Here is a 40,818-nt window from a genome sequence, read left to right on the forward strand (position 1 = left end):
GCCATCATCTGCGCCCGCTTCATCAATAGATGCGCGTCATGCTCATCAGTAACAGCGATGCCGCCATGGAGCTGGATCATGCGGTCCGCGTTACCCAGCGCGGCCTTATGCGCCACCACGCTGGTGCCGTCCACCAACTCGGCGGCATCGACAAGGCCATCGCGCACGGCAATGGCCGCATAATAAAGCTGCGTCTTTGCGGCCTCGGCCCGGACGAGCATGTCCGCGCAGGGGTGGCGCACCGCCTGGTAGGCGCCGATGGGCCGTCCGAAAGTCTCACGGATCTTTGCATATTCCACGGTCATGGCCAGAGCGGCTTCCGCAAGACCGGTCTGCATGGCGGCTACGCCGAGTTGGGCGCGCAGATACGCGCCCTCGCCTTCCACCCTCGCTATGGGCTGCATGTCCTTCAGCATAAGGGCCGCCATCGCCGTCGTCTTGTCGAGACAAGGCAGGTCTTCGCGACGGACATCGTCCAGCGCATAGAGTGCCATGCATTGGGGTGAAGGGACGACTGCGAATTTCGCGCTCCTCAACCCATAATAGACATGGCTGGCGTTATCCCGTCCGTGCCAGGGCATGGCGAGGCCCGCCATCGTGTCACCGGAGAGGAAACGGTCGCCCAACGCGCGACAATCGGCCGCCATCGCCACTTCTGCCGCCATTGCCGTGGGTAGGATGTGCGTGGGACCAAGAGCACGACCAACCTCGCGGAAAATGATGACTTCGTCCACCAATGACATGCCAAAGCCGCCCAGATCTTCGGCAAGAGCGATGCCATACCATCCCATTTCACCGACAAGGCGCAGCACATCACTACTGATAGTGGGATCTTCCCTATGCCACATCGCCACCGGAAGATGCTGCGCGAGAAAGCGAGCCGCTGAATCGGCTATTTGCGTTTCATCCGCACCCATTGTCAGTTTCAAGAAAGCTCTCCAAGCTCAACCTCTAGCGACCTTATAGAGATTACTCAATAGGTGCAAGATCGTTTCCGTTTCAGGCCGTCGGCGGTAGATCAGATTTTTTTGACCAGACTGCTTCAGGCGTCTCCTCATCTGCAATCCTTCGAATTCTGATGGGAGGAGCCATTGATGTTGCAGTCCCCGATGCTCTATGTCACTGGTCATTGATTAATCTCTATTGAGCAGCGAACATGTGAATGCCTACGAAGCCGATCGCAAAGGAAAGTGACATAAGCGTGCAGCCTGCCGTCCGGCGCGCTGTCGCTATGCTACGGCAGGATTGTCTGTCCGTGGAACCGGGAGAAATGATCGGGCCAGAGGACGAATTGCTTAGCCGGTATGGTGTGAGTCGTCCCACTCTGCGGCAGGCGGCCGCGCTGGTCGGGCAGGAACAATTGGTCTCCGCTCGACGCGGTGTCGGCGGTGGCTATTTCGCTCACCGGCCTGAAGTGTCCAGCGTCACCCATATGGCGGCGATCCTGCTGCAGGTGAAAGGCGCGCGGCTCGAGGAAATATTGCAGTCGACCGAGACCATCAGACTGGCGCTGATACCCTTGGCGGCCGCCAATCTGTCGGAAGATCAGCGAATTGAACTGATCGAATTCCTGGAGGCCGACCGCGCGCTCGACCCCGAAGACTATGATTTTGTTTCCTTCCTCCGCGCCGAACGTCGGCACAACAGCATCATCGGGCGGGCATCAGGAAACCGCGTGCTGCATCTCTACATGCAAATTTCCCTCGAACTGGCCTCATCGCTTTCCAAGGAAGACGATATCCTGTTCGGGAAGCGGGGCCGTTATCTCGAATGGCGTGAACAGCGCAATGCGATGTTGGAAGCTGTCACACGAAGGGATCCTGAAATCGCGTTGATCGAGGCTCGCCGTTGCAGCGAAAAAGTTCGCCAATGGCTGGCCGAGGACCAAAAACGGACTCCCCCTGGAAATACCAGGAATCGGACCGAAGGTGCGGCGGCTGATATGAAAATGGCATCGGCATGGCTCGATCCGTCGCCGCTCCCTCTGCCCAGTGACCTGAAAATCTGAAGTCTCCTGGTCGGCAGAGGCGCAATTCACGGACAGGAGAAAGCATGAAAGTTATCGTGACCGGAGCAGGAGGGGTGCTGGGCGCAGCGGTCGTCGACCTCTTCGCGCAGAGCGGAAGCAGCGTTGCCCGGATCGACATGTGCTGGGAAACCGACCGCGATGCGGGTCGTTTCTCCTGCAAGAACCTGGCGGATGCGGACGATGTCGGACCCGTACTGAGCCAAGCTGTGGAGTGGCTGACAGGCCTCGATGCGCTAGTCAACATCGCAGGCGGGTTTGTCTGGGAAACGATCCAAGCCGGTGCTGTCGCAACCTGGCAGACGATGTTTGACACTAATCTCAAGACAGCGCTCAACGTGTCCACACTGGCGCTCCCTCACATGGATAGGGGCGCTGCGATCATCAATATTGGAGCGATGGCAGCGGGAAATGCCGCCATGGGAATGGGCGCCTATGCGGCATCAAAAGCCGCCGTCGCCCGGTTGACGGAAAGCCTCGCCGACGAACTGAAACCACGTGGCATCCGCGTGAATGCCGTGCTGCCAATGATCATAGACACGCCTCGCAACCGAACCGATATGCCGGATGCGGACTTCAGCGCATGGACCAAGCCCGACGATATTGCTCGGGTCATACGGTTTCTGGTGTCGGACGAGGCCCGCGCTATCAACGGAGCACAAATCCCTGTGACCAATGGAAGCTGACCCCGTCACCACAGTTTCTTTCGCCGGAGCGAGCCGCCCACCGAGCGCGGCGACCTCATAGCCTTCCTGCGCAACGCGAGCGCAACCGCCCGGCCAATGCTGCCTCCGCCCGTGACCACGGCGATGGGATGGGCTGCGGTCGCAAATATTATCTCCGGATCACTATACCGGAGATAAAATGCCGCTCGCCTTGCCCAGGAGAGGCTTGTCCGCGATCGACGAACCTCGCCGCCACCCCTATTGATATAATTCTATTGCCCAAAGCCGGACCGTCTATCAATTTCACGGTGCATTAAGAGAGGACATAATGAACGCAGTGGATTGGATCATTGTCGGCGCGGGATCGGCGGGATGCGTGCTGGCGAATCGCCTGAGCGCGCACGGCGCACGCGTGCTGCTGATCGAAGCGGGGGGCGAAAATAATAACCGGAATATGCGGATACCCCTTGGCTTTGCCAAGCTCCTGGGCCGCCCAGAGTTCGACTGGCGCCTCCGTTCCGCCCCCGAGCCCGGCCTTGAGGGGCGAGACGTCGTCCAGTTCAAGGGGAAAGTGATCGGCGGGTCCAGTTCAATCAACGGCATGCTCTACGCGCGTGGCCATGCCGCCGATTATGACGGATGGGCGCAGCGCGGATACAAGGGCTGGGCCTGGGACCAAGTTCTGCCCTATTTCCGCAAATCAGAAAATTTTCCGGGCGGAGACACCGCAATTCACGGATCGGGCGGGGAACTCGACGTGCAAACTCCCCGCTACCGTTCGCCGTTGATGGATCGCCTGATCGCGGCGTCCGTTGAGGCGGGGTGGGGTCCGATTGACGACTATACCCGCCCCGATCCGATCGGACTGGCCCCCGCCCTCGCAACTATGCGTGGGCGCCGACGGTGCAGCAGCGCAAATGCCTTTCTCGATCCGGTGCGCGGTCGCGACAATCTGCATATTGTTTCCAATGCGCTCGTCGAACGGCTGATTTTCGAGGGGAGGAGAGCAGTTGGGATCCGGTACCGATGCGGCGATCAGGTGCATGAGGCGCGCGCGAGGGAGGTCATTCTCAGCGCGGGCGCATTCCATTCGCCCCAGATCCTTGAGCTGTCCGGAATTGGCGATGCGGGACGTCTGCGCGACCTGGGTATCGATGTGGTTACCCATCTCCCGGGTGTCGGCGAAAACCTGCACGATCATCCCTTCGTTTCGCTCGCCTATCGCGTGAAGGGCGAAGCGTCCGCCAATGCCGACTTGCGCGGACTACGGCTAGTGCGCGAGATTTGCCGCTATTTCCTTCTGGGGCGTGGGGTGTTGACGGCGACTCCCGGATTGGTGTCGGGCTATGTGAAGGCAAGGCCGTCTGCGGTTTCGGCGGATTTGCAGGTCTTTGCCCGGCCGTTCACGACCGATCCTGACAGCCGGACGTTCGAGCCGGAAAAGCTGCCCGGCCTTGGTGCCTCGATCTGCCTCTGCCGTCCGCGCAGCCGTGGCTCCTCGCATATCGCCAGCGCCGACCCCGGCGTGGCTCCCGATTTCCGTTTCAACTATATGACCGATGACGAGGACGTCGCGCTGGCCGTCGCAGGACTGGGCATCGTCCGCAAGATCATGGGACAACCCTCGATCCGCCAGGTTATCGAAGCCGAACTGCTCCCCGGCCCTGACCTCGACGACGAGGCTGGTCTGCGCAACTATGTCCGCCGGACCGCGTCGACCACCTATCATCCCGTAGGGACATGCCGGATGGGTGAGGATGAGGGCGCGGTGGTCGATTCGCGGCTGCGTGTCCGTTCTGTCGCGGGACTGCGTGTCGTTGACGCATCGGTGATGCCGAGCATCGTGTCGGGCAACACAAACGCGCCTACGATCATGATCGGAGAGAAGGCCGCGGATATGATCTTGGAAGACCGCAGAAAGGCATAAGCGCCGGACGACGCATGCCTCCGTCGCAAATGGATCGACTCGCCCTTTTTATTCAGTTACCTCTATATCCAAAGCGAGAGGACGGAACGATGACGGAGTATGATCTTGTCATTCGTGGCGGAGAGGTGACGGATGGCAGCGGAGCGGAACCCCGGACCGGCGATGTCGCGCTGAAAGACGGAAAAATCGCGCAGATCGGCCGGGTGAGCGGGACCGGCACGGAAGAGATCGACGCCGCCGGCTGTCTGGTCACGCCCGGCTTTGTCGATCTCCACACCCATTTCGACGGACAGGCGCTGTGGGAAAACCGCCTTACTCCCTCAAGCCAGCATGGCGTGACCACGGCCGTCGCAGGCAATTGCGGGATCGGTTTTGCGCCCTGCAGGCCGGAGGATCATGAGACACTCATAAAGTTCATGGAGGGCGTGGAGGACATTCCCGAGGCCGTAATGGCAGAAGGTCTGCCGTGGAACTGGGAGAGCTTCGCCGACTATATGAATGCCATCGAACAGCGGAGCCTGGATATCGACCTGGGGGTGCAGGTGCCGCATTCGCCGCTGCGCATCTACACCATGGGCAAGCGCGGCGTCGATCGTGAGCCTTCGACACAAGCCGATCGCGCCCAGATGCGGGCGCTGGTCGCAGGGGCCGTCCGCGCGGGGGCAATGGGCGTCTCCACATCGCGCGCGCATGTCCACTGCGCACGCGACGGAAGCCGTGCGCCCAGCGTCGGTTCCGCCGATGCGGAGCTGCTCGCGCTGGCGGCGGGCCTGCGCGATGCGGGAGGCGGCGTGTTCCAGCTGATCACGGAATTCACCGCTCCGGCCGAGCAGGAGTTCGCCGTGATGCGCGCCATCGCCCGGACATCCGGTCGGCCCTTGTCCTTCACCTTCACCCAGTCGGCTTCAGCGGCCGATCGCTGGAAATCGACACTGGTAATGATGGCCGAGGCGCGTCGCGAAGGGCTCGACATCCGTGGCCAGATATTCCCCCGCCCTGTCGGCGTGCTGCTGGGGCTGGATCTGTCCTTCAATCCCTTTTCCCGGCGCGCTAGCTATCAGAAGATCCACGACTTGCCGCTGGCCGAAAAGGTGCGGATCATGCGCAATCCCGAATTCCGTGCGCGCCTGCTGGCCGAACCAGATATTCCCGAAAATCTGCCGCTGATGAACCTCGTGCTGGAGCGGTGGGCCGAGCTTTACGCCCTGGGCGATCCACCCCGCTATTTCCCCGACCCGCGTGACGCCGCCGGAGCGCGCGCGGATCGTGCAGGTGTTCCCTTGGCCGATTTCCTCTACGATCTGCTACTGACACAGGATGGCCACGCCGTGCTGTATCTGCCGATCGCCAATTTTGCCGGCAACTCGCGCAACGCTATTGCGTCCATGATGCGCGATACGAACACCGTGCTCGGTCTGGGCGACGGCGGTGCGCATTATGGACTGATCTGCGACGCGAGCTTTCCGACCACACTGCTGACCGACTGGGTTCGCGACGCGCAGGTGGACCATCGCCTGTCTGTCGGACGGGCTATCCAGATGCTGACGTCAGAGCCTGCAGCTGCGATCGGCCTGAGCGATCGCGGGCGACTGGCTCCCGGTATGCTGGCGGACGTCAACGTGATCGACATGGCGGCATTGCGTTTGGGAACGCCGAAAGTCCGCCGTGATCTGCCCGGAGGAGGGCGACGGCTGATACAAGAAGCGCAAGGCTATCGCGTAACGATCAAGCGCGGCGCGGTAACCTATCGCAACGGCGTGGCGACCGAAGCTTTGCCGGGCGGATTATTGCGTGGGGCGGTCCGTGCCGCCGCATAGCAACCCCAGTACAGGGCAAATGCACCTCGGAGCGATCTGATTTCCGCACCAATATAAACCGAATCGCATCCGTTACCGTAAGCCGTATGTAGCTATCCCTCACGGATCGAACGAACGTTTACCGCGTCCAGCAGGGTCGGATTTGCCTTCCAGTAGGCGGTGATGGCATCAAGTAATTCGGCCTCAGCCAACGCGTCATAGTCTTTGTCGGCCGGATCGAGAGCCAGGTTCGTCATGACAACCAAAGTGCGTTTCCACGCGGAATCACGCCCCCTTATCTCATACTTTGTGGTTTCAATAGTCTTGTGGCTCAGCATCGGCGTCTCCTGCAGTCATGATTATGGGAGCGCGCGGACCCGGTTCACATCAGTTACGGCACATTTTAGCCAAAGTCCGGAAATTGCCGGGCGGGGCGCTCCTCGCCTTCCCAGTCGGCCTGTTTTGCCATCATGGTCTTCGCCAGCTTTTCCCAGTAATCGCGCTTGATGGTGGGGAACGTGACATCGAAGCTGTTCGACGTGCGGAACTCGAGCAGTTCCACGCCGCCTTCCCCTGCGACATAGGTATAGGGGACATTGGACGGCACAAAGAAGCCGTCCCCTGCGGCCAGATCTTGTGTACCCATACGCAGCGATCCGCCGATCACATAATATAGGCAATCGGCATCGTGGGCATGGAGCGGAAGCGGAAAACCGCTCTTGAACCAGATATGCGCGAGGCTGAAGCCAGGCATCGAGAACAGGAGGCGACTGGGGCCGCCCGTCCGCGAACCCGCCTTCGCCAGCAGACCCACATGGCTGCGCTGCTCGTCGTTGCAGAATTTTGCGGTCATGGCGTCACATTCGCTGAGGTCCACGCCGTCACGCCAGCGAAAGACCGCAAACTCTGGAGCTGATGGTGCCGGATCTTCATGGCGATGGGTGCTCAAGGCATCCGTCGCAATTTCATTTTCTCCTGTCATTAGGACTCTCCGGCATAATTTCGGGCCTGACACCGATCAGCGCAAAGCTGCCCACCTCCATCTATAGAGTCAACTCTACACAGCTCGCTCAGGAGCATATTGAGATAATTCTATTGACTCCACCCTCGCGGTGCACTTGATAAGCGGTCAACAACCGACCGGTGCCGAAAGATGGGCAGACATGGTATTCCAGATGATCGAAGACAGTCCGCCCGCCCCCGATGCGCTGTTTTCCCTTGCCGACAAGACGGCCGTCATTACCGGTGCCGGCCGGGGATTGGGTCTAGAGATGGCGCGAGCGATGGCGGCGGCGGGCGCGCATGCTGTGATCACCGGCCGAACCAAGGTAACGGTTGAGCAAGCAGTCAGCCTGCTTCGGGATGAGGGGTTATCGGTGTCCGGCGCGGTCTTCGCCATCGAGGACGAAGCAGCTATGATCGCGGCCTTTGAGCGGATCGCCAGGCAACGCGGCGGCATCGACATACTTGTCAACAATGTCGGCAATCGCCTGCGTGCCCCGATCGAGGAGATAACGCCCGCCGCATTTCGCCACATGCTGGAAGTCGACCTGGTGTCGGCCTACGCCGCCAGCCGCGAGGTCGTCCGCCATATGCCGGACGGAGGCCGAATCCTGATGATCAGTTCAATCCAGGGATCGCGGGGTCGGCGTGGTGACGCCGCCTACATCACCGCCAAAGGGGGAATGATCGCGCTCACCCGCTCACTGGCCTGCGAATTCGCCCCTCGCAAGATTACCTGCAACGCGCTAGCCCCGGGCGGCTTTACGACGGAAGCCAACAAGGACCATCTCGCCCAGCCGGAGGTTATGGAACGCGTGAAGCAGCGGTCGCCGCTGGGACGGTATGGCCATCCGTGGGAAATCCGCGGTCCGGCCGTATTTCTCGCCTCACCTGCGGCTTCATTCATCACCGGGGCGGTTCTAGTGGTCGATGGCGGCTGGTCGGCGGCGATATAGCCTCCTCTCCCGTGGCATGGCGCAGATCCCGATGGTGGCCGGATGCCCCGCTCTATCCGCAAACGGATTGAACCACAGTGAATTTGACTTGCCATTCGTTAAAAGAGTAATCTGAATTGAGCCAATAAGCGGACGCTAAGGGACGTCTGCAGGGGATGCCATGACTGAACCTCGATACGACGTCATAATCATCGGCGCTGGAGCCGCCGGTAGCGTTCTGGCTGGTCGCCTTTCGGAAGACGCGCGGACGAATGTGCTGCTGATCGAAGCGGGGCCGGACGAGCCGCCCGGACGGGAGCACCGGGAAATCCGCGATCCCTTTCCGACTTCGGTCTACAATCCGCGCTTTTCCTGGCGCGGCCTGACCGCCGAAACGGGCGTCGCTTCCTTGAGCGGGGCGCAGCGCACGTCCCGGCCATTTCTGCAAGGACGCGGTGTCGGCGGCAGCGCCAATATCAACGGAATGAACGTGTGGCGCGGTCAGCCCGGCGACTATGACGAATGGGCAGATAGCGGGGCGGATGGCTGGGGATGGGAGAACGTCCTGCCCTATTTCCGAAAGCTGGAAACCGACCTCGACTTTTCCGGCCCGTTCAATGGCACGAACGGACCCATGCCGATGCGCCGTGTGCCGCCGGAAGCATGGGCGCCCTTTTCGCGCACGGTCGCGCAGGCCATGGCTCGTCAAGGCTTCCGGCAGATTGATGACTATAACGCGGATTTCGCTGATGGATTTGCCAGCCTGCCGATCAGTAGTCTCCCCGACCGCCGCATAACCCCGGCGACCGCCTATCTCACCGAAGCGGTTCGCAGGCGCGGAAACCTTAAGATTCTTGCCGATACGGTGGTTCAGCGCATCCACATGGAAGGCAAACGTGTGACAGGCGTTGAACTGTGCCCTGCCGATGGACCGAAAATCCTGCGAGCCTCCACCGTTATCGTAGCGTGCGGGGGCGTCTTGTCCCCCGCCTTGCTGCTGCGGTCGGGGGTGGGTCCGGGCGCACACCTTCAAAGCGCAGGCGTACCGGTCGTGGCAGATCTTCCCGGGGTGGGCCGCAATCTCCAGAACCATCCCTCGATCAACGTCACGTCCTACCTGCCGCTGAGGAGCATGCAGCCGCTTTTGCAGCGGGCAATCGCGCAGAATTGCCTGCGTTACTCCTCGAACATGGCGGGATGCGCGGCGCATGACATGGGATTGGTCGTGTTCAATCGCACGGCGTGGCATCCCTTGGGCCGACGCATAGGCTCGGTCGTTCTCTCGGTCCACAAGGCCTATTCGATCGGATCGGTCTCACTGGCTTCGCCGGATCCTGCCGCCCTGCCCGACATCCGCTTCAATACGCTCCACGACCCGCGCGACTTCGATCGGATGGTCTCGGGTCTCAAGCTGATTCTCGATCTGCTAACCGACCCGGATGTGAAACATGTTCGCAATGAAGCCTTTCTTCCGGATCCCAGGATCGTAGCAAAATTTGGCCGTCGCACGGCATGGAATGTATTTCGTACAGCTTTCATCGCATCCGTTCTGGACATCGGACCGCTGCGGCGCGCGTTGCTGGGCGATGCCCTTCTCGACCTTGAAGCGCTTCGAAACGACGATCAGGCGCTGGCGGACTATGTGCGCCACCGCACCTCCCTATCCCATCATGTCTGCGGGACATGCCGCATGGGCAGGCCGGACGATCCCCTTGCCGTTACCGACCAGAACGGAAGGGTTCGAGGGATTGTGGGCTTGCACGTCGGCGACCCATCGATTTTTCCCTCCATTCCACGGGGCGGCATGCACATCCAGGCCATCATGGCCGCAGAGAAGCTGGCCGATGCGATCAAGGCGGATATCCAGACCCAGCGGAGGGACGGAACAAGTGGCTGACGCATGGGAAACCGATTATATCATCGTCGGCGCGGGATCTGCCGGGTGCGTCCTTGCCAATCGCCTCTCCGCTGATCCTGCCGCGCAAGTCCTGTTGCTGGAGGCCGGAGGCGACGACCGGCCCCTGCGGGAACCGAGACACTTCTGGTCCAACCTGATGATCCATGTTCCCGCCGGTTTTGCGAACACGATCACCGACCCAAGGGTGAACTGGCTGTACCGCACGGCCCCGGATCCCTCGACAGGTGGCCGGGTATACACCATTCCGCGCGGCAAGACTCTGGGCGGGTCATCGTCGATCAACGGCATGGTTTATATTCGCGGCCAGCAGGCCGACTATGATTACTGGAACCAGATCGGATGCCGTGGCTGGTCGTGGGATTCGGTTCGTCCCTATTTCCTGCGCGCAGAAAATCGCGAACAGGGGCCGAGCGAGCATCACGCCGTGGGCGGGCCGCTCCACGTTGCTGACATAAGGTCTCGACACCCGGTATCGGAAGCGGCGATCGCGGCTGCGGTCGCCTTGGGCGTGCCCCAGCGGGATGTCAACGGCGGCGACCAGGAGGGTGTCTGCTATTATCAGCAGACGATGCGTGGGCGACTACGATGTTCGGCCGCAGCCGCCTATCTCCATCCGATAATGCGGCGTTCCAATCTGCGGGTGGAGATCCGCGCGCTCGTTACCCGGATTGTAGTGGAGCACAACAGGGCCGTTGGTGTCGCCTTCGTGCGGGATGGGATCAATCAAGTGGTGCGCGCGCGTCGCGAAGTCATCCTTTGCGGGGGTGCCGTCAATTCGCCGCAAATTCTCCAGCTTTCAGGGATTGGACCCGGCGCGCTTTTGCAGCGGCTTGGCGTACCGGTCATCCGGGACAGCGCTGAGGTCGGCGAAAACCTGCAAGACCATTACATCACCACCATCCGCTATAATCTGAAGCACGGCGTGAAGAGCATCAACGAACAGTCGCACGGCGTGCGTTTCCTAGGCGAGGCGTTTCGCTATCTGATAGCGGGAAAAGGTCTGTTGAGCCTGCCGCCGGCACAGTTGGGGATCTTCGTGCGATCTCGCCCCGATCTGGCCGGTCCGGACATGCGCTTTCACGTCATGCCGGCCACCGTCGACGTGGAGCGCTATGCCAGGGAGGGAAAGCTCAGGCTGGAACGCTCTGCTGGATTGACGATCGCGGCGGGGGGCTTACGCCCCGAGAGCCGGGGGCATGTCCGGATCGTCAGCACCAATCCACGGCAGCCGCCGGAAATCGTTCCCAATTTCCTTTCTGATCCGCTGGATCAGGATATTGCGGTCCGGTCGCTTCAATGGGCGCGCGCGTTGGCGGCACAGGATCCTCTTCGCCCCCTGATCGCGGACGGGCCGATGTTCGACCTGCCGCTAGACGATTATGAGACGTGGCTCCGCTTTGCACGCGAGCGCGGGGTGTCCGACAATCACCTCACCTGCACATGCCGTATGGGCAGCGACGAAGGCGCGGTTGTCGATCCGGACCTGCGAGTGCGTGGCGTCGAGGGATTGCGCGTGGCGGATGCGTCTATCATGCCGCGACTGGTCAGCGGCAACACGAACGCTCCGGTGATCATGATTGCGGAAAAGGCGGCCGACATGATCCTCGGCCGCGTCCTCAGCGCCTGAATATCACAGGATCGCGCGGGCCGGAGACAGGCGCGACGATGCAGATGCAGCGCGCGGCATGACAACGATGTCGCGCCCGCGCAAATCCTCAATGGTTCGGCAGCCGAGCTGCAGCATGGTGCGCGCAACATCGGTGCGATAGATTTCCATGGCGCGGTCGACGCCCGCTTTTCCACCGGCAGCCAGTCCGTAGAGCGGCCCTCGTCCAAGAAACACCATGTCGGCGCCCATTGCGACCGCCTTGACGATATCTTCGCCTGTATAGAAACCGCCATCGATGAACGTCGCCGCGCGCCCGTCGAGGGCTTCGACGACATCAGGCAGGCAATCGATAGTGGCCGGTGCGGATTCAAACACCCTTCCACCATGATTGGAAATCCATACGCCATCGCATCCGATCGATGCTGCGCGAACGGCATCCTGCGCGGTCATCAGCCCTTTGACCACCAGACGCCCGCGCCATCGGTCCCGCAGCTTGGCGAGATCCTCCCAGTCCGCATGGGTTTTTATCAACTTGCCGACGGGCGCGCGCTTGCGCAGTCTCCCGTCCGCCTGGCCATAGCGGAGGAGATTGCGCGGCGATGGCGGACCCTGCCGCATCGTCGCCATGAGCCAGGACGGGCGCAGCCCCATCTGGATGATCTTGGCAAGGTTGAAGGTGAACGAACTGCCGAAGCCGTTGCGCGTATCGCGGTTGCGATTGGGAACCGACGTCGTGTCGACGGTCATGACGAAGACATCCACGCCCGCCGCCTCGGTCCGGGCAAGGATATCAGCGTTCACCTGTTCGTCGTTGAACGCATAGAGCTGGAACCAGCTGCTTTGTCCGGCGATAGCGGAAACTTCCTCGATGGTCGCGGTGCCCATCGTGCTATTTACTACCGGAACATTCAGGTCGGCCGCCGCCCGGGCGATCAGGCGATCCCCGCCAGGCCAGATCAACGCATTACCACCCGTCGGCGCAATGCCGAACGGAAAAGCATGATGCTTGCCGAAGACCGTGGTCGACGGATCGACCGTATCGCGATGCACCCCGGTCAGATAGGACGGTACCAGCTCGATTTCGTGCAACCGCTGGAAGTTCCGGTCTACCCCGTCGTCATCGCCGGCACCACCTTCGAGAAAGTCGAAGACGAAGCGCGGAACCCGCCCCCTGGCGGTTCGCGCAAGGTCGAAAATGGTTGCCCATCGGGTCATCGGCGCCCCCTCCTCCGAAAATCAAAGCCCTACCAGCGCCTCAGGCCGCCCGCACCAGACGTCCCGGCAGCGCGCCGGTTGCTTCGCCGTGGCGGTAGGTGATCTGGCCACTGACAATGGTGGCGTCGAACCCCTTCACCTTCTGTCGGAGGCGGCGGCCGCCTGCGGGGAGATCGTGGACCGTCTCTGGCGAAGAAAGCTCCAGCGCATCAAAATCGATGATGTTGATGTCCGCTTTCATCCCCGGAGCGATCAGCCCACGGTCAGTCATCCCGACCGTGCGTGCCGTCAGGCCGGACAGGCGAGACACCACCCATTCAACGGGCAGGCGCTGCGATGGCGCGGCGTCTTTCGTCCAGTAGGATAGCATGAAGGTGGGGAAGCTTGCGTCGCACACAATACCGTAATGGGCCCCGCCGTCGCCCAGCCCCGGCACACCGCGCGCATGGGTCATCATCTTGCGGACGCTATCCAACCGGGCGTCGCGATAATTGGCCGCCGGAAAATAAAAAATGGCCTTACCCCCGCTTGCAACCATCAGGTCGTAAACCAGTTCGAGCGGGCTGAAGCCCATGCGCGCCGCACGTGCGGCAATGCTCTGGCGGGGATCCGGATCGTAAACGGCTGGCGTGGTCATTTCATAGATGACGTCGAGCTTTTCGATGCAGGATGCCAGAAACGGACCGCTATGGTTCGGTGCCTCGTCCACCATCCGCCTGCGCAGATCAGGGTCGCGCATGGCGGCTACCTTTTTCCCGACCGGCAGATTGCGCAACGGCTGGAAACTCGGCGTATTGAGGAAAGGGTGGTAGGACAGGTCAAGGCCGTACAGACCGCCTATCGGCCGGGGAGCCACCTGCGCACTGATTGGCACATCATTGCCCAGCTCATCCATCAGGGCGAGGAAGCGGTCGCTGTCGCCGGGCTTATGCGGCCAATCCATCAGGCTGAATGATACCGGGCGGCCGGATACCTGCTGCAACCGCCTGATCCAGGAGAATTCCTCGTCCGGGTCCGCCATGTTGTTGGGGATGATCTGAAATATCCCCTTCCCCGTTCTGGCAAGACCCTGCGCCAACGCTTCCAGCTCGCGCAACTCCGACGGAACGGAGGGGCACAGCACCCCGTCGCTCCGTTTATGGGCCAGTGAGCGTGACGTGCTCACCCCGATTGCGCCCGCCCGGATGCCCTCGGCCACGATATCCGTCATCGCGGACAGATCGGCGTCAGTCGGCGGCTCCAGCGCCGCTCCGCGCTCGCCCATCACATAGACCCGAACGGCGGAGTGGGGCACATAGGAGGCGAAATCGACATCCGATGGCCGCTGCCCGATGAAATCCAGATATTGCGGGTATGTTTCCCACGTCCAGGGCAGGCCGGTGCTCATGACGATTTCGGGAATGTCCTCCACACCCTCCATCACGCTAATCAAACGCTCGCGGTCCTCGGCTCTGCACGGCGCGAAACCGACGCCGCAATTGCCCATGACCGCCGTCGTCACGCCATGGTCCGATGAGGGGGCCAGCCTGTTTTCCCAGGTGATCTGTCCATCATAATGGGTATGGATATCGACGAAGCCGGGCGTGACGACACGGTCCCTGGCGTCGAGTTCCTCAACACCGGAACCGGACACCTGTCCTACCGCCACGATGCATCTGTCGCGGACGGCCACATCCCCCGCGAACATCTCCCGGCCGGTGCCGTCGGCGATCATGCCGCCACGAATGACCAGATCAAATTGTGCTTGCGCCATTGCGCCTCCGATTCGTCCCCCCAGGGGACCTCTCCATGCCAACCAGTCTACAGGGCCAATTCCCATAACTCAATAGAGATAACCCAATTATGGTGAAGGTTCGCCGGAGAGACGCCGCAGCTTATGAAGAGTGGGAAGCCCGAGCGGCCTTTCCTGAGCAGGAAAAAGGCCGGGCCATGCCGCATGGCTGACTTCTCCGATATAGACATCACCCTGGGAAGAAACGGCTATGCCATGGGGAGCAATCATGCGCCCCTCGCCCACCCCCGGAGGACCGAAATCGATGCTCCCCTGCTCGGTTCCCGCCGCGTCCAGTATCGTCAATCGTGGCCCCAGCTTAGGAAAATTGGCTGTAAATGCCATGTTTGGACCCAGATGACCGACATAGAACAGGTCGTTATGAGCGCCGCCCATGCAGAGCGCGCAGGGGCGATGCAGATTGTGCCATTGCGCCTCCGGTATGCCGTCGCCATCGAACACCTGGATGCGATGATTTTCCCGATCGGCCACGTAGACCCATCCATCGGCATCACACACCAGATTATGGGGAAAATAGAATTGTCCGGGTGCTGGCCCCGATTCTCCCCATGTTTTTAACAGACGTCCGTCGGGGGTGAACTTATGAATACAGGCATTTTTATAGCCATCGGATACGTAGATCTCGCCCTGCGGCGAAAGCGCCGTGTGCGTACAGCGATTGAAGGGACGGTTGCTCATCATCGGCGCCGGGCGCCCAGGAACGCCGAGTTGCAACAACAGCTTGCCCTCGGGCGTGAACACGCGAACCGTATGGTCGCCATCATCGGTGCAATAGATGTTACCGTCCGGCGCCAGGTGCAGGCCATGGGGGTTCTGGAACAGGCCGTGCCCCCAGGTCCGCTGCACCTCGCCATCGCTGTTGACGACGATGATCGGATGCTCGCCCCGTGTGAAAAGATAGACCTGGTCGCGTGCGTCGACCGCGATCGCGGCGACATCTCCCAACACCATATCGTCCGGGAAGCGCCCCCAATTGCTAACAAGCTCGTAGCGAAAACGCCCATTGCCGACGATAGTCATAGAGCTGATTCTTCTCCCGTATCAGCTTTTCGGCAGGATATGTTGCCGGAAGAAGGACGCCATGTCCTGCGCTGCAACCCGCGTTTCCGGAACATCCAGACCCGACAGATAGCGGCCATGACTCTGCCCCTCGTAGACGATCAGATGAGAGGAGGCGCCCGCGTCGCGCAGCTTTCGCTCCACACGGACCGTGTTCGACAGGAAAAGATCGCGCGTCCCACTTAGTAAAAGCGTTGGCGGAAATCCGTGAAAATCGCCATAAACGGGTGAGAGAAGCGGATCCTTGAGGTCGCGGCCCCCGGCATATTGGAGCGCTTTTACACCCAACGAGCCTTCATAGCGCACAATATCGGCATAGCGATTGACGAAATAGCTGTCGCCAGTCTCGGACAGATCCGACCAGGGCGTTCCGCAGACGATCGCACCCGGCACCGCTTCCCTCCGTGCGATCAGGCGCTGCACCAGGCACAATATGATTCCCCCGCCTGCGGAGGTTCCGAACAATCCGACCCGCGCCGGTCCCAGTTGAGAGGACAGTGTAAGCCAAACGGCGTCCGCATCATCCACGGCGGCTGGGAAGGGGTGCTCGGGGGGCATCCGATAATCGACCGCGACGGTGGCGAGCCGCCCTACGCTCGCGACGAACAGCGCTTCGTTAAGCCCTGCCTCGCCGCGCCCGCCGACATAGCCCCCGCCGTGGAAATTGACGATGGTACATCCGTTTTCCGGATCGCCCAGTTCTCGGGGAATGATGTGGTAGCAATGGACGCCGCCAATATCCTTCTTTTCCATTACAAGATTATTGTCGACGAGCAACGCGTCGATACGCGTCCGATTGGCGGCAGGGTCGGGATTATATTGCCTGTCCCAACCGTCATTGGTGGTGGGAACGTCTGCCGGAAAAGACATGGTGGCCGTCAGCCCGATCCGCGCCTGCAATTCCGCGCTCACGGTGGAGGGAACAGGTAATTCGTGCGCGGGGACGATCTGCCCCGAATGAGGCGACGCAGCATCCCGCCCCGTCATCCCCGTTCCCGCTGGCGCCATGGCGGTCAGCCCCGGAACACAGGTTCGGGCACGCCGCGAAAGCCGGTTTCGACCTTGAAGAAACTTCCCGACAGTTCCGAACCGGGCCGTCCCGCAAGCTGCGGGAACTGCGCGGTCGTTATGTACAGCGTCGACATCTCTGGACCGCCGAATGCGACCATGGAGGGACCCGGCACCGGCACGTCGATGCGTATGTCGAGCGTTCCGTCAGGGGTAAAGCGGCCGATCGCACCGCCGGTCTCGCCCGCCGGCAAAGCGACCCAGTAGCCGCCCTCGGTATCCACCGTCGCGCCGTCGGGCGCGCCTCCTGTGCCGCGCGACCATTGTGCTAATATGCGCGCATTGCTTGGCGTGCCGGTTTCGCCATCAAAGTCGTAGACGAATATCTCCCTACGCGCTGTCTCGGCCCGGTACATGGTCCGGCCGTCAGCGGTAAAGGCAAGGCCGTTGGCCATGTCGATCTCCATGACCTGATCGATCCTGTTGCCATCGTAGCGATAAAGCGCCGCCTTGCGCGTGCCGAGATCGGACAGTTCCAGGGGCTGGGTCCCGACCCATAACCGGCCCTGCCGATCACATTTGCCGTCATTGAAGCGATAGATGCTCGAATCGTACGGAGGGTCTATCCGCTTTTCGAAACGCTCACTCGTGAAATCGAAATCGTAAATCCCGTCACGGCAAGAGATCAAGGCTCCGTTTTCCCGGAATACGAAGCTGCCAGGCATGACGGGTAGCTTCCACTCGGTATTCGTTCCGGTTCCGGTCGCCAGCCGGTTGAAGCTGTGCTTGTGCATGTCGATCCAATACAGCGCCTGATGCTCCGGGTGCCATGCGGGAGACTCGGCAACCTCTGCCTCAAACTTCAAAAACAGTTCGACCTTGAAATCCGCCATTGCATGCTCTCCCGAGACAAAGGCCTTAGCCGCGCTTGATTGTTAATTCAGATTACTCTTTATGAGTTGTTCAAAAAATATGCAACGGCCCTCTCGGAAAAGTGCGAGAGGAATTTCGCCTGTTTCGATATTTGACCTATCTGTATAAGATCAGTCTGCCCTGGGTAATTAGGGTGCAACGCTGTGCCGCACCTGAAGGCCTACGATGCGCTCGATGCACCGATGGGAGAGCACAGGCCCCAGCGCCATCTTGTTTTAGTCTGGATAATGATCTGGAGCTTGTCGCATTCTATGTTGCTGATGGTCCTGACCGGCCACCCGCCGCCGACGCCTAGGCGGCGCAAGCATATAGAGCCCTCAAGAATAGGGGCTTCGTTCCCTGCGAAACAGCAGATTTAAACACTCAGCGGAGAGAAGTTCAGCAGCCCCGCCTGCCCATCCTTTTTCGCGTGATCCGTTCCTTCGGTCAGCCAATCAGAAACCAGACGCGCGCACCGCCGGGAGGTGATAGCTGCGATCTCGCTGTCACCAGACGCTATAGCCTTGACCAGGTCGGTACGTCCTGCCCAATATTCGCGCACACGCTCGGGATGGTGGGCCAACAGATCGTCCTCCGGTCGCGCCGCGCCGCAAAAATCATAGAGCGTAAGCACGAACAGTTCGAGAACATTGTTGCGGCTTGCTGCGCACAATAATTTGATGAACTCGACCTGGGACTTCTGAAACTCGTGAAAGCTGCCGTCTGCGCGCCGGACCTTGTCGCGTTTCAGAAAATCGGTCCAACTTGCCACGACGGCAGGATCATCATTAGCGCTCGCCAAGATCGCCAGTTCGATATTGATCGGCTCGAGCGCCTGGATGATTTCCGCCATCGTCGTGTGGCGCGTCTGCAAATAGATAGCGGTCATGTGGGTCACTGCCCGCGTGTTCGGACGGCGCGCGAAATACCCGCCGCCTACGCCGCGCCGGATGGTCAGCAACTGCTCTTGACTGACGAGCGCTGCTGCTTGCCGCAGCGTCGGACGGCTGACTCCAAAGTTCGTCACCATGTCGTCCTCGGAACCGAGCAACTGGCCCTCTTCGATCGTTAGGGCAAGAGAGCGCAACTTCCTGGCGACTTTCGCAACCGCACTCTGTCTTTCGCTCGATTTTCCCATGCCACACTCCACAAGCACGCCAGCCCGCCTGAATCGCCATACCCCATACGACCTATTTCAGATGCGCAACTCCGCTCAAGTTAAAACTACGCCATTGAGTCTGCTTTTTCCAGATGGAGCGGGCGTCTGAAATTCGTTTCTGTAGGGGTCGCGTTGAAACGGCTTGATGGCTTTTATTAATTCATATAACTCATTTAACGCATTCGACATGCCGTGAAATGGCCTGGCCCACTGTGAAGAAGGAAATACCCAGCGCGATGGAGCTTGCTTACTCACGCGAACTCGCCTCGTTCAAATCAGAGGTGGAACAGTTTTTGGAAATTTCCTGGAAGCTGCCCATGCGTGAGCAAGCGACGGACAGAAAATCCCTCGCGCGAACTTTTCGATCCGAAGCGACCAGAAAGGGGTATCTCTATAGAGGCATCCCCAAAAGATATGGGGGCTCAGAGCAGGCTGCCGATCCCCTGCGCGCCCAAATTATCCGCGATTGCTTCGAGCGCGCCCGCGCCCCCATGGAAGTTCCGGGCAACGGCGTGACGATGCTGACTCCAACACTGCTTGAGGCCGGAGCGGAATGGCAGCGCGAAATGTTCATTCCCAAGACGCTGACCGGCGAATATCGATGGGCGCAAGGTTATTCCGAGCCAAACGCAGGCAGCGATCTGGCTTCGCTCCGTTCGACAGCAGAGCTGGTGAACGGCGAATGGGTCATAAACGCGCACAAAATCTGGACGACTCATGCGTATGAATGCACGCACATGTTCATTCTCGTGCGCACGGAGCCGGATGCGCCCAAGCATGATGGCATATCATATCTGCTGCTTAAGCTAGATCAGCCCGGCGTTGAAATCCGCCGCATCCACCAGATTAGTGGGCAATCGGATTTCTGCGAGGTGTTCCTGGAGAATGTGCGGACACCAGCAGACTGGATTGTGGGAGAGCGTGGGACGGGATGGCAGGTTTCCCGCACGACCCTCAAACACGAGCGCAACGCAATCGGAGGTGCCCGCACTGCCCGCACTTTTGCGTCGCTGGTTCGCCTGGCGCAGGCGACCACAGTTAACGGGCGTCCCGCTGTTGAGGATCCGGCTATTCGGGACCGTATCCTTGCCGTCGAAGGCTATGTCGAAGCGCAGCTCTGTTCCGGCTATTACCAACTGACGCGAGACGTTTCCGGCAATCCGGCGGGAATTTTGCCCTTACTGAACAAGCTGGGCGCCACGGCCATCGGCAAGGAAATTGCGGCAATCGCAACCGACATCATCGCCGAGCGCGCGTTGCAGATGCCCAGCGGCTCGGGTTCCGGGCAGCGTCATCCGGAGGAGTGGCTGAACCAGATATTCGGATCGCTCGCGCTCACTATCGCGGGCGGCACGTCGAACATCCAGCGTAACGTTATCGCCGAGCGCGGCCTTGGGCTGCCGCGCGATGCCGGCCGCTGAAGGAGGGGCAAGGTGCATTTCGATCTGTCGCCTGAGCACTATCAGTTTCAAGAAAATATCGATCGCCTGCTGTCGGATAGCGTTGATCTGGCGGCGATGACGCGGGGTGAAGACGTGATCGGGCCGCTGCGTGATACGCTTGATGCGGCGTTCGCGGACATGGGCGTGGGCATGGTGCTCGCGCCCGAAGAGACGGGCGGGCTGCAAATGGGCCTGCTTACCCTCACCTGCCTCGCCGACAGTCTCGGGCGGCATGCAGCGCCGACGAGCGCACTGAACGGCGCTGTTGCGGCGTGGCTCGTCGCGTCGTCGGGTGATGATCGGCTGATCAAGCAATGGCTGGAGCCTTTGTTGGGCGGGACGACATCGGTAACGTTCGCATGCAACGAAGCGCCCGGCATGTGGACGCCGGAAACGTCGCGCTCCACCTCCGGCGATGACATCGTGACGCGCCATAATGTGCCCGATGCCGACACGGCTCGGCTGATCATTGCTCCCCTTGCGGATGGGCTTGTATTTGTCGACCATGCGGCACTGCAGGACTGCCACGCCACGCCTGATCCGCTCGATATGACACGGCCAACGGGCACAGTTTCTTTTGCGCCTTCCAAGGGCATTTTTATCGGTCCCGAATTGACCGGTCCGCTCTATGACGCGCTGCTTATCCTGACGGCAGCCGATGCTGCAGGAGCCGGGCGGCGAGCGTTCGAGTTGACCGTGGACTATGCCAAGACGCGTGAACAATTCGGCCAGCCGATAGGCGCGTTTCAGGGTGTAAAACATCAGATTGCCGATATGGCGGTGGATATCGAGCCCGCGAAGTTCCTGTGCTGGCGCGCAGCCCAGGCGTGGGACGCCGGCGCGGCAGACGCATCGCGCTATGCCGCGCTTTGCAAGGCCCATGCCGCGGACGTGGCGGTGAAAACGGCGCGCGCGGCCGTCGAGGTGCATGGCGGGATCGGCTATACGTGGGAATATCCTCTGCACTTGCTGCTGAAGCGGGCGATGCACGACCGGATCACACTCGGCTCCCCGACGCTGCTGCGCCAACGTGTGGCGGAATACGACGCGCTACGAACTGCCTCTTCCTGACCGGTCTGCGCACTGGTCCGGTTTTTGGACCTGGAATGACCGCAATGTGGATGACGGGGCGGCAAAAGGGAGAGGTTTTCATGGATTATGTGAACCTAGGCAACACCGGCCTCAAGGTGTCCCGCCTATGCCTCGGCACGATGAGCTATGGCGATCCATCGAAAGGATGGAACCCCTGGATCTTACCACCGGGTGACGCCTTACCCTTCATCCGGCAGGCGTTGGACCTTGGCATCAACTTCTTCGACGTCGCGGATGTCTATGCAGAAGGAAGCAGCGAGGAGTTTCTCGGCGAAGCCCTCTCTACGCTGGCCCGCCGGGAGGAAGTCGTGATCGCCACCAAGGTCGGCGGCAGGGTGGGCGCAAGCAGCACGAAGGACGTGCGCAAGGGCTGGCCCACCACGTTCGGCCTGTCGCGCAAGCACATTCTGGATGCCGTGGATGCGAGTCTCCGGCGGCTTAAAACCGACTATATCGACCTCTATCAGATCCACAGCGACGACGGGTCGATGCCGATCGAGGAGATCATCGAGGCTATGGATGCGCTCGTTCGCAGCGGCAAGGTCCGCTATGTGGGTGCGTCCAATATCACCGCGTGGCGCCTCGCCAAAGCGCTATTCCTGGCAGAAGCGCGCCGTCTAACCCGCTTTGTTTCGGTACAGCATCATTATAATCTTCTCTATCGCGAGGACGAGCGCGAGCTACTGCCTCTTCTGCGCGATCAGAATGTTGCTAGCATGCCGTGGTCACCCTTGGCTCGAGGCTATCTGAGCGGCGGCCGCACGCGCGAAAGCGCGGGATCGGCACGATCCGCTGGCGATGCGATCGCAGCCCAATTCTATGGGTCAGACACGGATTTCGCGATTATCGACCGGGTCAAGGCACGGGCGTCGGAGCGTAACGCAACGCCCAGCCAATTGGCGCTTGCCTGGCTGTTGTCGCGACCGGGAACGACCATTCCCGTACTCGGCGCGACCCGCCCGCAGCATCTCACCGAGGCGGTGGAAGCCATTTCGATCACGCTGGACGAAGATGAAACAAGCGCTCTGGAAGACCTCTACAGACCGCGCCAGATCGTGAGGCCGGCATGATAAGAGGTGTCCATCATATCTCACTCGCAACGACGGATCTTGACCGTTTTCTCGGCTTTTACCGTGACCTGCTCGGCATGACCCTCCGCGCCACGTTCACTTTAGAGCCGGGGATAAACCCAGCGCTGGAAACGATCGTCGGGATGCGCGATGTCGCCGGGTCGGCTGCAGCGCTGAACCTCGGCAATCTCCATATGGAGGTTTTCTGCTATACGCATCCGGAGCCCGTTGCGGGCGAACGCCGTCCTGCGTGCGACGCGGGAATCCGGCATATCTGCTTCGACGTTACCGATATTTCTGCGGAGCATGAACGGTTGAAGGCCGCGGGCGTCGACTTCATTTCCCCGCCCCAGAAACTCGGGGCAGGCTGTGCATCCTGTTATCTCTATGATCCCGACGGCAATATCGTCGAGCTACAGGAGATTTTACCCGGCAGCAGCGTGCCACCCGCTTATGGCATTGGCGGGTAAGGCGATGCGCTTTATCACCTCACCCGCCGAATAGTGTGAAGAACGGGTCGAACGCGCACCTGGACTACCAAGTGCGCCTTCAATCAGGCCGCTTCGTTGCGAGCGCCGAGTTGCTTGGCAACATCGCGCATCGAGACTGGCCCCTGCTCCGAGTCTGATGGCGGCCGTCCGGAGCCGCTCTTCATGGGTGTCGTGTCGACCCCTGCAGCCCGCGCCTGATCGCGCAGTGCGCCGACCGTGAGTTCCTCGCGCTTGCGTAACTTGAACAGGTCGAAGTTGAAAATCCGCATCGCATTGCGATGGGTGATCAGGTCGATCTCGTCATCGGGAACTTCGGCAGCCTGAAGGTCGCGCCAGAGTCGGTCTGCCGATTCCGGCCAGGTACAATCGGCGTGCGGATAATCGCATTCCCATGTGATGTTCTGAATGCCGACCGCATGCCGGATCTTGATGCCGATCGGATCGTCGATGAAACAGGTTGCGACGTTGCGGTCGAAAATCTCGCTCGGCTTCTTGTCGCCAAAGTTCTGGCGCGTCCATTGACTGTGGAGCCGGAAGGTCGTGTCCATCCGTTCCTTCAGATAAGGTATCCACCCAGCGCCTCCTTCGGAAAGGGCAAACTGGATATCCGGAAATTTACGCAATACCGGAGACCATGTCAGATCCGCCGCAACGCGATAAAGACCGATGGGCATGCAGGAAATCATCGCATCGACCGGAGAGTCCGGCGAAGGCACCGCATAGCTGCTGTCGGCAAAATGAATGCAGATCGCTACATTTTCCTCGACGCAGGCCTTCCAAACCGGGTCCCAATGCTCGGTATGAAAGCTCGGCTGGCCGTGCAGCACAGGGTTTGGCGGAAAGCTGATGACATTGCAGCCTTTTGCCTTGACCCGCCTTACTTCCCGGGCGGACAGCTCCGGATCCCAGAATGGCAGGTTACTGAGCGGGACGATCCGGTCCGGATAAGTGCCAGCCCATTCCTCGATATGCCAATCGTTCCAGGCCTGAACCACCGTAAGCGCGAAATCCTTGTCAGGAATGCTCAAAAAAGGTTCGCCCGCCATCCCCGCAAGCGTTCCGAAATTGATGCTCGCAGCGACACCGTTTACATTCATGTCGCCGATCCGGGCGTGGATATCATAACAGCCCGGCCGTAGCTGGCTGAGCGCGGACGGCTCGAACCCATATTCCTCTCGCGGGCGGCCGACGACGGCGTTCGATCCCATATAGACAGTGCGACGCCCCCCTACCATCCAGTAGTCGTTGTCGCCGTTTTCGCCATGATGAAACTTCGGCTCGAGATGCTCGAATTTCTTGGGGATGCGGCCCTCGAACATGCCCGGCGGCTCGATGAGATGATCATCGACACTGAACAGAACCATATCTTCCATGCGCATGAGATTAACCTTTTCAAAATATTCTGAATTTCAACTATCGATCCGCTACGAACCCAGCATCATCACGCCGCCGTCCACGGAGAATGTCTGTCCGGTGATGTAATCGGACTCTTCGGAGGCAAGGAAACCAAGCAACGGCGCGATCGCAGTTCCAGGACGCAGGCCGCCGGGCAGATAACCGAGCGATTTCAGCCTGTCGTCGAACGCCGCACGCTGGGCTTCGGGCACGAAGTCCCGCGCGACATCGACCATCGGCGTATGCGCCATGGGAGCAACGGCGTTCACCCGGATATTGTATTTTCCCCAATCCATCGCGACGGCCCGTGTCCAGCCCGCTACGGCGCCTTTGGAAGCGGCATAATGCGCTTCGTTCTTCTGGCCGCGGATTGAGGCTGCGGAGGTAAAATTGATGATCGAGCCGCCATGATCACGCATATGGCGCCATGCTTCCTGATTGGTATGAAATGTGCCCATCACATTGACCTCGAACATGTGCAGCATCTGTTCCGCGGTCAGCTCCTCGGCAATTCCACGGCCATTGAGACCAGCCGGGTGGCACAGAACGTCGAGTCCGCCCATGAAGGCACAGGCTTGGTCGAAAGCCTGACTGACCTGCGCCCGATCACGTATATCAGCAACAAAATGGCGAAGGCTGTCGCCCTCGGATTTTTCCGTCGCCTTGATGTCCATGGCCGCCACCCGGGCACCGGAGGAGACGAAATAATCCACCGCCGCCTCGCCGATGCCGGTCGCGGCGCCCGCCACAATGATCCGCCTGCCAGTCAGATCGACCGCCATAAACCATCCTCTTACCCATTTATGCTCTTTCGCAATAGAGTAATCTCTAGCAAAGTATCAATGGCACCGCAATGCGTTATGCCAGTGAATTATCACTTAAAGAATAATCGGTATTGCCATGCGACATTATGATCTCTTTTCCGGTGGCGTTGCGCTCGTGACGGGAGGAGGCAGCGGCATCGGCGCCGCCCTCGCCGCCGGCCTGGCAAAAAGAGGGTGTGCCGTGGCGGTAACGGACATCGAAGAGAGCGCCGCTCGTACGGTCGCCGCGGAACTCAGGCGGAGCGGCGCGGTCGCACAAGGGTATCGCCTGGATGTTGCCAACGCCGACGAGTGGAACAATGTGGCGACGTGCGTCACCCGGGAACTGGGACCCACTTCGATATTGTGCAGCAATGCAGGCGTCAGTGGTTCGTTCTCTCCGGTGATCGATCTGGAACCCGATCGCCTTCGCTGGCTGCTGGAGGTCAACCTGATCGGAGCCCTTCTGGGCGTGCAACGCATGGTCCCCGAAATGATAGCGCGGGGCCACGGCTCGGTGCTGTTTACCGGGTCCATGGCGGGACTCAGCTCAGCGGCATTGGTTGCCGACTATAGCATGTCCAAACATGGGCTGATTGCGCTCGCCGACTGTCTGCGCCAGGAAACCGCCGACAAGGGCGTCAGGGTAACGGTGCTCTGTCCTGCGGCCGTCAGAACGGCGCTCGGCCGGAACAGCTGCAGACTTGCCGCGCAGGCCCGGCATATCGAGACGGATGATTCCGCAGCTGAAACGCTGAGGGCCAGTCTCACTGCGTCATCGGGCGGCACGATTACCCCGATGCAAGCAGCCGAACGCGGACTGGATGCCTTGAGCCGGCAAGAGTTTCTGGCACTGACTCATCCGCAAGCTACGGATCGGATCCGCGCGAGGACGCGGCTGATCGATATGGCGATCGGGGCAGCGTCCTGAGATCGCGGTAAAGCGCCACAAAGGCCGGAAACGGATACGAGGCACAAAAAAAGGCCCGCGCCATCGCAATGGCGCGGGCCGTGAACCGCAACCGCTCAGAAATTATGCGTGACGGAGATGCCGTAGGTCCGGGGATCACCTACCTTGCCATTCATGAATCCCAACGAGTCAGACAGGTCCAGGATCGAATTGAGATAGCGCTTGTCCGTGAGGTTTTTGCCCCAAATCGCGATTTCGGTATTGTTGCGGATGGTCAGCGCCAGCCGAGCGTTCAGCAGTCCGTAGCTGGGCTGGATGGAGCTCCGTCCCGCCGTGGCCGCCAGATTTACGCCTGCCGCCGTCACCGGCGGTGCCAGATCCGCCGAGCTCTGCCAAGAATAATCGGCCTGGACCAGCAGCTTCCCGAACGACAGCGGAATTGTATAGCGCGGCGACACACCGATCATCCAGTCGGGAGACTGGAGGAAGCGCGTTCCGGACAGGTCGAACGTCTGCGGACCGGCCGGTCCGTTTACCCGGAAATCCTTGTACTTCTGATCGAGGTAGCCGAGATTGCCAGCGATCTCGAAATTCTCGAACGGAGCCAGCGTCAGCTCGACCTCCACGCCGCGTATCCTCGCCTTTGCGGCGTTGATCTGCGCGACCACAGTCTGGGGGACGTTATTAATATCGTTGAACGTCCGGGGGACCGATTTCTGGAGATTGTCGACATCAGTCTGGAAAACCGCCAGATTCAACCGCGCGTGATTGTCCAGGAATTTGGTTTTCAGGCCCAGTTCGTAGTTGATTGCGACCTGAGGCTTATAGGTAACGAATGGAACGTTGGTCGTGCTGCGCTGATTGATGCCGCCAGCAAGGAAGCCACGGGCCACGCGGACATAAGCGAGGGTATTGCGCGCAACATTATAGTCCAGCCCAAAGGTATAGTCGAACGAGTTGAAATCGATCTTGGAGCGCGCGACGCAACCCGGCGTCGTAGCAATGGGAAGGCTGCAAGACGTGACGCCCGTCGCGACAACGGTGGTAAACTGGCTAGTCTTGGCGCGTTTCCATTCCTGCGTGTAACGCAGGCCGACAGTGCCGCGCAGCGCGTCAGTCAGCTTAAGACTGGCTTGCCCATAAACACCGAGACTTTGATCGGTGTGATAGGAAATCAATTCGGCGCGGGATCTCCCTATCGCCTCGTTGAACGCATGATCATTGTTCCAGTGGCGGAAATAGAACACACCCGATGCGAATTCGAGCCGGTGATCCATCAGGTTACCATTCAGCTGGAGTTCCTGAGTGAGGACATGACCGTAGGGCGCCGAATTATTCCAAAGCAGCTGTATCCGCGAACCGTCATAATCCTGAGCCTGCGCTTGCTTATATTTGGTGAACGCGGTGATCGATTTCAGCTGCACGGAATCGCTCAGCTCCAGGGAACCGGTCAGCGAAGTTGCCCATTCCTTGTACGAGGAGCCTACCGGATTGTCGGCATCATAGCATTTGTCCTTGATGTTCGGCGCAGCCGAACCTCCGGCGCAGTTGAGGAAATAATCCGTCACGGCAGTGGCTGTGCCCGGCGCGCCGGGCGTAAGCCCTAATTTACCGGCCGTGACGTTCGCGGCCAAACCGCCGGGAGTGAGATAGACCGGCTGCAGCAGGTTGCCGCCCGATTTGCTCCGGAACCAGTGCGCACGAAGGACGAATTCTGCAGCCCCCGCGCTCGCCTTCAGCTGACCGCGCAGGAAGTGAACATCCGAATCGCCAAGACGAGTGTTGCTCGTGATATCCTTCGCAAAGCCGTCCGATTTGGAACGGGCATAGTTGAGGCGCACCGCGACATCGTCGCTCAACGGAGCGTTGACCATCCCCTGCAGCTCGAAAAGGCCGTAATTGCCTACACCGCTCATCAGGCGCGCCTCCCAGTCGGACGAAGGCTGCTTCGTATTGATTAACAATGCGCCGCCTACGGTGTTGCGTCCGAACAGGGTCCCTTGGGGACCGCGAAGCACTTCGATGCCCGCCAGATCCGGGCCAAGCAGCACCGCGGATCCCAACGGCGTACCCTGATAGACGCCATCGACATAGGTTGCGACTGCCTGCTCGTTGGTCAGTTCGGTGCTGCCCTGCTTGATGCCGCGAATACCGATGGTGAACACGCCGGTTCCCTGTGTGCCACGGTCGAAGTGCACGTTCGGCGTCATGGATTGCAGGTCCGCAATGGAATTGACATTACGGTTTTTCAATTCCTCGGCCGTGACCGCCGTAATTGCAATGGGAACGCTCTGTATGTCCTGTTGCCGGCGCTGGGCTGTAACGATGATCTCGGTCAGTGCGCCGGTTTCCTCCGCCCCTTGGGGCGCAGTCCCAGCATTTACACCGGATTGGGCCTGCGCCTCTATCGGTAAGGTGCAGCATCCGATGAGCAGTGACAGCTTCAGACGGTAATTACCTTTCATCCTCTTTCCCCTCCATGCTTAGCTTATCGCTTATCGGATTGAATACACTCTAATTGCCCGCCCCTGTCAATTGGAATAACTCTATAGCAAAAATCGGAATGTGGCGTCGGATCGTTGGCACCCTGTTCACAAAGGGGTTCACCATATCGGTCCCTTCAAACGCGTGCCATTTTCAGCCGACGCAAGACCAGCGCCTGGGCTCGTCAGTGGTATTAATCCCCACCCGCCCTTGGGCGAAGATTCTCAGCCGCAGAACCTTCCCACCGATGGTCCGGCACGACGCGCCTTGCCGGGAGAGCGCATCGTCGATCTTCGCAAAGCGTCGCGCAAGTGTCTGATTGCGCCCGGCAATAGAGCCGGTACGGCAGTTCATCGCCTGCAAAATGACGGAAAAATTGAGGCCAGTACGGTGCGGCACGCAGGCATACCGATGCTTCAGCGCACCTGCCTCGCGTATTTGACAGCATGTATCGAACGCCACTCGACCACCCACCCCTTTGGGGGTGGATCAGAACTCAGCTCAGGGGCCGGCGAAAATAGTAATATAGCGCGCCCGGAGCGCAGCGTACTCAGGCGTACGTGAGCACTAACGCCATTTGCAGCGTCAGTTGAAGTCGATCTGCGCTAGAAAGGGCAGAGCTCCGCGAGCCTTTCCATCAGGCAGCGACGGGCCGGCCGGCGGAATCCTGCGCTCAGCCGTCCGAGAAACGCGCGAAAGTCTCTCGCAGGTCCGCCATGCCGCTGGCACGATCGACGATCGGCTCATAGCCGAGCTCACGGCGCGCCTTGCCGATGTCGAGCGTGATCTCGACTGCGGACGTGGCGAACGCCTGCATGGTCAACGGGGGGACGATGCGCCCGCGAGATACCTTGCCGGCAAACTGCCCTACGCGCGCAACAAGCTTCACGACAGCACGCGGTACAATCTTGTCGGGAGCGACGATACCTTGCGTTTCGAGCATTTCGGTAACGATCGTCCTGAATGCCGTCGGCTCACCGTCCGTGATAAAATAAATTTCGCCGCCTCGCCCTCGCTGGAATGCCAGATCAATGCCGTGGCAAAGATTGTCTATATGGGTTGACGAGGTCTGATACTGTCCGCCACTGATCCAGGCGAGTTGCCCGGTGCGCGCCATATGGACGAGCATTGGTAGGGCAGTTGTGTCGTCACGCCCCCAAACCATCCGCGGCCGCAGGACAATTACTCGCATCTGCGGACTGTTGAAGGTAAGCGCAGAACGTTCGGCGGCTGCTTTGGTGCGCGAATAGGATCCAGCAGGCCGCTTCGGGTAAGGCTGGGCCTCGCTAGCTTTGACGATCGGATTTCCGTCAGCAAGGACGCTGTCCGAGCTGAGATGAATCGCGGCAGATATCCCGGCAGCGCGGGCAGCCGCAAACACGTTGCGGGTTCCGTCCTCGTTAACCTTTCGCTGCACATCGCCGCCCAGACCGTGATCGGTATCCGCCGCAGCATGGACCAGAGCGTCACAACCCGCCATGACCCTAGCGATCGAGGGATCGAGGATGTCGCCGAGTACAGCCTCTGCGTTGGCTGCGCGGACTACGGCCTCGGCATCAGTTCGACGCACTAGGCCCACGACCTGAACGCCTTTCGCGACGAAATGACGCACGACGTTCCGCCCGACATAGCCGCTGGCTCCCGTCACAAAGACACGCCTGACCGTCGTCGGACGCGTACCGCCGCCCTGAATGAATTGAACATCTGTCATGATTTTCCTCCCTGAGTTCCGCTGATTGTCGCGTCACTCCTAGCGGCGAGGTCTGGGCGAGCGTCGAGGAGCCAGGCAATCTCCTCGATGACCCTGCTGCGTTCGCCCGGCGTGAAATGATGGAAGTCGAGATATTCCAGGAACTTGAGTCCCTCCAGAGCGAGATAGGCGAGCAAGGCGCCACGTGGGGACGAAGATGTCTCGACGATGCGGGCAACCGTCATAGCCTGATGCTTTTGCATCTGCGCGCGGAGGCGCTCATCGAGCATAAGGGCGGCACTCAGATTGAGAGCCGCCGGTCGGAAGGTCTGCGGCGGTGGTTCGCTGGCAACCGCGATCCGCCCCCTAATAGCGACATTCTCACCCTCGATTTTCGCTTCCGCGTTGGCGTGCAGATTAGCGTCCCGGTCGAATGCGCGCTCTATGACCGCCTCTACGACGGCCTGCTTGGTCTTTGTGTCGTAAAGGACGGCTGCCTTGCTGATGCCCGCCTCTTTCGCAACGGCATCGAGCGTGAGGTTAGCAGCTCCATCCCGCACAACGACGCGCTCTGCCGCATCAAGAATCGCATCCCGTTCGATAATCCGCTTGCGACCCATCCATCCACCGATTATTTATAACCGTCTGGTTGGTTATAAATAATCATCACCCATTCCGTCAACCCGTGGACAACGCAGGAATGGCGACAAATCCAGCTTAGATGTGCAGTCCCGGAGTTTGATGGTGCATCATCCACATAGCGATGAAGGGTATGCTATGGGCAATCCCAAGGCCGTGGCCAAATGGCGGGGGCGAAGCGGCACGGCCGGTGTTCGTCCCGGGCCCAAGGGCGCCCTTTCGACGGTATTGAGCATCGAGGATGAAGCAATCATCGTCGCTTCCGAAAGCATATATTCCTGCCGCTGGACGACTGGCTCTGCCCCCTGCAGGCAACGATCCCACACCTGACCAGATCGTCGCCGCATCGCTGCTTCCAGCGTCACGACGTGCGGCTGCCGGAACTGGAAGGCGACAAGCTCAAGCGGAGCGAGTTCAGCTCATATTACATTGGCTACTTCGACATCGACATGGCCGAGGTGCGCACCGAACAGAGCAAACTCTACATGTTCTTAGCAATCGACCGCACCAGCAAATTCGCCTTCGTCGAGCTGCATGAGACTTCAACGACCGCGACATCGCGCGACTTCCTGCTCCGGCTTATCGAAGCGGCATCCTATAGGATCCACACCGTGCTGACCGACAATGACATCCAGTTCACCACGCCTGGCGGTGGTGGTTCAGCGGTTCCGGTGATTAAAGAAGCCATGGCTAATGGCGAGCGCTTCGTCCGACATCCCTCCGCGACGCGGGAATAGAAGCCGCATGATCGCACCTGATTTCACTGGCAGGCGAACTGCTTACCCGGGCCGCTATGTCCCTATGGGCGGGCAGGAAGCGCGGTTATCGTAGATCGGGCATATCAAGCCGCGAGGTATGCCCGGCAAGCACAACCTATTTATACAGGGATATCGATCTATCATATCGATGATAAATGAAATCTGGAGCGGGCGAAGGGAATCGAACCCTCCTAGCTAGCTTGGAAGGCTAGAGCATTACCACTATGCTACGCCCGCTTGCAGAGGCGGTCTGATAGCCGAAAGCGGCGGCTACGTTCAACCGCTTTAATGAACCAGCGAACCCCAGGCAGCAGCGCTGAGCGCCAGGCAGGCGCCCGTGGCCGAGGCGGCCATCAAGCCGCGGCCGGCGAAAGCGAGGATCGGCGTGTCGGGTCGCTGCTCGCGCCGGTTGCGCCCCAAGCTGGTTAGAACGAACATCGCTACAAAACCGTAAAACGCTACGAAAAACGCGAACATCTAAAACCCCCACACACCGCCGCGGCGCAAAAAAACATAGGCCTCAAGAGTCGGTCAACTGCTTTGGGAGCAGACTGTTGATATTGTTCCATGGGGTGCGGTGAAACGTGCCGAAGCACGGTCATTGCGCAGCGAGAAGGACCACATGCACGCCGCGGTTGACGGGTTCATAGTCGATCGAAGCCTTGAGCGTCTGCGCCATGGCAGTGATCAGCTTGGTGCCCAGCCCCGTGCCTTGCGCCGCGCCCGATGCGGGCATGCCGCGTCCGTCGTCCTCGACCCGCAGGCAGAAGCGATCGTCACTCGCGCAACTGAGCACCACGCGCACCTCGCCTCCGCCGTTGGCGGGATAGGCGTATTTGCAGGCATTGGTGACGAGTTCGGTGACGACGATGCCGAGCGCGACGGCCTTGTCGGTCGCCAGCTTGATCGGTTCGGCGGTCAGCCGGATGTCACGCGGGGCTTTCGGGGTCGACCAGGTGTCGCCCAGTTCCTCGACCAGCGAGGCGAGATAATCGGCCATGTCGACCGCCTCGACCGAGGCCGAGGTGTAGAGCCGCTTGTGGACCTGCGCGATCGCGGCGATCCGGCGCTGGGTGTCGTCGAGCGCGGCGCGCGCCGCCTCGTCTTCTTCGCCCAGCGTGCGCGACTGCATGTGGACGAAGGCCGAGACCAGCTGGAGGCTGTTGGCGACGCGATGGTTGACCTCCTGCAACAGCATCTGCAGCCGCTCGTTGCTCTCCCGCAGTTGCGCCTCGGCTTCCTCCTTCTCGCGCCGCAACCGGCCCGTTGCCAGCGCCTGGGCGATCGCCTGACCGAGCAGGTCGAAATAATCCTCGTTGACGGTCTTCACGACATAGTCGATCGCCCCCGCCTTCAGCGCGGCGACCGCCAGTTGGCTCTCGTCCGATCCGGTCACGAAGATCACCGGCGGCGGTTCGGGCAGCGCCTTCAGCGCCGACAGCGTCTGCAACCCGTCCTGCCCCGGCATATAATGGTCGACCGCGACCAGATCGAACGCTTCCGCCGCCGCCATCGCAACGCCTTCGGTTCCGCTGCCTGCGGTCTCGACGCGATAGCCGAGCCGCTTGAGCGCCCGCGCGGTCAACCGGCGCAGGCCCTCGTCATCGTCGATATAAAGGATGGCGGGAGAAGGGTCGGTCATCAGCCCTCTTCGACGTCCGGCACCTGGATCACCGACAGGAACAGGCCGAGCTGGCGGATAGCCGCGGCGAAATTCTCGTAATTGACCGGCTTGGTGATGTAGACGTTGCAACCGAGATCGTAGCAGCGCTGGATTTCCAGCTTGTCGTCGGTGGTGGTGAGCACGACGACCGGCGCGCGGCGCAGCGGGCTGCCCTCGCCCTTGATCTTTGCCAGGATGTCGGTGCCGCTCATGTCGGGCAGGTTGAGGTCGAGCAGGATCAGCGCCGGGCCGTTATGGACCGGCCCGCTCGGATCTTCGTAGAGGAAGTTCAGCGCGGTGGTGCCGTCGAGGAAGTGATGGATGGTGTTCGATATTCCGGCGCGGCGGATATTCTTTTCGATCAGCCGGGCATGACCTTCGTCATCCTCGATCATCACGATGTTCACGGGCTGCTGGGCGTTCATGCCGGGGCCTTTCCTAGGACAAAGCGGCTTTTTCACCGGCGAATTCCGCCGGCAGGTTGAGAGTGAAAGTCGCCCCGGCATCAAGCTCGGAGTCGACGCTGATCGTTCCGCCAAGGCGATAGGCCAGAGCGCGGACGTGCGCGAGTCCGATTCCCTCCCCCGGCTGATCCTGTATGCCCGAACGGCGGAACAGGTCGAAGATGCGCTCATGGTCGCGCTTTTCGATTCCGCGGCCATTGTCGGCGATGTCGATCATAACCCGGCCATGTTCGGCCCGCGCGGAAATCTTTATCTGTCCGGGACGGCCGGGCTTCAGATATTTGATCGCATTCTCGACAAGGTTCGACAGGATCTGCTCGACCGACAGCCGGTCGCTGGTGATCGCGGGCATCTCTGATGCGACCGTCACCGTGATGCCACGCTCGTCAATCTGGTGACGCAGGGCGTCGATCACGCCGTTGGCGAGCTGATCGAGGTCGATCCGTTCGATGCTGATCGTGCGGCGGCCCTGGCGAGACAGGCGCAGGATAGCGTTGATCAACCGGTCCATCTTCTGGGTCGAGCCGCGGATGAAGCCGATCGCCTCGGGCAGATCCTCACGCACGGCAAGACGCGATTCTTCGTCGACCAGCGCAGGTGCCTCGCTCTCGACCCGCGCGATCATCGCGTCGAGCGGTGCGATGGCCGCGTCCAGCTCGGCAGTGAAGCCCATGACGTTGACCAGCGGCGACCGCAGGTCGTGGCTGACAATATAGGCGAAACGCTGAATCTCGTCATTGGCGCGCTGCAGATCGACGGTGCGTTCCGCGACCGCACCTTCGAGGTCCTGATTGAGGGCGCGCAATTGGTCACGCGACGCCTGCAGATCTCCGGTATAGCGCCTGATCACCCAGATCGACCCAACGCCCACCACCGCGAGCAGCACGCCGGCGAGCACGAGCACCCCATAGAAGAGATTTTGCAGGAAGCTGCGCGACGCATCGCGCTCGACCAAAAGGGCGCGCTCTTCGACCAGCATTTCCATCGCCAGCGCCGAAACCTTGCCCGTCAGCTGCTGGCGTTCGCGCTCGGACACCTCCGAGCGCGCGCGGCTGGGGCTCATCGATGCGCGGAACAGCTGATCGAGCGTGCCTGCCATCGCCGACAGCCGTGCGACACGCACCTGCTGGTGCGGATTGTCGGTGGTCAGCGCCGCGACCTTGGCAATGCCGTCGAACAGGCGTTTGGCGGCGTCGGGATATTTTGCGCCGCTGTCCCCCGGCAGGCCGAGCATGAAACCGCGCCGCGCGCTGCGCATCTCCTCTAGCGCGAGGCGTATGCCGGTAACCCCGCGCTCGACCTCATAGGTATGGGTGATGAGGCGGGTCTGCTCATCGCCGCGAAGCATAACCGCTATCGCGGTGATGCCGGCCAGCGACACGGCGGCGAAACCGAGGGTGACGAACAGCAACACCGTCCGGGCGAAGCGACGCTCTGCCTGACGTTCCGGGGTCCACTGCGCCGCGCTCATGGCCGCCTGCGTAACGGTGCTTGCCGAGCCTGCCAAATCATTTCGGGAAATCAGCGGCCTGGGTGCAGGAGAACACATTCCATCTGTGCGTCCAAGCACATTCGGAGCGAAATCCGCCGGATCAGGCCAGCAAAATCTCGTTATGCGCAGCCCCTGCCGGCATCATCGGATAACAGTTGGCGAGCGGCGCGACCCGGCAGTCGACCAGCACCGGGCCGGACGTGTCGATCATTCGCGCGATCCCGGCGTCGAGCTCGTCGGGACGTTCGATGACGAAGCCGTTCCAGCCATAGGCTTCGGCCAGCCGCACGAAATCGGGCAGGACCGTCGACACGCTTTCGGAATAGATGCCGCCATGGTGCAGCTGCTGCCACTGGCGGACCATTCCCATATGACCGTTGTTGAGGATGAACAGCTTGACCGGCAGGCCATATTGGACTGCGGTCGCGAGTTCCTGGATGTTCATCTGCACCGACGCCTCGCCGGCGATATCGATCACCAGGGCATCGGGGAAAGCGATCTGCACCCCGATCGCCGCGGGCAGGCCATAGCCCATCGTGCCCAGCCCGCCCGATGTCAGCCAGCGGTTTGGCGCGTCGAAGCCGAAATGCTGCGCCGCCCACATCTGATGCTGGCCTACCTCGGTGGTGACGATCGGTTCGCGCCCCGCCGTCAGCGCGCTCAGGCGGCTGATCGCATGCTGGGGCAGGATCGCGCCGTCGCCCTGATCATAAGCGAGGCATTGCGCTGCGCGCCACTTGTCGATCTTGCGCCACCATGCGTCATATGCGTCCGGTTCCGCTTCGGGCACCGCGTCGCACAGCGCCTCCAGCACGTCGGCCGCATCGCCGACGATCCCGACGTCGACGGCGACGATCTTGCCGATTTCGCTGGGATCGACGTCGACATGGACCTTCTTCGCGAAGGGCGCGAAATCGGCCACCCGCCCGGTGACGCGATCATCGAAGCGCGCGCCGATGCACAGCATCAGATCGCAACCATGCATGGCGAGATTGGCTTCATAGGTGCCATGCATGCCGGGCATGCCGAGCCATTGCGGGTCGGACGCGGGGAAAGCGCCCAGGCCCATCAGCGTGGACGTCACCGGCAGGCCGGTCCTGTGTGCGAGACGGCGCAGCAGAGCGGCTGCGCGCGGCCCGGCGTTGATCACCCCGCCCCCGCTGTAGATCAGCGGACGCCGCGCTTCGGCCAACAGGGAAACGACCTGCGCGATCGATCTGGCATCGACCGGCGGCACGACCTTTTCGGTCAACGGCGCGATCTCGTCCTCGAACGACTCCGGCAGGGCGGCGAGCGACTGGATGTCCTTGGGCAGGTCGATCAGCACCGGCCCCGGCCGTCCCGCCATCGCGAGGTGAAGGCAGCGGCGCAGCATCGGGCCGAGATCGCCGGGCCTCCGCACGGCGACATTATATTTGGTCGCCGCGCGCGACAGGGCGATGGTGTTCGCTTCCTGGAAACCGTCGGTGCCAAGCAGCGCGCGATTGACCTGCCCGGCGATGCACAGAAGGGGCACCGAATCCATCAAGGCATCGGTCAGCCCGGTGATCGTATTGGTCGCCCCCGGCCCTGACGTGACCAGCGCGACGCCGATCCGGCCGCTGGCGCGGGCATAGCCCTCGGCGGCATGGACCGCCGCCTGCTCATGACGGACGAGGATGTGGCGGATGCGGTCCTGCCGCGCGATCGCCTCATAGAGCGGCAGAACCGCACCACCGGGATAACCGAAGATCGTGTCGACGCCCGCATCGGCAAGCTGGTCGAGCAGATAGGCGGCCCCGCTGGTTTCAGCCGGCACAGCCTGCGCTACAGGCGCGGAAAGCACGGTCACGGCAGCGCGTCCAATGTCGGGGCGTCGGCGCGGCGGACACCAGGAATCTGGCGCATCTTGGCGAGCAGGCGCCCTCCATTATCCCCGGCGGCGGGCAACGATAGCGACACGGTCATCGTCCGGCCTTCGCGGCGAAGATCCATCCGGCGCGGAAAGCGGTCATGCGTCACCAGCAGGTCGAGCAGGCGGCTGGTCACCCCCAGGTCGACATCGGCCTCGATCTCGATGGCGATCGCCGCCGGAACGGCTTCGGCGCGGGGCGCAACGGCGATGGTCATGACTCGGTCCTTCCTATGGCGGAAAGGCAGCGGTCTACAGCATATCGGCCGAAAAATCGTTGCGCAATTCGGGAAAATTGGCGCTCTGGGTATTTAATATTTCTGTTTCTGGTAATTTGTGAGAATATCATTCTCATGAAACTCGATAACTATGAACGCAAGATCCTCGCCATCCTCCAGGAGGATTGCACCCTGTCGGCAGCGGAGGTTGCCGAGCGGGTCGGCCTGTCGACCACGCCCTGCTGGCGGCGCATCCAGCGACTGCGCGAAGCGGGAATCATCGCGCGCCAGGTGGCGCTGGTCGACCGGCGCAAGATCGGCCTCAATGCGCAGGTCTTCGCGCAGGTGAAGCTCAACGCGCATGGCCGCCAGCATCTTGACGAGTTCACCGAGGCGATCCGCAGCTTTCCCGAAGTGCTCGAAGCCTATGTGCTGATGGGGCCGGTCGACTTCCTGCTGCGCGTCGTCGCGGCCGACATCGAGGCCTATGAACGCTTCTTCTTCGACAAGCTGAGCCGGCTGCAGGGCATCCAGGAAATCAACTCGATCGCCGCGCTGTCGGAGGTGAAGGCGACCACGGCGCTGCCGCTGATGGCGGACTGACCCTGGCGCCTCAGCCGCGCCCGATAAGCGGCATCTTCGTGGCCATCACGGTCATGAACTGGACATTTGCCTCGAGCGGCAGCTTCGCCATCATCAGGACGGCGTCGGCGACATGCGCGACATCCATCCTCGGTTCGGGCCGGACGCCGCCATCGGCTTGCGGCACGCCCTTCGCCATCGCCGATGTCATGTCGGTCCCGGCGTTGCCGATGTCGATCTGCCCGCAGGCAATGTCATAGGGGCGCCCGTCTAGCGACAGGCTCTTGGTCAGGCCGGTCACCGCATGTTTGGTCGCGGTGTAGGCAATCGACCGGGGACGCGGCGACTGTGCCGAGATCGACCCGTTGTTGATGATCCGGCCGCCTTGCGGCGATTGCCGCTTCATCAGTCCGAACGCCTCGCGCGCGCAGTAGAAGGCGCCCGACAGGTTGACGCGGACCACCGCCTCCCACGCCGCGTCACCATGCTCGTCGACCTCGCATCGCGGCGCACCCGTCCCGGCATTGTTGAACAGCAGATCGAGCCGGCCGAAGCGCGCCTGCGTCGCGGCAAAGGCGGCGCGGACGGCATCGGGATCGCCGACATCGCAGGCAAGCGGCAGCGCGTCTCCGCCGATGGTCTGGGCCACCGCCTCCAGCCGGTCGAGACGCCGGCCTAGCAGTGCCAACCGATAGCCATTTCCGGCGAGCCGTTCGGCCACGGCGCGGCCGATTCCGCTGCCCGCGCCCGTGACGATGGCGATCGGCGCGCTCACCACGCCGCCCCGGCCACTGCGGTTCCGCCGCTGATCATGTTCGTCATCCTCCCGGCCCGTGCCCGTCCAGGTGCCGGATTAGCAGAGTCGGGAAGATTTCCCATAGCTCAGCCGAGCCGTGCCGCATGCCAGCGCAGATGATCCTCCATGAAGGTTGAGATGAAATAATAGCTATGATCATAACCCGGGTGGATGCGCAGGGTCAGCTCGATCCCCGCGTCGACGCAGGCGCCTGCGAGCAGGCTGGGCTTCAGCTGCGTGGCGAGGAAGCCGTCGGCCTCGCCCTGATCGACGAGCAGTTCCTTCACCCGCGCGCCGTCCTCGATCAACGCGACGGCGTCATGCTTGCGCCATGATGCCCGGTCCTGCCCCAGATAGTTGCCGAGCGCCTTGTGGCCCCACGGCACCTGCCCCGGTGCCACGATCGGGGCGAAGGCCGAGACCGAGCGGAAGCGGTCCGGAAAGGTCAGGCCGATCGTCAATGCGCCATGGCCGCCCATCGAATGCCCGGTGATCGACTGGCGCCCCATGTCTGCGGGGAAATGTTCGGCGATCAGCCCGGGCAGTTCGCCGGTGACATAGCTCCACATCTTGTAATGCCGGGCGAAGGGCTCCTCGGTCGCATCGACATAGAAGCCCGCGCCGAGGCCGAAGTCATAAGCACCCTCGGCGTCATCGGGCACGCCGTCGCCGCGCGGGCTGGTGTCGGGGGCGATGAAGATCAGGCCGAGTTCGGCGCAGACGCGGCGGAACTCGCCCTTCTCGGTGACATTGGCGTGGGTGCAGGTGAGCCCGGACAGATACCAGACCACCGGCAGCTTTGCGCCCGGCGCGTGCGGCGGCACGTAGACCGAGAAGACCATGTCGGTGCCGGTCGCGCTGGACGCATGTTTGTAGACGCCCTGCACGCCGCCAAAGGAGAGATTGCTGGAGACGGTTTCGAGGCTCATATTTTCCCCCAATAGGTAAGGGGCGCGGGCATCGCCCACGCCCCTTTCAGGCTGACGGCGGAATTACTCTGCCGTGAACGTGTAAGTACAGACCTTGTTGCCCGCCGGATCGCGCAGATAGGCGGCATAGGCGCCGGGCAGGTGGCCGCGCGGACCGGCGGCGCCCTCGTCGGTGCCGCCATTGGCGAGGCCCGCGGCGTAGAAGGCGTCGACCTCGGCGGTGGTGGCGGCGGCGAAGCCGATCGTCACGCCGTTGCTCGACGGGGGTTCACCATTGCCGGGTTTGGCGATGACGAACGCCGGCTTGTCACGGCCATAGAGGATCCAGCCATTGCCGAACGGACCCATATTCTTGATGCCGAGCGCGCCGAGCGCGGCGTCGTAGAATTTGGCGGACGCCGCGACGTCTGCGGCGCCGATGAAGACATGCGAGAAAACGCCGTCGCCTGAAATCACTGCCATGATAACTCTCCTGTCTTGGGGGATTGGGATCAGAACACGACGACGGAGCGGATGGATTCGCCGGCGTGCATGAGGTCGAAGCCCTTGTTGATGTCTTCGAGGCCCATGACGTGGGTGATCATCGGGTCGATCTCGATCTTGCCGGTCATATACATGTCGACGATCTTGGGGACGTCGGTGCGGCCCTTGGCGCCGCCGAAGGCGGTGCCGCGCCAGTTCCGGCCGGTGACGAGCTGGAACGGGCGGGTGGCGATCTCCTTGCCCGCTTCCGCCACGCCGATGATGATGCTGGTACCCCAGCCGCGATGGCAGGCTTCCAATGCGGTGCGCATCACCTCGGTGTTGCCGGTCGCGTCGAAAGTATAGTCCGCGCCGCCGTCGGTCATCGCCACGATCTTCGCGACCGTGTCCTCGCGGCTCATCCCCTTGGAGTTCAGGAAGTCGGTCATGCCGAAGCGGCGGCCCCATTCCTCGCGCGCCGGGTTGATGTCGACGCCGATGATCTTGTTGGCGCCAGCAAGCCT

General features: G+C 61.3%; 38 protein-coding genes, 1 tRNA gene and 1 pseudogene (1 of these 40 running past the window's edge). 14 read left to right on the top strand and 26 right to left on the bottom strand.

Annotated features, from left to right (window positions below; all coding sequences use genetic code 11):
- On the bottom strand, positions 1–929 hold the 5' portion of the coding sequence (locus tag ASE00_RS14705) for an acyl-CoA dehydrogenase family protein (RefSeq protein ID WP_156405434.1). The gene continues 97 nt to the left of window position 1, outside the view; only the first 929 of its 1,026 coding nucleotides appear in the window; its start codon is at positions 927–929; the stop codon falls past the left edge of the window.
- 233 nt (positions 930–1,162) lie between these two features.
- Between ASE00_RS14705 and ASE00_RS14715 the strand changes: the two genes are divergently transcribed.
- From ASE00_RS14715 to ASE00_RS14730, 4 genes are all read left to right on the top strand, one after another.
- Positions 1,163–2,008, top strand: a complete 846-nt coding sequence (locus tag ASE00_RS14715; RefSeq protein ID WP_082594714.1) for a FadR/GntR family transcriptional regulator — start codon at positions 1,163–1,165, stop codon at positions 2,006–2,008.
- Between the two features lie 44 nt (positions 2,009–2,052).
- Complete coding sequence (locus ASE00_RS14720) at positions 2,053–2,712, top strand: SDR family oxidoreductase (protein WP_056381469.1); 660 nt, start codon at positions 2,053–2,055, stop codon at positions 2,710–2,712.
- A 307-nt stretch (positions 2,713–3,019) separates the two neighbouring features.
- On the top strand, positions 3,020–4,618 hold the full coding sequence (locus tag ASE00_RS14725) for a GMC family oxidoreductase (RefSeq protein WP_056381471.1): 1,599 nt from the start codon (positions 3,020–3,022) through the stop codon (positions 4,616–4,618).
- A gap of 89 nt (positions 4,619–4,707) precedes the next feature.
- Positions 4,708–6,435 carry an N-acyl-D-amino-acid deacylase family protein gene (locus ASE00_RS14730; protein WP_056381472.1) on the top strand — a complete coding sequence of 576 codons (1,728 nt, stop codon included), beginning with the start codon at positions 4,708–4,710 and terminating at the stop codon, positions 6,433–6,435.
- A 92-nt stretch (positions 6,436–6,527) separates the two neighbouring features.
- Here ASE00_RS14730 and ASE00_RS14735 read toward each other — a convergent pair whose 3' ends face one another.
- On the bottom strand, positions 6,528–6,752 hold the full coding sequence (locus ASE00_RS14735; protein ID WP_056381475.1) for a hypothetical protein: 225 nt from the start codon (positions 6,750–6,752) through the stop codon (positions 6,528–6,530).
- 65 nt (positions 6,753–6,817) lie between these two features.
- Positions 6,818–7,396 carry a cupin domain-containing protein gene (locus ASE00_RS14740; protein ID WP_235538685.1) on the bottom strand — a complete coding sequence of 193 codons (579 nt, stop codon included), beginning with the start codon at positions 7,394–7,396 and terminating at the stop codon, positions 6,818–6,820.
- A 193-nt stretch (positions 7,397–7,589) separates the two neighbouring features.
- Here ASE00_RS14740 and ASE00_RS14745 point away from each other — a divergent pair, with 193 nt between their 5' ends.
- The 3 genes from ASE00_RS14745 to ASE00_RS14755 all read left to right on the top strand — a co-directional run bounded on the left by ASE00_RS14745 (position 7,590) and on the right by ASE00_RS14755 (position 11,896).
- Positions 7,590–8,372, top strand: coding sequence for an SDR family oxidoreductase (locus tag ASE00_RS14745; RefSeq protein WP_056381745.1), 783 nt, complete (start codon positions 7,590–7,592; stop codon positions 8,370–8,372).
- Between the two features lie 160 nt (positions 8,373–8,532).
- Positions 8,533–10,248, top strand: a complete 1,716-nt coding sequence (locus ASE00_RS14750; protein ID WP_082594715.1) for a GMC family oxidoreductase — start codon at positions 8,533–8,535, stop codon at positions 10,246–10,248.
- Complete coding sequence (locus ASE00_RS14755) at positions 10,196–11,896, top strand: GMC family oxidoreductase (protein WP_056381480.1); 1,701 nt, start codon at positions 10,196–10,198, stop codon at positions 11,894–11,896. Before ASE00_RS14750 ends, ASE00_RS14755 begins: the two co-directional genes overlap by 53 nt.
- A gap of 3 nt (positions 11,897–11,899) precedes the next feature.
- Here ASE00_RS14755 and ASE00_RS14760 read toward each other — a convergent pair whose 3' ends face one another.
- The 6 genes from ASE00_RS14760 to ASE00_RS14785 form a co-directional block, all read right to left on the bottom strand.
- Positions 11,900–13,093: an alpha-hydroxy acid oxidase gene (locus tag ASE00_RS14760; protein ID WP_056381482.1), complete on the bottom strand. Its 1,194-nt coding sequence runs from the start codon at positions 13,091–13,093 to the stop codon at positions 11,900–11,902.
- A 40-nt stretch (positions 13,094–13,133) separates the two neighbouring features.
- Positions 13,134–14,846, bottom strand: coding sequence for an N-acyl-D-amino-acid deacylase family protein (locus ASE00_RS14765; protein WP_056381483.1), 1,713 nt, complete (start codon positions 14,844–14,846; stop codon positions 13,134–13,136).
- Between the two features lie 87 nt (positions 14,847–14,933).
- The gene (locus ASE00_RS14770; RefSeq protein WP_056381485.1) at positions 14,934–15,905 is read right to left on the bottom strand and encodes a peptidyl-alpha-hydroxyglycine alpha-amidating lyase family protein; all 972 of its coding nucleotides are present in this window, start codon (positions 15,903–15,905) and stop codon (positions 14,934–14,936) included.
- A 21-nt stretch (positions 15,906–15,926) separates the two neighbouring features.
- On the bottom strand, positions 15,927–16,856 hold the full coding sequence (locus ASE00_RS14775; protein ID WP_056381488.1) for an alpha/beta hydrolase fold domain-containing protein: 930 nt from the start codon (positions 16,854–16,856) through the stop codon (positions 15,927–15,929).
- 101 nt (positions 16,857–16,957) lie between these two features.
- A complete protein-coding gene (locus ASE00_RS14780; RefSeq protein WP_056381490.1) occupies positions 16,958–17,845 on the bottom strand; it encodes an SMP-30/gluconolactonase/LRE family protein in 888 nt (295 codons plus the stop codon).
- Positions 17,846–18,240: 395 nt separating this feature from the next.
- Positions 18,241–19,002 carry a FadR/GntR family transcriptional regulator gene (locus tag ASE00_RS14785; protein WP_082594717.1) on the bottom strand — a complete coding sequence of 254 codons (762 nt, stop codon included), beginning with the start codon at positions 19,000–19,002 and terminating at the stop codon, positions 18,241–18,243.
- 218 nt (positions 19,003–19,220) lie between these two features.
- Here ASE00_RS14785 and ASE00_RS14790 point away from each other — a divergent pair, with 218 nt between their 5' ends.
- The 4 genes from ASE00_RS14790 to ASE00_RS14805 all read left to right on the top strand — a co-directional run bounded on the left by ASE00_RS14790 (position 19,221) and on the right by ASE00_RS14805 (position 23,097).
- Entirely contained in the window at positions 19,221–20,444 is a 1,224-nt protein-coding gene (locus tag ASE00_RS14790; protein ID WP_156405435.1) for an acyl-CoA dehydrogenase family protein, read from the top strand.
- A 12-nt stretch (positions 20,445–20,456) separates the two neighbouring features.
- Positions 20,457–21,536 (top strand): acyl-CoA dehydrogenase family protein, encoded by a 1,080-nt coding sequence (locus ASE00_RS14795; RefSeq protein ID WP_056381493.1) that lies wholly within the window; start codon positions 20,457–20,459, stop codon positions 21,534–21,536.
- Positions 21,537–21,616: 80 nt separating this feature from the next.
- Positions 21,617–22,627 (top strand): aldo/keto reductase, encoded by a 1,011-nt coding sequence (locus ASE00_RS14800; RefSeq protein WP_056381496.1) that lies wholly within the window; start codon positions 21,617–21,619, stop codon positions 22,625–22,627.
- A complete protein-coding gene (locus ASE00_RS14805) occupies positions 22,624–23,097 on the top strand; it encodes a VOC family protein (RefSeq protein ID WP_082594718.1) in 474 nt (157 codons plus the stop codon). Before ASE00_RS14800 ends, ASE00_RS14805 begins: the two co-directional genes overlap by 4 nt.
- A gap of 83 nt (positions 23,098–23,180) precedes the next feature.
- Here the strand turns inward: ASE00_RS14805 and ASE00_RS14810 are convergent, their stop codons facing one another.
- Together ASE00_RS14810 and ASE00_RS14815 are read right to left on the bottom strand one after the other, a co-directional pair.
- Positions 23,181–24,497 carry an amidohydrolase family protein gene (locus ASE00_RS14810; protein ID WP_056381499.1) on the bottom strand — a complete coding sequence of 439 codons (1,317 nt, stop codon included), beginning with the start codon at positions 24,495–24,497 and terminating at the stop codon, positions 23,181–23,183.
- Between the two features lie 45 nt (positions 24,498–24,542).
- Complete coding sequence (locus ASE00_RS14815; RefSeq protein ID WP_056381501.1) at positions 24,543–25,295, bottom strand: SDR family NAD(P)-dependent oxidoreductase; 753 nt, start codon at positions 25,293–25,295, stop codon at positions 24,543–24,545.
- A 118-nt stretch (positions 25,296–25,413) separates the two neighbouring features.
- On the opposite strand from ASE00_RS14815, the gene ASE00_RS14820 reads away from it, so the two are divergent.
- Positions 25,414–26,247, top strand: coding sequence for an SDR family NAD(P)-dependent oxidoreductase (locus tag ASE00_RS14820; protein ID WP_056381503.1), 834 nt, complete (start codon positions 25,414–25,416; stop codon positions 26,245–26,247).
- Positions 26,248–26,342: 95 nt separating this feature from the next.
- Here ASE00_RS14820 and ASE00_RS14825 read toward each other — a convergent pair whose 3' ends face one another.
- From ASE00_RS14825 to ASE00_RS14835, 4 genes are all read right to left on the bottom strand, one after another.
- On the bottom strand, positions 26,343–28,691 hold the full coding sequence (locus ASE00_RS14825; RefSeq protein WP_082594719.1) for a TonB-dependent receptor: 2,349 nt from the start codon (positions 28,689–28,691) through the stop codon (positions 26,343–26,345).
- A gap of 172 nt (positions 28,692–28,863) precedes the next feature.
- On the bottom strand, positions 28,864–29,172 hold the full coding sequence (locus ASE00_RS23545; RefSeq protein ID WP_156405436.1) for a hypothetical protein: 309 nt from the start codon (positions 29,170–29,172) through the stop codon (positions 28,864–28,866).
- Between the two features lie 211 nt (positions 29,173–29,383).
- Entirely contained in the window at positions 29,384–30,421 is a 1,038-nt protein-coding gene (locus ASE00_RS14830; protein ID WP_056381509.1) for an NAD-dependent epimerase/dehydratase family protein, read from the bottom strand.
- Positions 30,418–31,020, bottom strand: coding sequence for a TetR/AcrR family transcriptional regulator (locus tag ASE00_RS14835; protein ID WP_056381511.1), 603 nt, complete (start codon positions 31,018–31,020; stop codon positions 30,418–30,420). Before ASE00_RS14835 ends, ASE00_RS14830 begins: the two co-directional genes overlap by 4 nt.
- A 163-nt stretch (positions 31,021–31,183) precedes the next feature.
- Here ASE00_RS14835 and ASE00_RS24085 point away from each other — a divergent pair.
- A pseudogene (locus ASE00_RS24085) lies at positions 31,184–31,680 on the top strand (DDE-type integrase/transposase/recombinase); the annotation flags it as partial.
- A 280-nt stretch (positions 31,681–31,960) separates the two neighbouring features.
- On the opposite strand, the gene ASE00_RS14845 reads toward ASE00_RS24085, so the two are convergent.
- The 7 genes from ASE00_RS14845 to ASE00_RS14875 all read right to left on the bottom strand — a co-directional run bounded on the left by ASE00_RS14845 (position 31,961) and on the right by ASE00_RS14875 (position 37,525).
- Positions 31,961–32,034 (bottom strand) — tRNA-Gly (locus ASE00_RS14845).
- Positions 32,035–32,082: 48 nt separating this feature from the next.
- Positions 32,083–32,274: a hypothetical protein gene (locus ASE00_RS14850; protein WP_056381516.1), complete on the bottom strand. Its 192-nt coding sequence runs from the start codon at positions 32,272–32,274 to the stop codon at positions 32,083–32,085.
- A 121-nt stretch (positions 32,275–32,395) separates the two neighbouring features.
- Positions 32,396–33,439, bottom strand: coding sequence for a response regulator (locus tag ASE00_RS14855; protein WP_056381518.1), 1,044 nt, complete (start codon positions 33,437–33,439; stop codon positions 32,396–32,398).
- A complete protein-coding gene (locus tag ASE00_RS14860) occupies positions 33,439–33,885 on the bottom strand; it encodes a response regulator (protein ID WP_056381520.1) in 447 nt (148 codons plus the stop codon). The genes ASE00_RS14855 and ASE00_RS14860 overlap by 1 nt, the downstream gene beginning before the upstream one ends.
- Before the next feature lie 13 nt (positions 33,886–33,898).
- Positions 33,899–35,395: a sensor histidine kinase gene (locus ASE00_RS14865; RefSeq protein WP_056381523.1), complete on the bottom strand. Its 1,497-nt coding sequence runs from the start codon at positions 35,393–35,395 to the stop codon at positions 33,899–33,901.
- 121 nt (positions 35,396–35,516) lie between these two features.
- On the bottom strand, positions 35,517–37,214 hold the full coding sequence (gene ilvB, locus ASE00_RS14870; protein ID WP_056381749.1) for a biosynthetic-type acetolactate synthase large subunit: 1,698 nt from the start codon (positions 37,212–37,214) through the stop codon (positions 35,517–35,519).
- A 29-nt stretch (positions 37,215–37,243) separates the two neighbouring features.
- Positions 37,244–37,525 carry a hypothetical protein gene (locus ASE00_RS14875; protein WP_056381525.1) on the bottom strand — a complete coding sequence of 94 codons (282 nt, stop codon included), beginning with the start codon at positions 37,523–37,525 and terminating at the stop codon, positions 37,244–37,246.
- Positions 37,526–37,660: 135 nt separating this feature from the next.
- Here ASE00_RS14875 and ASE00_RS14880 point away from each other — a divergent pair, with 135 nt between their 5' ends.
- A complete protein-coding gene (locus ASE00_RS14880; RefSeq protein ID WP_056381526.1) occupies positions 37,661–38,128 on the top strand; it encodes an Lrp/AsnC family transcriptional regulator in 468 nt (155 codons plus the stop codon).
- 10 nt (positions 38,129–38,138) lie between these two features.
- Here the strand turns inward: ASE00_RS14880 and ASE00_RS14885 are convergent, their stop codons facing one another.
- The 4 genes from ASE00_RS14885 to ASE00_RS14900 all read right to left on the bottom strand — a co-directional run.
- Positions 38,139–38,882: an SDR family oxidoreductase gene (locus ASE00_RS14885; RefSeq protein ID WP_200957933.1), complete on the bottom strand. Its 744-nt coding sequence runs from the start codon at positions 38,880–38,882 to the stop codon at positions 38,139–38,141.
- Positions 38,883–38,989: 107 nt separating this feature from the next.
- Positions 38,990–39,832: an S-formylglutathione hydrolase gene (gene fghA / locus ASE00_RS14890; protein WP_056381531.1), complete on the bottom strand. Its 843-nt coding sequence runs from the start codon at positions 39,830–39,832 to the stop codon at positions 38,990–38,992.
- 63 nt (positions 39,833–39,895) lie between these two features.
- A complete protein-coding gene (locus ASE00_RS14895) occupies positions 39,896–40,294 on the bottom strand; it encodes a VOC family protein (RefSeq protein WP_056381533.1) in 399 nt (132 codons plus the stop codon).
- 29 nt (positions 40,295–40,323) lie between these two features.
- On the bottom strand, positions 40,324–40,818 hold a 495-nt coding region (locus tag ASE00_RS14900; protein ID WP_156405437.1), incomplete at its 5' end, for a zinc-binding dehydrogenase.

Origin of the sequence: Sphingomonas sp. Root710 (assembly GCF_001429065.1) — a bacterium.
Lineage (GTDB): Bacteria > Pseudomonadota > Alphaproteobacteria > Sphingomonadales > Sphingomonadaceae > Rhizorhabdus.

Coding starts and splice junctions, on each gene's coding strand:
- ASE00_RS14830 (WP_056381509.1), bottom strand. CDS start 30,421: ATGACAGATGTTCAATTCATTCAGGGCGGCGGTACGCGTCCGACGACG.
- ASE00_RS14825 (WP_082594719.1), bottom strand. CDS start 28,691: ATGAAAGGTAATTACCGTCTGAAGCTGTCACTGCTCATCGGATGCTGC.
- ASE00_RS14750 (WP_082594715.1), top strand. CDS start 8,533: ATGACTGAACCTCGATACGACGTCATAATCATCGGCGCTGGAGCCGCC.
- ASE00_RS14855 (WP_056381518.1), bottom strand. CDS start 33,439: ATGACCGACCCTTCTCCCGCCATCCTTTATATCGACGATGACGAGGGC.
- ASE00_RS14740 (WP_235538685.1), bottom strand. CDS start 7,396: ATGACAGGAGAAAATGAAATTGCGACGGATGCCTTGAGCACCCATCGC.
- ASE00_RS14715 (WP_082594714.1), top strand. CDS start 1,163: ATGCCTACGAAGCCGATCGCAAAGGAAAGTGACATAAGCGTGCAGCCT.
- ASE00_RS14880 (WP_056381526.1), top strand. CDS start 37,661: ATGAAACTCGATAACTATGAACGCAAGATCCTCGCCATCCTCCAGGAG.
- ASE00_RS14820 (WP_056381503.1), top strand. CDS start 25,414: ATGCGACATTATGATCTCTTTTCCGGTGGCGTTGCGCTCGTGACGGGA.
- ASE00_RS14735 (WP_056381475.1), bottom strand. CDS start 6,752: ATGCTGAGCCACAAGACTATTGAAACCACAAAGTATGAGATAAGGGGG.
- ASE00_RS14760 (WP_056381482.1), bottom strand. CDS start 13,093: ATGACCCGATGGGCAACCATTTTCGACCTTGCGCGAACCGCCAGGGGG.
- ASE00_RS14745 (WP_056381745.1), top strand. CDS start 7,590: ATGATCGAAGACAGTCCGCCCGCCCCCGATGCGCTGTTTTCCCTTGCC.
- ASE00_RS14815 (WP_056381501.1), bottom strand. CDS start 25,295: ATGGCGGTCGATCTGACTGGCAGGCGGATCATTGTGGCGGGCGCCGCG.
- fghA (WP_056381531.1), bottom strand. CDS start 39,832: ATGAGCCTCGAAACCGTCTCCAGCAATCTCTCCTTTGGCGGCGTGCAG.
- ASE00_RS14865 (WP_056381523.1), bottom strand. CDS start 35,395: ATGAGCGCGGCGCAGTGGACCCCGGAACGTCAGGCAGAGCGTCGCTTC.
- ASE00_RS14810 (WP_056381499.1), bottom strand. CDS start 24,497: ATGCGCATGGAAGATATGGTTCTGTTCAGTGTCGATGATCATCTCATC.
- ASE00_RS14800 (WP_056381496.1), top strand. CDS start 21,617: ATGGATTATGTGAACCTAGGCAACACCGGCCTCAAGGTGTCCCGCCTA.
- ASE00_RS14720 (WP_056381469.1), top strand. CDS start 2,053: ATGAAAGTTATCGTGACCGGAGCAGGAGGGGTGCTGGGCGCAGCGGTC.
- ASE00_RS14730 (WP_056381472.1), top strand. CDS start 4,708: ATGACGGAGTATGATCTTGTCATTCGTGGCGGAGAGGTGACGGATGGC.
- ASE00_RS14725 (WP_056381471.1), top strand. CDS start 3,020: ATGAACGCAGTGGATTGGATCATTGTCGGCGCGGGATCGGCGGGATGC.
- ASE00_RS14875 (WP_056381525.1), bottom strand. CDS start 37,525: ATGACCATCGCCGTTGCGCCCCGCGCCGAAGCCGTTCCGGCGGCGATC.
- ASE00_RS14860 (WP_056381520.1), bottom strand. CDS start 33,885: ATGAACGCCCAGCAGCCCGTGAACATCGTGATGATCGAGGATGACGAA.
- ASE00_RS14780 (WP_056381490.1), bottom strand. CDS start 17,845: ATGGCGGATTTCAAGGTCGAACTGTTTTTGAAGTTTGAGGCAGAGGTT.
- ASE00_RS14785 (WP_082594717.1), bottom strand. CDS start 19,002: ATGGGAAAATCGAGCGAAAGACAGAGTGCGGTTGCGAAAGTCGCCAGG.
- ASE00_RS14790 (WP_156405435.1), top strand. CDS start 19,221: ATGGCCTGGCCCACTGTGAAGAAGGAAATACCCAGCGCGATGGAGCTT.
- ASE00_RS14755 (WP_056381480.1), top strand. CDS start 10,196: ATGCGATCAAGGCGGATATCCAGACCCAGCGGAGGGACGGAACAAGTG.
- ASE00_RS14805 (WP_082594718.1), top strand. CDS start 22,624: ATGATAAGAGGTGTCCATCATATCTCACTCGCAACGACGGATCTTGAC.
- ASE00_RS14765 (WP_056381483.1), bottom strand. CDS start 14,846: ATGGCGCAAGCACAATTTGATCTGGTCATTCGTGGCGGCATGATCGCC.
- ASE00_RS14770 (WP_056381485.1), bottom strand. CDS start 15,905: ATGACTATCGTCGGCAATGGGCGTTTTCGCTACGAGCTTGTTAGCAAT.
- ASE00_RS14895 (WP_056381533.1), bottom strand. CDS start 40,294: ATGGCAGTGATTTCAGGCGACGGCGTTTTCTCGCATGTCTTCATCGGC.
- ASE00_RS14835 (WP_056381511.1), bottom strand. CDS start 31,020: ATGGGTCGCAAGCGGATTATCGAACGGGATGCGATTCTTGATGCGGCA.
- ASE00_RS14850 (WP_056381516.1), bottom strand. CDS start 32,274: ATGTTCGCGTTTTTCGTAGCGTTTTACGGTTTTGTAGCGATGTTCGTT.